This is a genomic window from Pseudomonas imperatae (genome assembly GCF_057128625.1).
In genome coordinates, this window is the sequence record NZ_JBSKHP010000005.1 from 1 (window position 1) to 57083 (window position 57083).

Sequence of the window (57083 nt, forward strand, 5' to 3'; positions counted from 1 at the left end):
CCCGGCTACGCCGGGGACCGCTTGGCCAACGCCTCCAGTCGGCCCTGGCGCTTTATGGGGCACACAATCAAGATCAAAGGCCTCACGGAAGCAAAAGCAACAGCTGCCTCGCTTGAGATTTTTCTGGCATTTCTGGCCAGCGCAGCCTCGCGGCAGCGGCTACGCGATAGCGTGATGCGCAGCCCTGACACAGTCAGGCACAATGGCAGTTTTCCCTGGCCTGAGGAATAAGCCCTTGCCCCTGCACATCCGCCCCGCCACCCCCGCCGACGCCGAACTGATCCTGGGCTTCATCACTGAGCTGGCCATCTACGAAAAAGCCGAGCATGAGGTCGTCGCCAACGTCGACGATATCCGCCGCAGCCTCGAAGACCCCGAAGGCTACGCCCGCGCCCTGGTGTGCTCGCTGGACGACGAGCCAGTCGGCTTTGCCCTGTACTTCCTCAGCTACTCCACCTGGCTGGGCCGCAAGGGCATTTACCTGGAAGACCTGTACGTGTCGTCGAAACACCGCGGCGTGGGTGCCGGCAAGGCGCTGCTCAAGCACCTGGCGCAGATTGCCCACGACAGCGGCTGTGGCCGCCTGGAATGGAGCGTGCTGGACTGGAACGAGCCGGCGATCAAATTCTACGAATCCATCGGCGCCGCCGCCCAGCCCGAGTGGATTCGCTACCGCCTGGCCGGCGATTCGCTCAAGGCTTTCGCCCAGGCCGACTAGACTGGCTGGCAACGGGATAAAAGGAGAGGTTCCATGTTGCCACGCTCGATTGCCCTTGCTGCCTGCCTGTGCTTGCCATTGCTGGCCCAGGCAGCGCCGTTCACGCTCAGGACCCCGGATGGCGACGACAACGCCCTGCTGCGCCAGGCCAATGCCGGCAACACCGGGGACTGCGGCGGTGAGAACGTATCGCCGGCGCTGAGCTGGAGCAACGTGCCCCAGGGCACGCAAAGCTTCGCCGTGACCATTCACGACCCTGACGGCCAGAAAGGCCTGGGGGTGGACCACTGGGTGCACTATGGCATCAAGGCCAGCACCCATGAGGTGGGCGCCGACGCCAGCCTCAAGGGCAAGATCGAAGGTGTGGGCGGCAGCAACAGCAAGGGCCTGGCCACCTACAGCGGGCCGTGCCCGCCGGTGGGGGAAAACCCGCACCACTACGTGATTCAGCTCTATGCGCTGGACCTGGCGGCGGATGCGCTGCCGGCCGGGCTGACCCGTGATGACCTCCTGGCGCGAATCAAGGGGCATATCCTGGCCAACACCAGCGTGGTGCGGCGCTACGGTCGCTAGCGCAGCACCGCACGCGCTGTAGCCGCTGCCGCAGGCTGCGCTGGCCGGTGTGAACCCAGGAGATTTCCAGCGAGGCGTAGGGCCAGCGCAGCCTGGCGGCAGCGGCTACGAGGCGTGATGGGGGCCGAGCAGGAAGTTGCCTGGGCCGGTTCCGCCCTCCACCACCGGCACCACCGCCTCATCCTTGAGGTTCACCCCCGACAGCTGCCGCCGCCACGCCTCGCGCATCAGGTACAACAGCTTGTGCGCCGCCATGGCGTAGCTCATGCCCTCCAGCCGCACGTTGGAGATGCAGTTGCGCGCCGCGTCGTTAAGCCCGACCCGCGGCGCGTAGGTGAAGTACAGCCCCAGGCTGTCGGGCGAACTGAGGCCCGGCCGTTCGCCGATCAGGATCACCACCATGCGCGCGCCCAGGCGTTCGCCAATCTCGTCGGCCACCGCCACCCGCCCCTGCTCCACCAGGCTCACCGGCGCCTGGCGCCAGCCTTCGGCAGCGGCCATTTCGTCGATGAACTGCAGCATCAGCACGCTATGCCGGCGTACCGCCAGTGACGACAGGCCGTCGGCGATCACCACGGCCAGGTCATAGCCGTCGGGGTTGAGCTGGCGGTGTTCGTCCAGCAGCCTGGCCGAGGCACTGTCCAGCCGCCGCCCCAGGTCCGGGCGTTGCAGGTAGACGTGGCGGTCGCTGGCGGCGCTGTGCAGCAGTAGCGCCTGGCCATTCAGGCTGGCGGCCAGCAGCTCACGGTCGAACGGCGTGTGCACTGCGTCCCGGGCCTGGGCGTGGGCGTACTGGAAATCCAGCTGCGCAGCGGTGGGCAGGCTGGTGCCGGCGCGGCCCAGGGCGATGCGTGCCGAGGTCAGGCTGCGCAGTTGCTGCCAGGGGTCGGCCTGGGCCGGTTGCTTGCGGTCATCGCTCATGGCTTGCCCTCACTTCAACTGTGCCAGCGCCTGGCGGAACGCCGGCGGCAGGCCCTTGCCTAGCTGCAGCGTGCCGTCGCCCTGGGTCATGATCTGCATGCGCGCCAGCCATTCCTCGTACTCCGGCGCCGGGCGCAGGCCCAGGGTCTTGCGCGCGTACAGGGCGTCGTGGAACGAAGTGGTCTGGTAGTTGAGCATGATGTCGTCGGAGCCGGGGATGCCCATGATGAAGTTGATGCCGGCCACGCCCAGCAGGGTCAGCAGCATGTCCATGTCATCCTGGTCGGCTTCGGCGTGGTTGGTGTAGCAGATATCGCAGCCCATGGGCACGCCCAGCAGCTTGCCGCAGAAGTGGTCTTCCAGGCCGGCGCGGATGATCTGCTTGCCGTTGTACAGGTACTCGGGGCCGATGAAGCCGACCACGGTGTTGACCAGGAACGGCTTGAAATGCCGGGCCACGGCATAGGCGCGGGTCTCGCAGGTCTGCTGGTCGACGCCGTGGTGGGCGTTGGCCGACAGCGCGCTGCCCTGCCCGGTCTCGAAATACATGAGGTTCTGGCCGACGGTACCACGCTTCAGGCTCAGGCCGGCCTCGTAGCCTTCGCGCAGCAGTTCCAGGCTGATGCCGAAGCTGGCGTTGGCCGCCTCGGTGCCGGCGATGGACTGGAACACCAGGTCCAGCGGCACGCCGCGTTCGATGGCGGCGATGGACGAGGTGACGTGGGTGAGCACGCAGGACTGGGTGGGAATCTCGTAGCGCTGGATGACGCCGTCGAGCATGCGCAGCAGGTCGCTGATGGCGCTGAGGCTGTCGGTGGCCGGGTTGATGCCGATCATGGCGTCGCCGTTGCCGTACAACAGGCCATCGAGCACGCTGGCAGCGATGCCAGCGGGGTCGTCCGTGGGGTGATTAGGCTGTAGCCGCGTGGACAGCCGCCCGCGCATGCCCACGGTGTTGCGGAATTTTGTGACCACGCGGATCTTCTGCGCCACCAGCACCAGGTCCTGCACGCGCATGATCTTCGACACCGCCGCGGCCATCTCCGGGGTCAGCCCCGGGGCCAGGGCGCGCAAGGCGGCCTCGTCAGCCGCATCGCCCAGCAGCCAGTCGCGAAATCCGCCCACGGTCAGGTGGCTGACCGGGGCGAAGGCTGCAGCGTCGTGGCTGTCGAGGATCAGCCGGGTCACTTCATCGCTTTCGTAAGGGATCAGCGCTTCGTTGAGGAAGTGCTTGAGCGGCACGTCCGCCAGGGCCATCTGCGCCGCCGCGCGCTCGGCATCGCTGCCGGCGGCGACTTCGGCCAGGTAGTCACCAGACCGGGCCGGGCTGGCCTTGGCCATCAGCTCCTTGAGGCTGTCGAAACGCCAGGCCAGGCCACCCACGGTATGCACGAAACCACTCATTTCAGGACTCCTTTCTCAAGCGTTGCCGGCCAGGGCGACACGGGCGGCGCCGCGGCCCAGCACGACCTTGCAGAATACCGCACCTGCAATCATCAGGCCGGCGAACACGCAGGCGATCTGGCCGTTGAACCAGACCATGGCGATCAGGCAGACCACGGCCAGCACCAGGGCGATGCCCGGCACCACAGGATAGCCCGGGGCGCGGAAGCTGCGTTCCAGGTTCGGTTCGATCTTGCGCAGGCGGAACAGGCTCAGCAGGCTGATGATGTACATCACGATAGCGCCGAACACCGACATGGTGATCATCGCCGCGGTCAGGCTCATGCCCTGCAGGTTCACCAGGCCGTCGCTGAAGATCGCGGCGATGCCGATCACGCCGCCGGCGAGGATGGCGCGGTGCGGGGTCTGGAAGCGCGACAGCTTGGCCAGGCCAGCCGGCAGGAAGCCGGCACGGGCCAGGGCGAAGAACTGCCGCGAATAGCCCATGATGATGCCGTGGAAGCTGGCTACCAGGCCGAACAGGCCGATCCACACCAGCATGTGCATCCAGTTGGAGTTGTTGCCCACCACGGTCTTCATGGCCTGTGGCAACGGGTCGTTGAGGTTGGACAGGGCCTTCCAGTCGCCCACGCCGCCGGCAAAGACCATGGTGCCGATGGCCAGCACCACCAGGGTGAGGATGCCGGTGATGTAGGCACGCGGGATGGTCTTCTTCGGGTCCTTGGCTTCTTCGGCGGCCATGGCCGCGCCTTCGATGGCGAGGAAGAACCAGATGGCGAACGGAATGGCCGCGAACACGCCGGACAGCGCGCCCAGGCTGAAGGTGTCACTGCCGGCCCAGCCGCCCAGCACGAAGTTGCTGAAGCTGAAGCCCGGCGCTACCACGCCCATGAACACCAGCAGTTCCAGCACCGCCAGCACCGTGACCACCAGTTCGAAGGTGGCGGCGATGTTGACGCCGATAATGTTCAGGCCCATGAACACCAGGTAGGCGCCGGCGGCGGCCCACTTGGGGTCCAGCCCCGGGAACTGCACGTTCAGGTAGGCGCCGATGGCCATGGCGATGGCCGGTGGCGCGAACACGAACTCGATCAGGGTGGCCAGGCCGGCGATCATCCCGCCGCCCACGCCAAAGGCGCGCAGGCTGTAGGCGAACGGGCCGCCGGCGTTGGGGATGGCGGTGGTCAGTTCGGTGAAGCTGAAGATGAAGCAGGTGTACATCACCGCCACCATCAGCGTGGTCACCAGGAAGCCCAGGGTGCCGGCGGTGCCCCAGCCGTAGCTCCAGCCGAAGTACTCGCCGGAAATCACCAGGCCCACGGCGATGCCCCACAGATGGAGGGTGCCCAATGTCGGTTTGAGTTGCGTGCTGCTCATTGTGTCGTACCTTCGAGAGGATGCCTGGGGCCCAGCATATCGAAGCATTTGCTTACAAGACTTGACCGGTAAAACCGGCTTTTGTGCCCTGCGGTCAAGTTTGGCGAAGGGTGCGCAATGGCGGGGCATGACGCGCGCCAAGTGCACCATGTAGCAGCGGCCTCCAGGCCGCGTCACGCGCGCTGCGGTAGTGCAGGTACGCCGCGTGGGGGGGCAGGACGCAGCCTTCGGCAGCTGCTACAGGGTGGTTACCGGAATTCCCAGTCAGGGGCCGGTGATTGCAGCTTATCGGCCGTTCAGGCCTCTACACCGCCGGAAACATGAACCCGGAACAACTCTTGCTTGAAGTTTTTTCATGATGCCCCCGCTGACAAGGTAACCGCCATGACCCCTTCGCTGTTTTCCCCCGCCGCGCACCCAGGCTCCCGGGCGAACAACCGTGGGGTGTTGTCGGCGGCGGCCAACGGCCTGGACCAATTCATCACCCACCACGGCGGCGACCTGGACCGGGTGTTCGGCCATGCCGGCATCGACGCTGAACAGCTACGCCACCCCACGCTGAGCCTGGCGCTGCCCAATTATTGCCAGGTGCTGGAAGAAGCCGCACGCCAGACCGGCTGCGATAATTTCGGCCTGCGCTACGGCGAGCAGTTCAAGCCCCAGGCCCTGGGGCTGCTGGGCTACGTGGGCCTGTGTTCGGCCACCCTGGAAGAGGCGCTGGTCAACTTCGCCCAGGCCTTCCCCTTCCACCAGCACAGCACCCTGATCCAGCTGGTGGACCAGGGCGAGTGTTACCGTTTCGACTATCAGGTGCGCCACGGCGCCATCCTCGAGAAGCGCCAGGACGCCGAGCTGACCATGGGCATGGCCATGAACCTGGTGCGCCATGTGCTGGGGCAGCACTGGGCACCGCGCGAGGTGCAGTTCGAGCACGCACGGCCCATGGACTGGCAGGAGCACCGCGCGGTGTTCGACGCGCCGGTACGCTTTGACCAACCGTGCAACGCCATCCTGATTCCCAAGCAGGACCTGCAGGGCAAGCCCATGCCCGGCCATGACCCGGTGCTGCTGATGCTGGTGATGGATGCCATCCGCCAGCTGGGCGACGCCGATGCCGGCCCGGACCTGCTGGACCAGGCCCGCCAGGCCATTCGCGCGGTGTTGCACCAGGGCGAACCGGTGCTGGAACTGATTGCCGAACAGCTGGAGCTCACTGATTCGGGCCTGCAACGCCGGCTGCGCGACTGCGGCTTGAGCTTCAGCCAACTGGTGGACCAGACCCGTCAGGACCTGGCCCGGCAGTACCTGCGCCAGCAGAACCTGTCCATTTCCGAGTTGGCGCCGCTGCTTGGCTACTCGGAAACCAGTGCCTTCTCCCGCGCCTTCAAGCGCTGGTCAGGGGTGAGTCCCCGCCAGTGGCGGCAGGCGGCTGCAAGATGACGGTGTCTTTCAGGAAATACCCGAGCATGAAGGACCTGTCGCCCGACTGGGAGACAAGACCTACCACCACAACGCGGTTGTCAGTCTGCACAAACATGGCCAACACCCTGTTGGTGCCGGGGTAATAACGCTGATTCCTGATCGTCACTACGCCCCCCTCGCCAAACGTTGCATCGAATTTACCATTCACACCAATGCGGCCAAATGCGGGCAGGCTCGCATTCGGATTCAACGGGTTGAGCCGGTATCCCCCGACAATGACGCCATTTCGCGGATCCTGAGCGCCACGCAGCCAGGTGAGCTCGCCCAGCTCATCCCCCAACAGCAACGGCTCCCCGCCGTTGAAATCGATATCCTGACTGCCATCCTGATTGACGCTCATCAGCAATCCGGAATCCTTGCTATCAGCCAGCCCTTTACCGACGGCGACCACGGCCCAGGTCAAGGCATGTTTGAGGAAGGTCCCGAATACCTCGACACCTGTCACAGGAGTAGCTGGGTAAACAAAGCCCCCTGGTCCAAAGCCCTCGTCCAGCGTGCCGCCAGGCGTGACGCCGACAAAGACGCCCGCTGGTGGTGCACCGGCTACTGCGGCTTCATGGCCTGCCAGGATGATACGGTTGTAGGGCTCTGGAATTTCCAGCGATTGCAAGTGCAGATCCTTAGGTGGCTGGCCAATGATATCCAACATCCCAGTCCCATTGAATGCAGGATCGAGCCGCCCCTGCAGATCGAGGCAGATCACCTGATTGGGTTGAGAAGCTCCGCCGGCGGCAAGGATGTAGATCCTGTCCGGCGTTACCCGAGCCACCAACCGGTCCAAGGCCTCAACGCTGCGGACGCCAGAAGCGGGGCCGAGCATGGCATACCCTGGGGTGGCTGAATCGCCAAATGACGTCACGAGGCCGAGTTCACGAGTCACTTTGCCCAGGAACGGGAAATATCCTTCACGATCCGGCAGGGTAAACGCCCCCAGCGCAACTATGCCATCCGCCTGCAGGAATAAATCCAGGCCACATGCAGTGACCGCTCCATGGGGGAGACTGAAATACTCCTTACCTGTCGGCAAACCGTAGTCGTAATGCTGTGCGATGTAGAAATAGTTGGGATTACTCCACTGACCAGTCAGGTAGATTGATTTAAAACTCGCATTGTTATCGAACGTTGCGCCGTAGGTGAGATGGGGGAGCACACCGTTAGTGCCCCCGTAAAAAAGCGGGTCTTCTTCACCACTGCGATAATCAGTCATGGTCGCTACATTCCAGAGGTCAATGGACAGAAGTTCCATTAAGCGGCACTGGCCTGAAAGCCACAACTGACAGAACTGACAGGAACCAAATAGCCATCACTCGTCGGCAACCAACCCCAACCGCTCATGCCACTGGGCGATCGACTCCTGCGGGTAACCCTGGAATTGCTGGTCGCCCTTCTTCACCTGCACCTCCACCCACGGCGCCTTGGAATCGAGCAGCAGATGGGTGTGCTCCGGTGGCACCGGCAGCGGTGTGTCGATGGCACTGGCAAAGGGGTGGATCAGCTCCGGCCACTCCGGGCTGAACAGCCACAGCCCGCTGCCGCACCGGCTGCAGAAGTGCCGCTCGGCGCTGCTGACGTCGGTCTGGTTCAGGCGCGCATGGTAGATGCTGATGTGCTTGCGCCCCTTGACCTGCAAGGAAGCGGCGTCGCCGCCCAGGTTGATGGCGTAGCCGCCACCGCCCTGGGTCTTGCGGCAGATGGAGCAGTAGCAGCGCTGGTACGGATAGGGGTGCTGGCTTTCGAGGCTGAACGTGACGGCGCCGCAGTGGCAGGAACCTTCGAGCAACATGGCGGGACTCCCCGGTGGTTGAGCGTTGCTACTCTAGACCACCGGGCAACCCGCGCCGTTCACACCGTGCGCAAGGCCCGGCCACTGGCGGCGACGAACGCCAGCAACAGCACCATCACCCCCAGCGCCACCGCCAGGCTGCTGGCGTGGGCGATGAAGCCGATGGCCGCCGGGCCGATGAGGATGCCGGCGTAGCCCAACGAGGTCATGGCCGGAATGGCGACGCTTTGGGGCATGGTCTTCTGCCGGCCGACGGCGGTGAACAGCACCGGCACGATGTTCGAGCAGCCGGCGCCCACCAGCGCGTAGCCGACCAGGGCCAACGCCCAGTTCGGCGCCAGGATCGACAACGCCAGGCCGGCCGCCGCCAGTGCGCCGCCGACGATCACCACGCGCGCGCCGCCCAGGCGGGTGACGATCACATCGCCGGTCAGGCGGCCGATGGTCATGGTGGTGGCGAACGCCGCGTAGCCGAGGCCGGCGTAGCGTGGGTCCATGCCATGGTCGCCCACCAGGAACACCGCGCTCCAGTCCAGCACCGCGCCTTCGGCCTGGAACACGATAAAGCACAGCACGCCCAGGAACAGCACGATACCCCGGGGACGCGCCAGCAGCGGGCCGGGCTCGCCGTTGCCGCTGGTCAGCAGGTGCGGGGCAGCGGCCCACAGCGCCAGCACGGTCAAGGCCACCACGCACAGCACCGCGGGCAGCGCCTCAAGGCCCAGGCTGAGCAGGCCGGTCATGCCCGCCGCCCCGGCAATGCCGCCAACGCTGAACAGGCCGTGGAAACCCGACATCATCGCCCGGCCGCTGGCGCGTTCCACCAGCACCGCCTGGATGTTCATGGCGCAGTCCAGGGCGCCGATGCCGGCGCCGAAGCAGAAGATCGCCGCCATCAGCAGCCACGGGTTGGCCACGGTGGCCAGCAGCGGCATCACCAGGCACATCACCGCGCTGCCCACCAGGATCACCCGGCGGCAGCCGACCCGGGCGGTGAGGTAGCCGGCCACCGGCATGGTCAGGATCGAGCCGGCGCCCAGGCACAGCAGCAACAGGCCGAGCATGCCGTCGTCGAGGCCGGCGCGCAGCTTGGCCAGGGGCACCAGCGGCGCCCACGACGACATGGCGAAACCGGCGATGAAAAAGGCCACGCGGGTGGAAAAGAATTCCTGCTTGCCAGGCTCCGCCTGGATTGCCGAAGAAGTGGAAGACATGGGGAGACAGCCTTATCTCGCTGAACGGAAATGTGCGAACTACCTTGGTGGCGCCCCAAAAAAATTGCAACCCCTACCCCCCGTAGCAGCGGCCGCAGGCCGCGTCCTGGGGTTACGCGGTGCCTGGGACGCAGCCTGGCGGCAGCTGCTACGGGCAACGTGCGCGTCCCGCGGTTACACAAATGTCTTGCGAACTTGCAGGGCTTTTGTCGATCAGTTCCTAAGACCCCTGTCGGCAAGCAAGGAGAAATCGGGTGCTATCCATGAAGGCCAAAACATTTCTGCCCTGGGTGCTGGGCCTGCTGCTCAGTGTCAACCTCGCTACCGCGGCCACCCCAGCAGCCCCAGCGCCGGCGAAACCTGAGGTGCTGGTGCAGGGCGGCCTGCTTAGTACCCTGTCGTCGGGGATCGACGAGGTGCAGGACAGCCTCGACCTGGACGGCCACCTGGCCGACAGCTGGCGCCTGCGCGCCGACCGCGCCGCCGATGAAGTCGGCGACCTGGTCAACCAGCACTCGGCGCGCTCGGCCCTGAGCCTGGCCGGCGACTTCGCCCTGCTGACCCTGTGCTGGGTGGGGATCTTCGCCGTGCTCAGCCTGCTGGGCCGCTGGATCACCCGGCGCGCGGCGCGCCAGCGCTTCATCCACCAGCGCCCGCGGGTGCAGGGCCTGCTGGACTACCTGCTGCCGTTCACCGTGCCGGCGCTGATCAGCCTGCCCCTGACCCTGACCATCAGCCACAACCTCGACGGCTCCGTGGCCCGCGCCCTGGCCCTGTGCCTCGCCTACGCCACCAGCAGCGGCCTGGTCTCAAGCTCGATCATTCTGTGCCTGATCGTGTTGTTCGACAGCGGCCACCGCCGCACCGCCGTGCGCATCCTGCGCCAGCGCGCGCCGCGGCGGCTGTTCGTGATCGGCTTCCTGGCGGCCCTGGGCGATGCCCTCAACAGCCCGCAGATCGCCCGCCAGCTGGGCGGCAACATCACCGCCAGCCTGGCGGTGCTGTGCGGCCTGCTGGCGACCCTGGCCTTTGCCGTGCTGGTGATTCGCATGCGCCGCCCGGTGGCTCACCTGATCCGCGACCGCTCGCTCAAGCAACGCCTGGAACACCGCGCCGTTCAGGAGTCGCTGCGCATCTTCTCCGGGGTGTGGTACCTGCCCATCCTGTTGATGATCCTGGTGTCCATGGTGCACCTGATCGGCGCCGGGGCCGAGAGCCAGCAGGCGCTGCAAAGCGCCCTGCTGACCACCTTGCTGCTGGTGGGCACGGTGTTCCTCAGCACCTTGCTGCAGCACCTGTTCAAGCCCGGCGAAAACGCTCCGCGGCAAAGCCGCCGGCCCTACCTGGAACTGTTGCGCAACCTGGCCCACGCGCTGTCGCGCATCGCCATGGCCATCGCCTTCATCGAACTGCTGGGGCGCATCTGGGGGGTGTCGATCCTCACCTTTGCCGCGCAGAACTCCCTGGGCCGGGCCATCAGCGACTCGTTGAGCAGCATCGGCCTGATCCTGCTGGTGACCTGGCTGCTGTGGGTGGTGATCGACACCGCGATCCAGGAGGCGCTGACCCCGGCAGTGGGCAAGCGCGCCGGCCGCGAGCCCAGCACCCGGGTCAAGACCATCCTGCCCATGCTGCGCAACGCCACCAAGATCGTGCTGGTGGTGATCTGCGCCATCACCACCATGGCCAACCTGGGCATCAACGTCGCGCCGCTGCTGGCGGGCGCCGGGGTGGTGGGCCTGGCCATCGGCTTCGGCTCCCAGCAACTGGTACAGGACGTGATCACCGGGTTGTTCATCCTGATCGAGGACACCATCGCCATCGGCGACTGGGTGGTGCTCGACTCCGGCCACGCCGGCACCGTGGAAAGCCTGACCATCCGCACCCTGCGCCTGCGCGACGGCAAGGGCTTCGTGCACTCGGTGCCGTTCGGGCAGATCAAAGCGGTCACCAACCAGTCGCGGCAGTTCGCCTACGCGTTCTTCTCGGTGCAGGTCAGCTACGACAGCGACATCGACACCGCGCTGGAGCTGATCCGCGAGGCCGGGCGCTCCATCAGCGAGGACATCGTGCTCAAGCACAACCTGCAGGGCCCGCTGCAGGTGTTCGGGGTCGACAAGATGGACCTCAACGGCATCTCCCTGACCGCCCAGTTCCGCACCATATCCGGGGGGCAGTATGGGGTGAACCGGGCATTCAACGAGCGCTTGAAAAAGCTGGTGGACCAGAGCGACAACGTACGGTTTGCGCAGTACTCGCAGCCGGTGCTGGCGGTGTCGTGATCAGGGCTGTTCGCCGGCGAACACGCTCACCGCCTCCACCGCCCTGCCCGCCCCCTCGCAGATCTGCACGATCACCTCGCCTGCCTGGTCGGCCAGGGCCACGCTGCGACCAGCCTGCTCGCGGGTGGCGTCCATGCTGGCGATGGCCGAGCGGGTTTCCTGCTGGATGCGCTCGATCATCGCCGAGATCTCCGCGGTGGAGCCGCTGGTACGCCCAGCCAACTGCCGCACTTCGTCCGCCACCACGGCAAAGCCACGGCCCATGTCGCCGGCGCGCGCGGCCTCGATGGCAGCGTTCAGGGCCAGCAGGTTGGTCTGGTCGGCGATGCCGCGGATGGTGTTGACGATGGTGGTGATCTGCTCGGAACGCTGGCCCAGGTGGCCGAGCATCTGCGAGGAATGGTCGATGTTAGTGGCGATCTCGCGCATCTGCCCGGCGGCCTGGTGGATCACCTCGGTGCCCTGCTCCGCCGCCCGGCGGGTGTCACGGGAAATGTGATAGGCACGGGCGGCGCTCTGGCCGTCTTCGGCCTGCTTGAGGATGCGCGCGGTGATGTCGGAGGCGAACTTGACCACCTTCACCAGCCGCCCGCTGGCGTCGAATACCGGGTTGTAGTTGGCCTCCAGCCACAACACCTGGCCGCGCTTGCCCACGCGCTCGAATTGGCCGCTGAAGAACTCGCCCTTGTTCAGGCGCTGCCAGAAGCTCTGGTAGTCCTTGCCCTTGAGTACCGCGGGCGGGCAGAACAGGCCATGGTGCTTGCCACGGATTTCCCCCAGGCTGTAGCCGGTCACGGCGAGAAAGTTGTCATTGGCGCTGATCACCCGGCCGTCGGGCTCGAACTCGATCACCGCCATGGCCCGGTCGATGGCGTGCAGGCGCCCCTGGGCGTCGTTGTCGCGCTGCACGCGGCCCGTCACGTCGGTGGCGTATTTCACCACTTTCACCACCCGCCCCTGGACGTCGCGCACGGCGTTGTAGGTGGCTTCCAGCCAGATCGGCGCGCCGCTGGCGTCCACGCGCTGGAAGGTGTCGGCAATGAATTCACCGGCCCTCAGGCGCGCCCACAACTGGCTGTACCCGGCGCTGCGGGCGTAGTCGGGGCTGCAGAACAGGCGGTGGTGCTGGCCGATGACCTGCTCGGCGCGGTAGCCCAGGGTGCGGAGAAAGTTGTCGTTGGCGCGCAGCACCACGCCGTCGAGGTCGAACTCGACCACCGCCATGCTGCGTTCGATGGCGGCCAGCAGGCTGGTCTGCTGGGCCAGGCGTTGTTCCAGGTCGGCATTGGCCTGCCGCAGGCGGGAGCTGAAGAACATGGTCGCATCTCGTATACGCAAGGTGAGGTTGATGCTCGACCTTGAGCAGACAGCCGTACATGTCGATCGCTCGCCCGGGGGCCACTGCAGCGTCGTGTCGGGGAGTTGATAGCAATGTGCCAATACCCGCCAGATCCTATACAAGACTTGTACAAAGCTCAACGCCCCGTCAATAAAAAATGGTACGGACGTGCCGCGCCGCACGCAAAAAAACCGCCCCCTGAAACAGGAGGCGGTCGCGGGTTACGGCATTCGACTCAGTGCATGAACAGCGCGATCAGGATGATGACCGGGATCGGCACGCCGAGGAAAAACAGCAGTAGTGAGCGCATGGTGGTTCTCCTGTTAGCGGATCGGGGCGGTGGTGGTGTACGCGGTGGCAGGGATGATCACCACGGCGTCACGGCGGCGACCGCCGTAGGTAGCCGCCAGGCTGGCGAAGAAGGCACCGCACAGCAGGGCGACGAACATCCACAGCGAGGTGTAGGCGGCGACCTTGGCGGCGGCATCAGCGGCTTTCTGCGCGGCGACCTTGGCGTCTTCCACGGCCTGGCGGGCCTGGCCGTAGACCTGGTCCACGCGCTGCTGGGCCTGCTCGGGCGTCAGGTTGGTGCGTTGGGCCACCAGCTGTGCCAGGTAGGCACGGTCCTCGGTGCTCAGTTGCCCGCCGTTGTTGACAGTGCGGGCGAACACACGGGTGACCTGGGCGTGGGCGGCGTCATCGCTGACGGCGGCCGGGCGGTCGTCACGGAACAGGGTGTCGACGAAGTAGCCGAACGGGTCGCTGTTGCCCGAGGCCTGGGCGCCGGCAGAGGCGCTGGCGGCAGTCACGGCGCCGGAGGCCATGGTGGCGCCGGCTTTCACGCCGCCACCGACCACGCCGCTGACCGAACCCACCACCAGGGTGGCGGTCACCAGGGTGGCCACGGCCCAGGCCAGGAAGCCATGGGCGGTGTCGCGGAAATACACCTCGTCACCGTGCACGGTGGCCCACTTCACCCGCAGGCGGCCGGCGATATAGCCGCCCATGCCCGAGGCGATTATCTGGGTCAGGGCCAGCCAGACAATGGCCGACACCCCCAGGGTCTTGGCGCTGGCGCCCTCCCCGGCCCACGGCGACACCGCCGAGAAACCAAGGCCGAAGCCCAGCAGCACGAGTATCAGCGACAACGCGGCGGCCGCGGCGGCCCCGGCGAATATCGCTGCCCATGAAACGCCCGAGTGGTTGGACCCCTCGGCGGCAGTGGTAGCAAGTTCAGCGTTCGTGATCATTATTGTGGTGCTCCCGGCAAACAGTCAGTGAGACATGCACAGGGAGTGGTGCAGCCCTCATGCCAGCAGCGCCGGAAACTTGTTGTCTTTTAATTCAAGCACTTACTAATCCCGCCAGGAAAAGCGTCATGCAAAGTGCATGATTGGCACCCGCGGCGGCAGGCGTAATGCATCCCCATGGCTTCATGATGGCCGTGCCGGCGCTGTGCTTAGATGAGGGCTGTGCCCATTAGCCTTGCCGGAGCTGCCATGTCCTCGTCCCTCAAAGACCACCTGCGCTTTCATCGCGAACACGATCACCTGAACACCACGTTCGGCAACGACACCTTCGCCCTCAAGGCCGAGGCGTTCGCGCGCTTCTTCGGCACGCCGACCTTCCTGGGCGCGCAGACCCTGGTGGTGGCCCTGTGGGTGCTGGCCAACGTCACCGGGCTGACGACCTTCGACGTCTACCCGTTCATTCTGCTGAACCTGGCGTTCAGCCTGCAGTCGGCCTATGCCGCGCCGCTGATTTTGCTGGCGCAGACCCGCCAGGCAGCGCGGGACAAGGCGCAATCGGAGGCGGACGCGTTGCACCGCGAGGACCTGGCCAAGGCCAACGTCGAGCGCCAGGAGCGGGCGGAAAAGAATACCGCGCTGCTGTTGCAGCTGATGGACCAGAACACCCAACTGACCGAGACCACCCGCCAGTTGGCCGAGCGGGTGGAGACGTTGACCAAACAGATTCACGAAAAGCTGGTGTGAGCCGCGGCCGTCTTCGCCGCCGATACGGTGGCGCGGCGGGGACGCGGCCTGGCGGCCGCTGCTACGGGGGCTGGGCGTCCCGTCGCAATACCGTGGCGCGGCCTGTCGGCTTAATCCTTCAGGGCCTTGCCCAGGGTCTCGATGTTGGCGCGGTAGAAGCCCAGGTAGGTGCTGGCCGGGCCGCTGGCGGTGAGGGCGTCGGAGTACAGCGTGCCGCCGATGCGCGCACCGCTTTCCTCGGCGATCTGCTTGAGCAGGCGCGCGTCCTCGATGTTCTCGATGAACACCGCCTTGATATGGTCGGCGCGGATCTGGCGGATCAGCGCCGCCACCTCGCCAGCCGACGGCTCGCGCTCGGTGTTCAGGCCCTGGGGCGCCAGGAACTGGATGCCGTAGGCCTGGCCCAGGTAGCCGAAGGCGTCGTGGGAGGTGACGATGCGGCGGTTGCCCTCGGGCAGGCTGTCGAAGGTCTGCTTGGCCACGGCCAGCAGCGCCTGGATCTGTGCCACGTAAAGGTCGTGGTTATGCTGGTACTGGCTGGCGTGGGCCGGGTCCACCTGGACCAGGCCACGCAGGATGTTGCCGGCATAGATCTCGGCGTTGGCCAGGCTGTTCCAGGCGTGCGGGTCGGGCACCGTCTGGCCCTCTTCATCGAGGGTGCGCGGCAGCACACCCTGGCTGGCCTTGATCACCTTGGCGCGGGTCTCGCTACTGGTCACCAGGCGGTCCAGCCAGGGTTCGAACGACAGGCCGTTCTCGATGATCAGGTCAGCCTGCTGCACGTGCTTGGCGTCGTCGGGGGAAGTCTCGTAGACGTGGGCGTCCTGGTCAGCGCCCACGACGTTGTCCAGCTGGATGTAGTCGCCACCAATCTGCCGAGTCATGTCGGCAAGAATGCTGAAGCTGGTCACCACCTTCACCTTGTCGGCGGCCTGGGCGAAAACGGGCAACAACACGGACAACAGCAGGATCAACGCGCGCATGATTCGACTCACTGGGGGATGGGCGACCCGTCACGGCGCAGCACGCCATGCACCGGGCCAAACAGCACGGACAACAGGTAGCCGGCACCGGCCACCACGACAATCGCCGGGCCACTGGGCAGCGACAGGTAATAGGACAGCAAAAGGCCCAGCCACACCGACACCGAGCCGATCAGCGCCGCGCACAACAGCAGCACCGGCAGGCGCCGGCTCCAGAAGCGCGCGGCGGTGGCTGGCAGCATCATCAGGCCGACCATCATCAACGCGCCGATGGCCTGGAAGCCGACCACCAGGTTGAGCACCACCAGCCCCAGGAACAGGCCATGGGCCAGCGGGCCGAAGCGGCTGACGCTGCGCAGGAACAGCGGGTCGAGGCTATCGAGCACCAGCGCCTTGTAGATCAGCGCCAGCACCGCCAGGCTGCCGATGGCCACCCAGACCATGGCGTCGAGGGTGGTCTTGTCCACCGCCAGCGCCGAGCCGAACAGCAGGCCCAGCAGGTCCAGGCGCTTGCCCGCCAGGCCCAGGATCAGCACCCCGGAGGCCAGGGAAATGGGGTAGATAGCCGCCAGGCTGGCGTCCTCGCGCAGGCCGGTGTTGCGGCTGATCCACGCCGCCAGCCCCGCCACGGCCAGGCCGGCAGTCAGCCCGCCCAGGGTCAGGGCCGGCAGCGACAGGCCGGCGATCCAGAAGCCGGTGGCGGCGCCGGGCAGGATACCGTGGGCGATGGCATCGCCGATCAGGCTCATGCGCCGCAGCACCAGGAACACCCCCAGGGGCGCGGCGCTGGCGGCCAGTAGCAGGCCGCCGAACAAGGCACGGCGCATGAAGGCGAATTCAACGAAGGGTTGCCACAGGTGCGCCAGCATCAGGCCACCTTGCGCAGGCTGGCGCCGGCGATCAGCTGTTCACTCTGGTCCAGCCGGCAGCCCTGGGGCGAGATCAGCAGGCATTGGTCGATGCGCTCGCGCACCGCCGCCAGGTCGTGGCACACCAGCACCAGGGTGCGGCCCTGGTGGTGCCATTGCAGCATCTGCTGCCACAGCAGGGTCTGGCTGGCCTCGTCCAGGCTGGCGTCGGGTTCGTCCAGCAGCAGCAACGGCGCCTCGGTGAGGCTCAGGCGCGCCAGCAGCGCGCGCTGCAGTTCGCCGCCCGACAGCGCCTGCAGGTGGCGGTTTTCCAGGCCACCCAGGCGCCAGTCGTCCATGGCCCGGCCCAGGCGCACGCGGCGCTCGGCACGGCTCAGGCGGCTGCCCCAGAAGCCGGCGCTGACCAGCTCGCCCAGGCTGATGGGGAACTGCCGGTCGATGGCCTGCTGCTGCACCAAGTAGCCGATGCCGCCGGTGCGCGCGTCAACCTTGAGGCTGCCCGCCAGCGGCCGCTGCAGCCCGGCGATGCACTTGAGCAGGCTGCTCTTGCCGCAGCCGTTGCCGCCGATGACCGCGGTCAGGCTGCCGGCCGGCAGGTGCAGGTCCAGGGGCGGGGTCAGCGGGCGCGCGGCCGGGCCCCATTGCAGGTGTTGGCAGGTGATCAAGGGCGGCCCCCGGAACGAAGCGGGCAATAGAAGAAGGGCAATGGCATGGGTCTGGGCAGTGTCAGCGGGCAATGTTGGTTATGATATAACATCTTTTGCCACCACAGATGAAAAATCTGTCATCCCCCCGACGGTTCGTATTGCCCTGCTTTTCCCGTTATCCTGAGCGTCGTTCGCGCGCTGCGCCACGCTTTTGCTTTTCGCCTGCCCATTACAAGGAACCCATAATGTCCAAGATCATCCTGGTACTCAACGGCCCCAACCTGAACATGCTCGGCCTGCGCGAGCCGACCGTGTACGGCCACGAGACCCTGGCCGACGTCGAAGCCATGGCCACCCGCCGCGGCGAGGAGCACGGTTTTACCGTGGAGTGCAAACAGACCAACCACGAAGGCGTGTTGATCGACTGGATTCACCAGGCCCGCGGTCGCGTGGCCGGTATCGTCATCAACCCCGGCGCCTGGACCCACACCTCGGTGGCCATCCACGACGCACTGATCGCCAGCGAAGTGCCGGTGCTGGAAGTGCACATCTCCAACGTGCACAAGCGCGAAGCCTTCCGCCACCACTCCTATGTCTCGCTGGTAGCCCTGGGCGTGATCGCCGGCTTCGGCACCCAGGGCTACACCCTGGCCATCGACCGCTTCGCCACCCTTCTCAAATAAGCCGCCACATATCGTGCCTGTAGCAGCGGCCCCAGGCCGCGTCCCCGGCGCCGCGTGCTTTCAGGCACACCGTTGGCGGGGCCGGACGCTGCCTTCGGCAGTTGCTACGGGGGCGCGAGCCGCCAAAATCCGGTCTATGCTTGCTGGACGCCGCTTCCCGAATGCCGTCAGGGTCGGCAAGCCATTGGAATATTTACCAAAACAGGGAGTACGCGATGACCGCAGCGGCGTTTGGCACCCTCAATTTGAGCCTCGGTGCGCTGGATGACCAAGTGATCGGCGAGGTGCGCAACCGCATCGGCCACATCACCCTCAACCGCCCCACCGAGCTGAACGCGCTGAACCTGGACATGGTGCGCACCGTGCAGGGCTACCTCGACGCCTACGCCAGCGACCCGCATATCCACGCAGTCATGCTGCGCGGCACCGGCCGTGGCTTCTGCGCCGGCGGCGATGTGCGCTGGCTGTACGACACCTACCTGGACGGCACCCAGCGCCACGAGACGTTCTTCACCGAGGAGTACGCCCTCGACCAGTGCCTGCATAACTACCGCAAGCCGGTGCTGGCACTGATGGACGGCTATACCCTGGGCGGTGGCATGGGCCTGGCCCAGGGCGCTGACCTGCGCATCGTCACCGAGCGCAGCCGCATCGGCATGCCCGAGGTGGCCATCGGTTATTTCCCCGACGTGGGCGGCAGCTACTTCCTGCCGCGCATTCCTGGCGAGCTGGGTATCTACCTGGGGGTCACCGGCGCGCAGATCCAGGCCGCCGACGCCTTGTACTGCGGCCTGGCCGACTGGTACGTGGACAGCGGCAAGCTGGCCACCCTGGATGAGCGCCTGGATAAGATCAGCTGGTCCGACTACCCGCTGAAAGACCTGCAAAGCGCCTTGGCCAAGCTGGGCGTGCAGACCTTGCCCAACGCGCCGCTGGACCGCCTGCGCCCGGCCATCGACCACTTTTTCGCGCTGCCCGACATCGCCAGCATGATCGAGCAGCTGCATCAGGTTACCGTCGCCGACAGCCATCAGTGGGCTGACGCCACCGCGCAGCTGATGAAGCAGCGCTCGCCACTGGCCATGTCGGTCACCCTGGAAATGCTGCGCCGGGGCCGCCACCTGAGCCTGGAAGCCTGCTTCGCCATGGAAATGCACCTGGACCGCCAGTGGTTCGCCCATGGCGACCTGCTGGAGGGGGTGCGGGCGCTGCTGGTAGACAAGGACAAGCAACCGCGCTGGCGGCCAGCCACCCTGGAGTTGCTGGACCGCAAGCAGGTGCAGCAGTTTTTCGAAGGGGTGTGAGGCCCGCTTCAACCATCGACCCGGTTGCCCTCAAGCCATTCCTGGGTCACGCGCAGCAGCTCGGCTTCATCCTGCAACCGCTGTTGCTCCCTGAACCAGTCATAGATCTGCAGTTCCACGCCGTCGCTCAGGGTGATGCGCAAATGCTGCGGCACCCCCTCGGCGTTGCGCCAGGGGATGGGCGCCTGCAGCAACGGCGAGGTAAATTCGCCCAGCACCGCCACGGCTTCCTCCAGGTCGGCGCCCGACAGGTCGAAACTGTCGACGATGGTAGCAGCATCGAAGGCTGGGTCCTGCAGGTTGGCCGCCTCGCTGGTCGCATCGAGAAAGGCCGTCAACACGTTGTCCCAGCGCTGCTGCACTGCCGTGAACGGCGCGGGCCGCACATGCCGCCAGTAGCGGTTCCAGAACGGTTGCTGCACCAACCAGTCGCCGAAGGCGGCCGGGGTGTCCTGCACCCGCACCGCAGTTGCCACGCGTGCAATCATGGCCTCGGTGGCGTGGGCGGCGTACAGGCGCGGGGGCTGGGGTAGCAACCGCAGTTCGGTGACCAGGGCATGGCGCAGGTAGAGGCGCATCTCGACCTCGTCAGGGGTGTAGTCCAGCAGGTCCTCATCGCTGATGTCGTCCAGCGGCTCGAGCGGCGCTTCCGGGCCTATGCCCCATAACCAGGTGCGCCGCCGCTCGCGCGCCGCCTCGATCAGCCGGGCCAGGTCGTCCACCAGGCGCTGGCGGAACAGCCGCCAGCCCAGGTGCGCCAGCGGATCGATCATCGCCTCGCCCCCTTCGATGGCCGACGACGCCGCCTGCCAGGCCTGCAACGTGGTTTCCAGTTCGTCCACCAGGGTGCTGATGCCGTCGCCGCAGGTGTCGATCACCAGGTCGGCCTGGGCGAGCAATTGCGTGCGCAAATCCTCCAGGCCCAGGCCATCGCCGGGCAGGGCATCGGCGGCAGGCACCACCGCGTCCACCAGGGCCCACATGCGCCGGCGCACGCCGTTCGGGTCCAGGGTGTAGCCATGGGTATTGGGCACCTGGTCCAGCACCCGATAGAAATTCTGCGCTTCGGGCAGCAGGCGGTCGGCCTCGCTGCGGGCGACCAGGTCTGCGGCTGCCCCTTCCAGCCAGCCGCGGCTCAGGGCCGGCCGTGGCGCAGGGGCCAGCTCGGGGCCGACAATCCCGATGCGCGCAGCGCGCAGGGTAGCCAGGCTTTCGGTCGACCATGGGTTGCCGTTGAAATTGACCATGATATTGTCGCCCAGGCCTGCCAGCACATCGACTGGCAGCGGCCCCACGTCGACCATCTGGTTGTCGCCCAGGTTAATGTCCCGCAGCTCCATGGGGTTGCGTTCAAGCAACGTGTCCAAACCGGGCGGCATGTCCAGCAGGCCGCTGTTCCACAAGCCAAGGGTACGAAGCTGGTGGAAGCTGCCAACGTCCGGCGGGACGATCAGGTAGTTGTCGCTCAGGTCCAGCCAGCGCAGGTTTACCAGCCTGGCCAGCGCTGCCTGCCGTGTGGCGTTGAGGTCAACCCAGGTGCGGCGCAGGCGCAGGTCGACAAGGGTATCGAGCTCGCCGAGCACCTCGAATGCCGCGTCATCCAGCGTAATGGCGTTGCTCGACAGGTCGAGCCAGCGCAGTTCCCTGGCACGCCGCAACGGGGCCAGCGCCGTGGCGCTCAAGGCACGGGGCTGCGGCACGCCCTCTTCAACCGTGGTGCGAAAGGCAAAGTCCAGCTCCAGGCGGGCGATGGCACTCTCGCGCCCTTCAGGGAACAGGCCTTCGAACACATCGTCAGGCATTTCCAGCACATTGCCGTCCAGCCGCACCACCCGCAGCCGCTGCAGGCTGCCCAAGGCCGCGGGGATTTGCGTCAGGCGGTTGTCGCTGAGGGCCACATCGGTGACGTTGGGAAACTGGCGCAGGAAGGCCGAAGGGTCCTCCTCCAAGGCCAGGCGAGCCATACCCAGGCTACGGGCGTACGGGAACTGGGCAGTGAGCACTGGCAGCTCACCCCCGCCCCGCCAGCCACTGAGCCTGAGATGACGATTTTCCCAGCGCCAGACGCCCAGCAACTCCTGGCGAAAGTGGATGCGCACGGCGCCCTGGTCCGGGCTGGTATTGGCCAGCACCCATTCGTCCAGGCTGCGTTCAAGCACCCGCAGCTCCTGCTCCAGGCCGGTGAGGGCCACCTCGAAATCGACATGGCGTGAGCGGATCCAGGCGAACAACTCTTCCTGATTATTTTCGCCGACCCAGGGAAACAGGCGCCGCACGCGCATACGCTGCCACCAACCCGCCTGGCCACGGCCGCTAAGCACATAGCCGATGTGCTGGCCTTGGCGCGTCGGCGCCTGGAACCATGGCCGCACCCGCCGCTGGCCCAACAGCAAGGCGGCGCGCTCGCGACGGGTGGCCGCCTGGCGCAACAGCTGCAGGCGCAGACGCTTGGCGGACGAGATATCCATGGCCTGGCGCACCGCCGGCGGCAAGGCCTGGGCGATGACCTCGAAGAGGTCCTGGGCCGGCGACAGCGGCTGCGCCTGCGTATCGAACGCCTGGTACACGCCTTCGCGCCTTACCACGCGGATGACCTGGCTGGCGGCTTCCGGCCCCGCCGCGGCCAAGGGTGACAACGTTTCACTCACCAGTTCGAAGCGGATATCGGCTGGCCAGCCAGCCAGGGTGTCGAGGAAGCCGAACACCAGCACATCGCGGTCCGGCGACGGCCGACGGCCATCCACCAGGCCTTCCATGGCGCGATTCAAGCGCAGCTCGCGCAGCTCCAGGCGTGCCTGCTCACCCAGGCGGGTGGGCACCTTGCCGGCAGAACTCAGCTGCTGGAACTCGACTTCAGTGGCTTGAACGGCAATCTCGTTGGCAACGCGCACCGGCAGGCCGGGAAAATCCCGCCGCAACGGTTCGGCAGCGGGCAGCAACCGTGGTTGCTGGCGCGCGACAATGCCCGCCACGATCTCCACACGGGCACGCTCGGCCTGCAACGCCAGTGCATCGGCGAGGGCGGCAGCCTGGGCGTGGATTGTGGTGCCGAGGACCTGGGGCAATAGCTCGGCGCGTTGCCCCGGCGTCAACTGGCGCAGTACCTGCGGGGCCACCTCACCGGCCAACCAGTCTTCACGGCGCAGGACCACCCGCCCACCGCCCTCACCCGGCAGCCGGTAATCCAGCACGCGCCCATCCTCCAGGGCAATGCTCAAGCCCAGGCTGCGAGGCCACGGCTGCAGCCGGGCAAGCAGCGGCATCACATAGTCACTGCCCTCGCCCAGCGGCCGCTGGCCGGCCAGTTGCTCCACCAGCACGTCCACCTGGCGCTCGCCGCGCAGCCGCGTCAAGGTGTCTTCCAGCAGCGCTGGCATGGGCGCACGGTTGACGTGCAGCGCGCGCAGCTCGCGGTCGGCCACACCGCAGGCACGGCGCATGCGGAACAACTCTTTGTCGGTGAACCCGTCGGTCAGCGGCCCGAAACGGCGCATCAGCGTCGCCCCTTCCCACTGCAACGGATCCTCCAGCACATGCTGCCAACCACCGCCGCCGTTGTGCCGCAGCACCGGGCGGTAGCGCCCGGCCAGCCTGGGGTGTTCCAGCAGCCACTGCTGACTGCGCGGGTCCCAGGCCTGCTGGTACAGCTGGTCATCCAGGGTAATGTAGTGGCCACCGTTGATCTCGTACTGGCCCTGGGCGTTGGGCTGCAAGCCCGCCGGCAGTGCCACGTCGCTGGCGTAGGGCGCAAGGTCAGGGTGTATCAGGCTGGTGCCACCGCTGACGTCAGCCACCGGCACCAGGGTTTCCAGGAACGGCGAGCGCGCGATGGCCGCGCCGCCTGCCACCCCGGCGGCGACCATGGCCAGGTTCTGCGCCACGCTGGCGAAATGGGCCATGGCCTCCTCGGTCTGACCATGCTGCCAGTCATCCACGCCCACGCAGACATCCCTGACCAACTGTTCGGCGCCCACCACCGCCATCAGTCCACCCACGCCGGGCACCACGAAGGCCGCCAGGTTCAGCAGATTGGTGCCCAGGCTTTCCCACCAGGCCACGCGCGCCCGGCGCGCCTGCGCATCATGCTGGGCGGTAGGCACAATCAGCTCCTGGGCATTGCGCTGCACCAGGTCGACGTACATCTTGAACATTAATCGGGCCAGGCTGAGCTTCTGGCCAACACGCACCAGGCCGATATCCGCTTGCGGGTCCGGCGTGCCCGGGCGCGGGAACTGCCCCGGCAGGAGCACCGGCGCAGGTGTCAGCGTGTTGTTCAGGCGCTCGAAAAAGCCAGCCGCCTGCCGGTGGTCGAGGAAACGCTCGAAATAGCGCTGGTAGCTGCGATCACGCAGCTTCTCGCGCAGGGCCTGCTCAAAGGCGCTGCGATTGGGGTATTCCTTGAGCGGCTCGTCAGGGTCGCCTGGCAAATACACTACGCACGGCCCCGGCACCTTGTCGACATAACGCCGGCTGATACTCAGGGCGCCCCGCAACTCCACCGGCGGGTGGAAGCGGGTGCGCAGCAGGGCGATCTTTTCCACGTAGGCTTTTTGCCCATCCCACATCGGCATTTGGTTGGCAGACTGCGGCTGGGTAAACTGCCGCAGCATACTCTCGGCGGCCTCGGAGATATGCCCCTTCAGGTACGCCGTCAGCCCTTCCACCTCCAGGCGGTCACGCAGGTGCAACTTAAGCAGGGTGCGATGCTTCTGCGGCGCCAGGTCCTGGCTGGGCGCCTTGTAGCGGCCAACGCCGCAAACGGCCTCGATGTGGGCCTGGTAAAGCTTGCCCAGGTCCAGGCTGCGACACAGGCGGGCAAAGGCATCGGGCGTAAGGTCGACCACCTTCGATTGCGGGTAGGTGTAACGCAAGGTGCCTTTGTCGGTGATCTCGAAGGTGAACACGCCCACGGGCAGGATCACCGAGCCACGCTCGAAACCGCCAGACTGCGCGTCGCCAGGGGCGAAATTCTGCATCGCCGCCTCCAACAGCGTCTGGTGTTGGGGCCGCAGGCGGCTGTACAGCGCGTCCACGTCGCGCGTCATGCGCACTAGCTCATGCTCGATGGCGTGTAGCTTCAGCGCCGGGTATTGGCGGTCCAGCTCGGCCTGCAACAAGGGCGCGCAAAAAGCCGCTGGGGCCTGCAACCGCGCCATCAGCGGCCGCGCGGCGGCGGTCGAGCGAAAGCTCACGCCACTGCTGTCGAAAAAGCGCTGGCGCAACGCCGCTGGAGCGTGCACCAGCCACCCTGGAAGCGCAGCTTCAATCAGTGCGCGGTGGGGGGTGCGTTCGTCGGGGAGTAGATCAAGGGACATGCCGGTAGCTCCATCTGCCGGGCCTGCCGTGGAAGTACGGCAGGCGGGGCAGCAGTGAAGCAGTTCTCCCGGGTGGCAATGGCATAACTAAATAGGGTAGATGCGACCGTAGCAGCGGCCGCAGGCCGCGTCCCAGGCACCGCGCGGGTCGGACGCGGCCCATGGCCGCTGCTACAGGGCTGCGCCGGCCCTTTTTCACGCTGGCCAGCGCAGCCTGGCGGCCGCGGCTACGAAGGAATTCGGCCAGTCGGGGCTCAACGCCCCTTGAACCGCGCCTCGCGCTTGGCGATGAACGCCGCCATGCCCTCTTTCTGGTCTTCGGTGGCAAAGGCGGCATGGAACACCCGGCGCTCGAAGCGCACGCCTTCGCTGAGGCTGACCTCGAAGGCGCGGTTGACGCTTTCCTTGACCATCATGGCCACCGGCAGCGACTTGGCGGCGATCTGCGCGGCGCAGGCCATGGCCTCCTCCAGCAACTGCTCGGCCGGCACGATGCGCGCAACAATGCCGGCGCGCTCGGCCTCGACCGCGTCCATCAGGCGCCCGGTGAGGCACAGTTCCATGGCCTTGGCCTTGCCCACGGCGTGGGTCAGCCGTTGGGTGCCGCCCATGCCCGGCAGCACCCCGAGCTTGATTTCCGGCTGGCCGAAGCGCGCGGTGTCGGCGGCCAGGATGAAGTCGCACATCAGCGCCAGCTCGCAGCCGCCGCCCAGGGCGAAGCCGGCTACCGCGGCGATCATCGGCTTGCGCCGGTTGGCGATGCGGTCGGTCTCGCTGAACAGGTCGTCGAGGTAGATCTGCGGGTAAGTGCGCTCGGCCATTTCCTTGATGTCGGCGCCGGCGGCGAAGGCCTTGGCCGAGCCGGTGATGACGATGCAGCCGATGTCACGGTCCGCGTCCAGCAGGTCCAGGGCCTGGTTCAGCTCACTGATCAACTGGGCGTTGAGGGCGTTCAGCGCCTCGGGCCGGTTGAGGGTGACCAGGCCGACACGGCCACGGGTTTCCAGCAGCAGGGTGTGGTACGCCATCAAGCTATCTCCTTGTTATAAGTTGCGCGCAATGACCATCCGCTGGATGTCGCTGGTGCCTTCGTAAATCTGGCAGATGCGCACGTCGCGGTAGATGCGTTCCAGCGGAAAGTCATTGAGATAACCATACCCACCCAGGGTCTGCAACGCATCCGAGCAGACCTTTTCGGCCATTTCCGAGGCGAAAAGCTTCGCCATCGATGCCTCCACCAGCGCCGGCTGGCCGGCATCGCGCAACGCCGCGGCGTGGTAGACCATCTGCCGGGCAACGCTGATCTGCGTGTGCATGTCGGCCAGGCGGAAAGCCACGGCCTGGTGTTCGAGCAGCGGCTTGCCGAAGCTTTCGCGTTCGCGGGCGTAGTCGCGCGCCACCTCGAACGCGGCGCGGGCCATGCCCACCGCCTGGGCGGCGATGCCGATGCGCCCACCCTCGAGGTTGGCCAGGGCGATCTTGTAGCCCTGCCCTTCGCTGCCCAGCAGGTTCGCCGCCGGCACGCGCAAATCCTCGAACACCAGCTGGCAGGTGTCGGACGCATGCAGGCCAAGCTTTTCCTCCACCCGCACCACTTGGTAGCCGGGGCTGTCGGTGGGCACGAGGAAGGCGCTGATGCCGCGCTTACCCGCCTGCGGGTCGGTGACCGCGAAGACGATGGTCATGCCGGCGTTGCTGCCCGAGGTGATGAACTGCTTGCTGCCGTTGATCACGTAATGGTCGCCGTCGCGCCGCGCGCGGGTGCGCAGGTTGCTGGCATCGGAACCGGCCTGGGCCTCAGTGAGGGCGAACGCGCCGAGCATGGCGCCGCTGGCCAGGGGTTGCAGGTACTGGGCCTTCTGCGCTTCGGTGCCAAAGTTGAGAATGGGCACGCAGCCCACCGAGTTGTGCACGCTCATGATGGTGGAGCAGGCGCCGTCGCCGGCGGCGATTTCCTCCAGGGCCATGGCGTAGGCCAGGTAGCCGGTGTCACAGCCGCCCCACTGCTCGGGCACCAGCATGCCGAAGAAGCCCAGCTCGGCCATCTCGGCCAGGGCTTCACGGGGGAAGCTGTGGTCGCGGTCCCACTGGGCGGCGAACGGCCGCAGGCGCTCCTGGGCGAACTGGCGGGCGGCGTCGCTGATCTGGCGTTGTTCGTCATTGGCTAGCATGGCAATTCCTTAATAGACGCATTCGATGGCCACGGCGGTGGCTTCGCCGCCGCCGATGCAGATGGCGGCAATGCCGCGGTGCAGCTGGCGTTGGCGCAAGGCGTTGAGCAGCGTCACCAGGATGCGCGCGCCCGAGGCGCCGATGGGATGGCCCAGGGCGCAGGCGCCGCCGTGCACGTTGACCTTGGCGTGGGGTAAGTCCAGGGCCTGCATGGTCACCAGGGTGACCACGGCGAAGGCCTCGTTGATCTCGAACAGGTCGACCTCGGCCAGGTCCCAGCCGGTGCGTTTGACCAGCTGTTGAATAGCGCCGATGGGCGCGGTCGGGAACAACCCCGGCGCGTCAGCGAAGGCGGCGTGGCCATGGATAATCGCCAGTGGCTGCAAGCCACGGTGGCGCGCTTCGCTCTCGCGCATCAACACCAGCGCGGCGGCGCCGTCGGAGATGGAGCTGGCGTTGGCGGCAGTCACCGTGCCGCCCTCGCGGAACGCCGGCTTGAGGCTGGGAATCTTGTCCAGGCGCGCCTTGGGCGGCTGCTCGTCGTCGCTGACCAGCCGGGTGTCCTTGCCCACCTGCACACTCAGCGGCACGATCTCGTCCTTGAACTGGCCGTTGGCGATGGCCTGCTGCGCGCGGGTCAGCGAGGCGATGGCGAAGTCGTCCTGCTGCTGGCGGCTGAAGCCGTTGGCCTGGGCGCAGTCTTCGGCGAAGGTGCCCATCAGCCGGCCCGGCTCGTAGGCGTCCTCCAGGCCGTCGAGGAACATGTGGTCCAGCACCCGGCCGTGGCCCATGCGATAGCCGCTGCGGGCCTTGTCCAGCAGGTAGGGAGCGTTGCTCATGCTTTCCATGCCACCGGCCACCACCACGCTGGCGCTGCCGGCCAGCAGCTGGTCGTGGCCGAGGATGACCGCCTGCATGCCCGACCCGCACATCTTGTTCAGCGTGGTGCAGGGCGTCGCCTGGGGCAGCCCGGCGCCCAGCGCGGCCTGGCGTGCCGGGGCCTGGCCAAGGCCTGCGGGCAGCACGCAGCCCATCAGCACCTGGTCGACGGCGTCGGGCGCCAGGCTCGCGCGGCTGACAGCGGCGCGGATGGCCTCGGCGCCCAGCTGCGGCGCGGTCAGGCTGTGCAGGTCGCCTTGCAGGCCGCCCATGGGCGTGCGCACGGCGCTGACGATGACGATGGGGTCGTGGTTCATGGTGCTCTCCTTCATTTCGCGGCCATGCGCAGGGCGCCGTCGAGGCGGATCACCTCGCCGTTGAGCAGGCGGTTTTCGAGGATGTGGCGCACCAGCGCCGCGTATTCGCTCGGCTGGCCCAGCCGTGGCGGGAACGGCACGCCGACGGCCAGGGAGGCGCGCACCTCGTCGCTCATGCCGGCCATCATCGGCGTCTCGAAGATGCCTGGGGCGATGGTCATCACGCGGATGCCGAAGCGCGCCAGCTCGCGGGCGGCCGGCAGGGTCATGCTGACGATGGCGCCCTTGGAGGCGGCATAGGCGGCCTGGCCGACCTGGCCGTCGTAGGCGGCGATGGAGGCGGTGTTGATGATCACCCCGCGCTCGCCGTCCTCGCCCGCCTCGGCCTCGGCCATGGCCGCGGCGGCCAGGCGCATCAGGTTGAAGCTGCCGACCACGTTGATGTCCAGCAGGCGGCTGAAGCTGTCGAGGGCGTGGGGGCCCTGCTTGCCGAGGATTTTTTCGCCGGTGACCACGCCGGCGCAGTTGACCAGGCCGTGCAGGCCGCCGTAATGGCTGAGTGCCAGTTGCACGGCGGCCTCGGCCTGGTCTTCGCGGCGGATGTCGGCCACCGCGCAGCGGCTACGGTCGCCCAGTGCCTGGGCCTGGGCGGCCACGGCGTCGGCGTTGAGGTCGACCAGCACGACGTTGGCGCCGGCCTCGACGAGCATGCGCGCGGTGGCGGCGCCGAGCCCCGAGGCGGCGCCGCTGACCAGGAAAGTCCGTTGGGCAAGTTGCATGGAGCGCGTCCTTATTGTTGTTGGCGTCTCCCTGAAATATGGCCCCGCCCTGCCCGCGCGGCAATGGCCAAAGCGCTCAGCCGGGGTGAGCGGTTTGGCCAGTACCGGCCAGGATCAGGCTGCGGTATTGGCCGGGGCTTGCCCCCGACCATTTGCGGAAGGCCTTGTAGAACGAGCTGGCATCGGCGAAGCCCAGGCGCTCGGCGATGCTCTCGAACGACAGCGGCGCCTCGGCCAGCCAGGCCATGGCCAGCTCGCGGCGCACGCTGTCCTTCAGGCCCTGCCAGGTCTGCCCTTCCTCGGCCAGGCGGCGGCGCAGGGTGGCCGCCGACAGGTGCAGCTGGCGCGCCAGTTCCTCGGCCTCCGGCCAGCTGTGCGGCGGCTGCTCGCGCAGCTGCTGGCGCAGGCGCCGGGCCAGGCTGTCGGGGTCGCGGTACTTGACCAGGATGTTGGCCGGGGCGCGGTTGAGGAAGCGCTGCAGCTCTTGCGGCGTGCGCCGCACCGGCAGGTCCAGGCAGTCGGCGGCGAAGATGATGCGCGTGCGCGGCCGCTCGAAACGCAGGTTGTGCGAGAACATCACCCGGTAGTCGTCGCAATAGGCCGGCGCCGGGCCGCGCAGCTCCACCGCCAGGATGGGAATGCGCCGCCCGGCCAACCAGCAGGCCACGCCGTGGACGATCATCCAGTAGGTGAAATAGGTGAACGCGCGGCGCGGTGGCAGCGCGGCGTCGTCGATGACGATAGCCGCCAGGCCGTGCTCGCGCACCAGCTGCGCGGGCAGGTCCTGGAGCATCAGCGACAGGAAGCCCAGGGCGCTGTCCAGTGCCGCCGCCAGGGCCGGCTGGGCCATGGCGCCGCGGCACAGGAACGCCAGGCTGCCGGAGCGCAGCGGGCGTGGGTCCATGCCGAAAAACTCGTCGTCCCGGCGCAACGCCAGGTGGCGCCACAGCCGCGCGTAGAGCAGCACCGGCACGCGGGCGTCGGCCTGCTGCAGCAGCGCCGGGTCGATGCCGACTTCCGCCAGGAAGGCCACGGGGTCGACGCCGCTTTGCTGCAAGGCTTCACGGACCATTTGCATGGAGATGGTGTCTTTTTGCGCCATGGAACTGCTCGACGGTTTGAACGATCCCATCCTAACAGAGCTTTTCCTGCGCATACGCCGCGCAACGCCCCGACGCAGCCTGGCGGCAGCTGCTACGAAGCCCTGTAGCAGCGGCCGCAAGGCCGCGTCGGAATGCGCCGCATATTCCCGGCCGCAGCCTGGCGGGGTAGAGTCTGCTTATTTTTGTCATGAGGACCACCCATGCTGCGCCTGCCCGCCTTCCTCCTCACCTGCCTGCTCGCCGGCGCCACCCACGCCGCCACCCAGGCGCCGGTCTACGGCCCGGAGCTGCAAGGCTTCGACTACCCCTACCCGCTCAAGCATTTCGAATTCGACTCCCAGGGCAAGTCCCTGCAGATGGGCTACATGGACGTGCCCGCCAAGGGCCATGCCAACGGGCAGACCGTGCTGCTGATGCACGGCAAGAACTTCTGCGCCGCCACCTGGGGCACCTCGATCAAGGCGCTGACCGAGGCCGGCTACCGGGTGGTGGCCGCCGACCAGATCGGCTTCTGCACCTCCAGCAAGCCCGACTACTACCAGTACAGCTTCCAGCAACTGGCCAACAACACCCACGCGCTGCTGGCGTCCCTGGGCGTGGACAAGGTCACGGTGCTGGGCCACTCAACCGGCGGCATGCTGGCCACCCGCTACGCCCTGCTCTACCCCGACCAGGTGCAGCGCCTGGCCATGGTCAACCCCATCGGCCTGGAAGACTGGAAAGCCCTGGGCGTGCCCTACCGCACCGTCGACCAGTGGTTCGCACGCGAGGCCAAACTCAACGCCGACGGCATCCGCAACTACGAGCGCAGCACCTACTACGCCGGGCGCTGGAAGCCCGAGTTCGAGCAATGGGTGACCATGCTCGCCGGCCTGAACGAGGGCCCGGGGCACAACCTGGTGGCGTGGAACTCGGCGCTGATCTACGACATGATCTTCACCCAGCCGGTGGTCTACGAGTTCAAGGACCTGAAGATGCCGACCCTGCTGCTGATCGGCGACGCCGACACCACCGCCATCGGCAGCGACATCGCGCCGCCCGAGGTGAAGGCGCGCATCGGCCACTACGCGGTGCTGGGCAAGCAGGTGAGCCAGGTCATCCCCCACGCCACCCTGGTGGAGTTCCATGGCCTGGGCCACGCCCCGCAGATGGAAGAACCCGAGCAGTTCCACAAGGCCCTGTTGGCCTGGCTGTCGAAAAACTGACCTTCAAGGAGCAAACGCCGTGCGCATAGCCGTGATTGATGACTGGCAGGACGTGGCCAGTGACGTGGTGGATTGGGCGCCGTTGCAGGCGCTGGGCCAGGTGGATTTCCTGCCGGACTACCCGGCGGACACCGACACCATGGTGGCGCGCCTGGCGCCCTATGAGGTGATCTGCGTGATGCGCGAGCGCACGCTGTTCGATGCGGCGCTGCTGCGTGGCCTGGGCAACCTCAAGCTGCTGGTGACCGGCGGCATGCGCAACGCCGCCATTGACCTGGCCGCCGCCAAGGCGCTGGGCGTGCAGGTGGTGGGCACCGACAGCTACAAGCACGCCGCGCCCGAGCTGACTTGGGCGCTGATCATGGCCTCGACCCGCAACCTGCTGGCCGAAGCCACCTCGCTGCAGGCCGGCGGCTGGCAGATCGGCCTGGGCGGCGACCTGCACGGCAAGACCCTGGGCATCCTCGGCCTGGGCAGCATCGGCCAGAAGGTGGCGAACTTCGGCAAGGCGTTCGGCATGAACGTCATCGCCTGGAGCCAGAACCTCACCGCCGAGCACGCTGCCAGCGTCGGCGTGCAGTGGGTGAGCAAGCAGGAACTGTTCGTCCAGGCCGACATCCTCAGCGTGCACCTGGTGCTCAGCGACCGCACCCGCGGCCTGGTGGACCGCGAGGCGCTGGGCTGGATGAAGCCACGGGCGCTGCTGGTGAACACCGCGCGCGGGCCCATCGTCGACGAAGACGCGCTGGTGGAGGCCCTCAAGGCCAACCGCCTGGGCGGCGCCGCGCTGGACGTGTTCAGCGTCGAACCGCTGCCGGCCGGCCACCCGTTCCGCACCCTGCCCAACGTGTTGGCCACCCCCCACGTGGGCTACGTCAGCGCCAACAACTACCGGCTGTTCTACAGCCAGATGATCGAGGACATCCTCGCCTGGCACGCCGGCGCGCCCATCCGCCTACTCGCCTGACCACACCTGGGCCTCGGTCCAGCCCAGCTCGGCGAAGTCGCGGGCGCGCAGGTGCGCCTCGCCCTCGCAGAAGAACTCGTCGAGCTGCGGCGGCTTGATGTCGGTGTCGGCCAGCATGGCGTGGACCTGGCCGCGATGGTGCACCTGGTGCTCGAACAGGTGCGCCAGCAGGCGCACGCGGGTGTCGCGCTGGGTGCGGTCGGGGCGCAGGATGGTTACGTGGCGGCCCAGGCTGTCGTCCTTGAGCAGCCGGCAATAGGCGATCAGCCGGTGGTCGGCCTGGGCCTGCTCGCGGTGCAGGGCCAGGCAGGTGTTGAACGGCTCCTCGGGCTCGAAGAAGCGCTCGCTGTCCAGCTCCGGGGCATCGCCGCCCTGTTCGCATTCCAGCGCCTGCAGGTAGAACCAGTCCACCGTGAGGATGTGGTTGAGGGTGGCCTTGATCGACGGAAAGAAGCTGCTGCGCGGCGCCAGGAATTCATCCTGGCTCAGTTGCAGGCAGGCCTTGTACAGGCGGTGGTTGGCCCAGCCGTTGTTGTAGGCCTGGGCCAGCAGGTAATGGGACAAGGGATCGGCCATCGCGTGCTCCTCCTCAGCTGAAGCGTTGCAACTGCATCTCGCGCAGCCGGCTCAGGGTGCGCCGGAACGGGAATGCCAGGTACCCTTGAGTGTAGAGCGCATCCAGCGCCACCCGCGCCTCGATATACAGCGGCACCTTGCGGTCGTAGCACTCGTCGACCAGCGCGATGAAACGGCGCACGCCGTCGTCGTTGGGCGACAGCTGCGGCAGCTCGCGGTCGCCGGCCACCACCCGCTCCGCGCCGTCCTCGGTGCCGCGGGCGATTTTTGCCGCGCGCTGCTCGGCGCCCAGGGCCGGGACTTCGCCCAGCAGAATGGCGCTGAAACGGTCGCACAGCTGCATGAAATCCATGGCCGCCCACGACTGCTCGCACAGCTGGGCGTAGGTGCACCACAGCACGTGTTCACTCGCGCGCACCACCGGCAGCTGGCGATAGCCCACCGCCAGCGGCTGCGGCGAGGCCGCTTCGTCGCCCCTCAGCGCCTCGAACGTAGTGGCCAGGGCGCCGGGGTCGTTGACCCAATAGCGCTGCAACGCGGTGCCGGGGTGCAGGCGGTGGTCCTGGTCGCCGTCCACCGCCACCACCTGCATGTGCGCCTGGATGGCGCGGATGGCCGGCAGGAAGCGCTCGCGGTTGAAGCCGTCGGCGTAGAGCTGCTCCGGCGGTTGGTTGGAGGTGGCGACCACCGTCACCCCGGCGTCGAACAGCGCGGTCATCAGCCCGCCGAGGATGATGGCATCGGCAATGTCAGTGACGAAAAACTCGTCGAAGCACAGCACGCGAATGTCCTTGGCCAGGCTGCCGGCCAGTACCTTCAACGGGTCGCGCACGCTGTCCAGCTGGAACAGGTGCTGGTGCACCCAGGCCATGAAATGGTGAAAGTGCTGGCGCCGGGCGGGCACGGTCAGGCAGCCGTGGAACAGGTCCATGAGCCAGGTCTTGCCGCGGCCCACCGGGCCCCACAGGTACACGCCGGGGCACGGCTGGCCGGCTTCCACGGCGGTGAAACACGCCTGCAACGCCTGGGCGGCACGGGCCTGGGCGGGGTCGTCGGCGTAGCCGCGGGCGCTGAGGGCTTGCTGGTAGGCGGTGAGTGGCTCAAGCATAAAACGTCCTGTAGATACTTCCGTAGCAGCTGCCAAAGGCTGCGTCCTGGCCCCACGCACTACCTGATGCACTGTGCTGGCCATGACGCAGCCTTCGGCAGCTGCTACGGGTTGGCGGTTATTGCTGCAATCCTACTTTAAGCAGCTGGCCGTCGTCCGCATCGGTGAGCACGTAGAGGAAGCCGTCCGGGCCCTGGCGCACGTCGCGGATGCGCGCCTTCAGGCCGCCCAGCAGGCGCTCCTCGTGGCTGACCTTGTCGCCGTCGAAGGTCAGGCGGATCAGTTCCTGGTCGGCCAGCGCGCCGATGAACAGGTCATGCTGCCAGGCCTTGAAGCGCTCGGCGTCGTAGAACGCCATGCCGCTGATGGCCGGGGATTTTGCCCAGACGTGCAGCGGGTCCTTGGCGCCCTTGAGCGTCTTGCCCTGGGCCTCGGGAATCGGCGCCAGGTTGTAGTTGATACCATGGGTGGCCAGCGGCCAGCCGTAGTTCTGCCCGCGCTCGATGACGTTGATCTCGTCACCACCGCGTGGCCCGTGCTCGTGGGTCCACAGGGTGCCGGTCCAGGGGTTCAGCGCCGCGCCCTGCTGGTTGCGGTGGCCGTAGGACCAGATCTCCGGGCGCGCGCCCTTCTGCCCCACGAAGGGGTTGTCGTCGGGCACGCGGCCGTCGGGGAAGATGCGCACCACCTTGCCCTGCAGCTTGCCCAGGTCCTGGGCGGTGGGCCGCTGGTTGTTCTCGCCCAGGGCGATGAACAGGTAGCCGTCGCGGTCGAACACCAGCCGCGAGCCGAAGTGCTCGCCGGTGGACAGCTTGGGCTGCTGGCGGAAGATCACCTGGAAGTTGTCCAGGCGGGTCAGGTCATCGGAGAGCCTGCCGCGGCCCACGGCGGTGCCGGCCTTGCCGTCCGGCCCGGCCTCGGCGAAGGACAAATAGACCAGGCGGTCTTCCTTGAACTGTGGCGACAGTGCCACGTCCAGCAGGCCGCCCTGCCCGTGCGCCCACACGCTGGGGCCGCCGCTGATGGGCGCCGACAGCTTGCCCTCGGGGCTGACCACCCGCAGGGTGCCCGGGCGCTCGGTTACCAGGAAGCCCTTGTGGTCGGGCAGGAAGGCCAGGGCCCAGGGGTGGTGCAGGCCCTCGGCCACCGGGGTAACGCTCAAGGGCCCCTGCTCGCTGGGGTAGGTGGCAGGTGCCGTGGCGGCGTGTACGGCGAAGGGCAGGCTTAGCAAGGCACTCAACAGAATCTGACGAAGCATGGGCTATTCCTTTCAGCGGTTGTCATCGCGCGCGGGGCGCTGGCTGTCGAAGTCGGGCTTGGCGGGGGTGCTGCGCAGGTTGTTGCCATTGCCGATGCCGCCGTTCTGCAGCGTCGGCGGGTTGGGGTTGACCTGCTGGCGCAGGGCTGGCGAGGTGGGCGTGACCGGGCGGGTGCCCTGCATGCTGTTGGGGTTGGCGCGGCGCACGGCGCTGTTGTAGGGGTTGCTGGTGTCGGCCCAGGCGCTGGCGGCCGTGGCGGCCAGCAGCAGGGCGAGGATGGGCGGTAATGCTCGCATGGTGCCTTCTCCCGTTGACGAATCCTGACTATAGGCCCATTGGAACCGCTGCCTGGGTGAGCGTTCGATGAAACCTGCGTCAGAGTCGTAACATTTTGTGGCCAGCATCGGGCTACTGCAGCGAACGCGGGGGCTTGGTGGTGGTCTGACGCAGACAACAACACCTGTCTCGAGAATGTGAACATGCGTCGATTCGTACTGCCCGCCCTGCGCCACTACCTGCTGCTGATGCTGGTGGTAGGCCTGAGCGCCTGCGCCCTGCTGCCGCCCCAGGACCCGATCAACATCAACGTGGTGGGCATCGAGCCGTTGCAGGGCCAGGACCTGGAAGTGCGCTTCGCGGTAAAGATCCGCCTGCAGAACCCCAATGAAGACAGCTACACCTACAACGGCGTGGCCCTGAACCTGGACGTCAACGGCCGCCCGCTGGCGTCGGGGGTCAGCAATGAAAGCGGCACCCTGGCGCGGTTCTCCGAGACCATCGTCACCGTGCCGGTCAGCGTCACCGCCTTCAGCGTGCTGCGCCAGACCCTGGGCCTGAGCCAGACCCAGTCGCTGGACAACCTGCCTTACGAGCTGCACGGCAAGCTGGCCAACGGCGTGTTCGGCACCGTGCGCTTCAGCGACCACGGCACCCTGTCGCTGGCGCCGCTGGCGGGCGACAGCGCGCCGCAGCCGTCGCAGAACCCGTACAAGAACAGCCGTTGGCCTGCCGCCACCCCTTGATTACACTGCGGGGACTGACACGGAGTCCCCGCCATGCCCCCTGAGCTGCACACCGAACGCCTGCTGCTGACGCCGCTGCAACTAAGCGACGCCGCCGACATCCAGCGCCTGTTTCCCCAGTGGGAAGTGGTGCGCTACCTCGACAGCCACGTGCCGTGGCCCTACCCCGCCGATGGCGCCCTGAGCTGGGTGCGTGATTGCGTGCTGCCGGCCGTGGCCGCGGGCAAGCAGTGGGAGTGGGCGATTCGCCTGCGCAGCGCGCCGCAGTCGTTGATCGGCTGCATCGGCCTGATGGATCAAACCGACAACCACCGGGGCTTCTGGCTGGCGCCCGCGTGGCAGGGCCAGGGTTACATGAGCGAGGCCTGCAGCGTGGTGACCCACTACTGGTTCGAGGTGCTGGACCGGCCCGTGCTACGGGTGCCCAAGGCGCTGGCCAACGCCGGCTCGCGACGGGTGTCGCAGCGCGAGGGGATGCGGCTGGTGGGTGAGGCGCAGGGCGAGTTCGTGTGCGGGAGGCTGCAGCGCCAGTTGTGGGAATTGCGCCGCGAGGAGTGGCGCAGAAACCCGTAGGAGCCGACCTTGGTCGCGATGCAGACGCCGCAGAAATTGCGGTGCCTGCATCGCGACCAAGGTCGGCTCCTACCAATCAATAACCGCGGTTATTGATCGCGGTACGGCATATCTTCTTCCGGCCCCAGGTACACCGGCACGCGCCAGCCCACTTCACGCAGGGAATGCTGCACCTGGTTCTCCACGCCCAGCAGGGTGGCGAAGATGGCCATGCGCACGGCGATGCCGTTGTCGGTCTGCTTGAAGATGGCCAGGCGCGAGTCGTGGTTCAGGTCCACGCTCAGGTCGTTGGCGCCCGGGCGCGAGTCGCGCGGCAGCGGGTGCATGATCAGCGTGTGCGGGCCGCAGGTGGCGTTGACCAGGGCCTGGTTGATCTGGAAATCGGCGCTGTAGCCTTCCAGGGTCTCGTCCTGGGCGAAGCGCTCTTTCTGGATGCGCGTGGCGTACACCACGTCGGCGCCCTTCAGCGCGGTGTGCAGGTCGTGGGACTGCTCCACGTGGTGGCCGTGGCTGGCCAGGTATTCCACCAGGTGGGTCGGCAGCATCAGCGACTGCGGCGACACCAGGGTGATGCGCAGGTTGCGGTACAGCGCCAGCAGCTTGCTCAGCGAGTGCACGGTGCGGCCGTACTTGAGGTCGCCGGCGAAGACGATGTGCGCGCCGTCGATCAGCTTGTCCAGGCGCGAGAACTCGCGCTGGATGGTGTACAGGTCCAGCAGCGCCTGGCTGGGGTGCTCGCCAGGGCCGTCACCGGCGTTGATCACCGGCACGTGGGTGGCCTGGGCAAATTCGGCAACCGCGCCCAGGTCGGGGTGGCGCACCACAATGGCATCGGCGTAGCCGGCGATGACGCGGCTGGTGTCGTGGATCGACTCGCCCTTGGCCATGGACGAGAAGGTGAAGCCGGTGGTGTCGCACACCGAGCCGCCCAGGCGCGCGAACGCCGAGCTGAAGCTCAGGCGCGTGCGGGTGCTGGCCTCGAAGAACAGGTTGGCCAACACCGCGCCTTCCAGCACGCGGGTGGTCTTCTGGCGGCGGGCGATGGGTTGCATGATATCGGCCACGCGCAGCAGGTCTTCCACCGAGTCGCGGGTGTAGCCGTCCACGGAAAGCAGGTGATGGCCCATTTCGCTGTTGGCGGCGTGAACGTGTACACCCTGTGTATCCAGCGCCACACCTTTCAGAATCTCCAGCATGAAGCGCTGGGCGATGTCGGGCATCTTGCGCATTTCCGGCGACTCGTCCGGCAGCAACCAGCTGTCCAACGCCCGGCGAGACACGCCAATGCGCTGCGCCAGGGCGTCGCGGGTGAAGTTGAGGCGGCGCATGGCATCGCGCAGGAAGACTTGCTGGGACATGGAGGGCGGACTCGGCTGGATATACACGCTGCGGATTATCCGCGCGCGCCTTGATCAGCGCAAGCGTGACCTGTGGGAGCTGGCTTGCCAGCGAGCTGTTGAGGCCCAAAAGCTCGCTGGCAAGCCAGCTCCCACACAATCAAGGGCGGCTCAACAACGCCAGGCGCACCGCCAGCATGGTCAGCACCGTCGCCAGCCCCAGCGACTGCACCTTGGCCCAACGCCCGTTGGCCGCCAGCCGCCGGTAAATAGCCGCGCCGAATACCGCCAGCAACGAATGAAACACCGTGGCGGTCAGCGCCAGCATCACCCCCAGCTGAATCAGCTGCCAGCCCACCTGGCCGCGCGCAGGCTCGACGAATTGCGGCAGGAACACCATGAAGAACAGCAGCGCCTTGGGGTTGAGCAGGCTGTTCAGCGTGGCGGAGAACAGGATGCGCGCCAGCGGCAGTTGCTCGCCGCGATTCAACGCGCCCAGGCCTCCACCGCGCAGGGTCTTGAACGCCAGCCACAGCAGGTAGAGCGCCCCGGCGTAGCGAATCAGGTCGAACGCCGGCGGCCAGCTGGCCACCAGCGCGGTCACGCCCGTGGCAGTCAGCACTGCCAGGCTGAGGTCGGCGATGGTGATGCCCAGCGCCGCCATCAAGCCGCCGCGCCAACCGCGGGCGATGGCCTGGCTGAGCACGAAGGCCATGTTCGGCCCCGGCGAGAGCAGCAACAGAATTACGGCCAGGAAAAACACTGGCAGCGTATCGAGGGAGATCATGATGTCGCGTCCTTGCCCTGGAAATTGAACTGCCAGCGTACGCGTGACGGGGCATGACGTCCCATAACAGTGAGGGGCAATTTCACCCGAGCAGTCGAGTTTCATTTTCCATGGGTTGACGCCGCCGCTCGGCATGGGGCACCGTAACGCCATGAACAACGCCCTGCGCACCACCTCGACCCGCACCACCACGACCGCCACCGGCGGGCCGTGCGGCGAGGCGTGAGCAACACCTGACACGCAACACCCAAGGCCCCGCCAGCAATGGTCGGGGCCTTTTTTGTGCCGCACCGGCGCTGGTCATTTCAAGGAGCAACACCATGGCTGCATTGAAGCTCAACCGCCCCGCCCTGCTGATCGTCGACGTCCAGGTCGGCCTGATCCACGGCCCGCAAAAGCCCTGGCAAGGCGAACGCCTGCTGGCCACCATCAACCAGGTCATCGCCCAGGCCCAGGCCGCCGGCGCGCCGATCCTGGCGGTGCGCCACACCGGCCCCGCCGGTTCACCCATCGCCCAGGGCAGCCCGTTCTGGCAGGTGGCGCCCGAGTTGAACCTGGCCCACGGCAACGTACGGCTGTTCGACAAGCAGGCCTCCAGCGCCTTCCAGGGCACCGACCTTGAGCAGTGGCTCAAGGCCGAACAGGTGGAGGACCTGGTGATCGTCGGCCTCAAGACCCAGTACTGCGTCGACAGCGCCTGCCGCGCCGCCGCGCAGCTGGGTTTCAAGCCGGTGCTGGTGGCCGACGGCCACAGCTGCATGGACACCGACCTGCTGGCCGCCGAGGTGATCATCGCCCACCACAACCAGACCCTGCACGGCCCGATCGCCCGGGTGGCGGCGGCGGCCGAGCTGCAGTTCTGAGCCACTGGCGATAAAAAACCTGCTTGCAGGCCATGAAAAAACTGGCCTGCAAGCCCCCCACGGCAGCCCCTGGGGTTGGTATTGTTCCAGCTGGTCTGGAGCAGTGGTACGCGACTTGCTGGTTGCCTGCCACTTGCCAACATCGAGGTCCGCCGTGGCTGCCTACAACCTGCGTCAACTGAAGTACTTCATCACCACCGTCGAATACGGCAGCGTCGCCGAGGCGTCGCGCAAGCTGTACATCGCCCAGCCGTCGATCTCCACCGCCATCAAGGCGCTGGAAGACAGCTTCGGCGTGCAACTGCTGATCCGCCATCACGCCCAGGGCGTGTCCCTCACCCCCAGCGGCGCGCGCTTCTACCGCAAGGCCCAGGAACTGCTGCGCATGGCCCGCGAGTTCGAGCAGAACGCCCTGGCCGATAATGACGTGGTGGCCGGGCAGATCGACATCGGCTGCTTCGAGACCGTGGCGCCGCTGTACCTGCCGCAGCTGATCGCCGGCTTCAGCGCGCTCTACCCAGGCGTCGAGATCCGTATCCGCGACGGCGAACAACAGGAGCTGGTGCAAGGCCTGACCTCGGGCAGCTTCGACCTGGCCATCCTCTACAAGCACGACCTGGACAGCACCATCGAAACCGAGCCGCTGATGCCGGCCCAGCGCCCCTACGCCCTGCTGCCCGCCGACCACCGGTTCGCCCAGCAGGCCCAAGTGTCACTGCGCGACCTGGCCACCGAACCGATGATTTTGCTCGACGTGCAGCCCAGCCGTACCTATTTCGTCAGCCTGTTCGAAGAGCTGGGCCTGACCCCGCGCATCGCCTTCAGCTCGCCGTCCATCGAGATGGTCCGCGGCATGGTCGGCCAGGGCTTCGGCTTCTCGATCCTGGTCACTCGCCCGCACTCGGAATGCACCTACGACGGCAAGAAGGTGGTGTGCGTGGACATCGTCGAGGACGTCACCGGCTCCGGCCTGGTGGCTGCCTGGCTCAAGCGCGGGCAACTGACCAAGCCCGCGCAGCTGTTCGCCGACTACTGCCGCGAACAGCTCACAGCCAAGGCAACCGCCGCGCGCCCCGCCCCGTAACAGCAACTGTTATGCATTCACTTCCGGGCACCGCGGTGTTACCGACGCAGCCTGGCGGCAGCTGCTACAACCTGTGGGAGCTGGCTTGCCAGCGAGTTGTTGGGGCCATAAAAGCTCGCTGGCAAGCCAGCTCCCACAAGGGAAAGCAGCTATCATGCTTGGCACCCGGCCCTAAAAGGATTCCAGCCGCCCAATGCCGTTCTTCGCCAAAACGCCACGCCCGCCCCGCCCCCTGCGCCTGCTGGCCCCTTGGCTTGCCGGGGCGCTGCCGCTGGTACTGGGCCTGGGCATCCTGTATTGGCAAGCCGAGCGCGACCTTGCGGCCAACGCCCAGGACACCGCCGAGCAGGCCCTGGCGCAGTTCGACCTGATGCTGGACAACGTTGCCGAATCCGCCAACGCGCTGCTGCCCCTGGCTGGCCAGCCCTGCGCCGACGCCACCCTGGCCCTGCGCGAGCAGGTCACCCGCCGGCCTTTCGTGCGCTCCACCAACCTGGCGCTCGACGACCACCTGTATTGCAGCTCGCTGTTCGGCGAGTTCAGCGAGCCCATCAACCCCGGCGACTACGTCGACGGCCACCTGTGGCTGATGGACGGCAACCCGGTCACCCCCGGCCACGCGCTGCTGGTGTACCGCGCCTTCGACGACGACCAGACCGCCCTGGCGACCCTGGACGGCTACCACCTGGCCAACGCCCTGCGCATGATCGGCCGCGACCAGCCGGTGCTGCTGCAGGTGGGCAACAGCTGGCTGGCCCCCGACGGCCAGGTGCACGACGCCCCCGTGCCGGCGTTCCCGGTAGCACCCACGCACCTGGACTCCAGCCGCTACCCGCTAAGCGTGAGCACCGGCTACCCAGCCGGCGAGCCCTGGCGCTGGGTCAGCGCGCAATACCCCTTGCTGCTGGCCCTGCTGGTGCTGCTCGGGGTGTTGGCCGGCGGCCTGTGCCGCTGGCTGCTGAACCGCCCGCAGTCGCACCGCGCGGAAATCGCCCGGGCGCTGGAGGCCGACGAGTTCCTGCCCTATTACCAACCGGTGGTGCGCAGCCTCACCGGGCGCTGGTCCGGCGCCGAGGTGCTGATGCGCTGGCAGCACCCGCGCGAAGGCCTGGTGCCGCCGGACCTGTTCATTCCCTTCGCCGAGCACTCGGGGCAGATCGTGCCCATGACCCGCCGCCTGATGCGCCAGGTGGCCGAGGACCTGCGCCCCCACGCCGAGCTGCTGGAAGACGACTTCCACCTGGGCATCAACATCAGCGCCGAGCACTGCCAGGACCTGGCCCTGCTGGACGACTGCCGCGACTTCCTGCAAGGCTTCCCACCGGGGCGCATCACCCTGGTGCTGGAACTGACCGAACGCGAATTGATCCGCCCCAGCGCCGTCACCCACCAGCTGTTCGAGGCCCTGCACAACCTGGGCGTGATGATCGCCATCGACGATTTCGGCACCGGCCACTCCAGCCTGGCCTACCTGCGCGAGTTCAAGGTGGACTACCTGAAGATCGACCAGAGCTTCGTCGCCACCATCGGCAAGGATGCGCTGTCGGGGCACATCGTCGACAGCATCATCGAACTGTCCGGCAAGCTCGACCTGGGCATCGTCGCCGAGGGCGTGGAGGACGAGGTGCAGCGCGAGTACCTGGTGCAGCGGCAGGTGGAGTTCCTGCAGGGCTACCTGTTCGGCAGACCAATGCCCATCGACGCCTTCCTGCAAACCCTGCGAACCCCGTAGCAGCTGCCGCAGGCGGCGCCCCGCCACAAAATGAGGCATCGCGCCCCATTTTGGTGACACGCCCTGCCCCACAATGAGATCATTGCCGGCCTTACCTGCCCGTTCCACCCCGCGCTCCAGAGGCTCTCTTGTCCAAAGGCATCATCTCGTCCGTCACAGCGTCCAGCCTGTTCGCCGTGATGTACTTCTATACCTCGCTGCTCACCCCGCTCACCGGCGAAGAAATCTTCGGCTGGCGCATCCTGCTGACCGTGCCCTGCGTGACGATGTTCCTGCTGATCACCCGCGACTTCAAGCTGGCCGTGGGCCTGCTCAAGCGCATGCGCGAGCGGCCGATCCTGCTGCTGGGCAGCATCGGCACCGCGTCGCTGCTGGGCGTGCAGCTGTGGCTGTTTCTCTGGGCGCCGCTGCATGGCCGCAGCCTGCCGGTGTCACTGGGCTATTTCCTGCTGCCGCTGACCATGGTGCTGACCGGGCGGCTGGTCTACGGCGAACGGCTGTCGTACCTGCAGAAGGTGGCGGTGGGCTTCGCCCTGTGCGGCGTAGGGCATGAACTGTGGGTGCACGGCAGCTTCGCCTGGGAGACCCTGCTGGTAGCGTCCGGCTACCCGGCCTACTTCGTGCTGCGGCGCAAATGCCAGACCGACCACCTGGGCGGCCTGTGGACCGACATGTGCCTGATGATGATCCCGGCCACCTGGTTCGTCACCACCGGCCCGCTGTCGGCTGCCGACATGCTCCAACACCCGGCCCTGTACGGCCTGATTCCGGTGCTGGGCATGATCAGCGCCCTGGCGCTGGTGTCCTACGTCATGGCCAGCCGCCTCCTGCCGTTCAGCCTGTTCGGCCTGCTCAGCTACGTGGAACCGGTGCTGCTAGTGGGCGTGGCGCTGCTGCTGGGCGAAAGCATCGCACGTGACCAGTGGTGGACCTATATCCCGATCTGGCTGGCGGTGGTGGTGCTGATCATCGAAGGCTTCAAGCACCTGGTGCGTTCGCGGCGGCGCAGCATGTAATTCAAGGGTGCACCAGCAGCAACACCGCGCTGATGCTCAGAAATGACGCCAGCGTGGTCAGCACCAGCGCCGCCGCGCAGCGCCCTTCCAAACCGAAGCGCTGCCCCAGGATGGGGTAGACGCTCATCATCGGCGCGCTGGCGATCACCACGCCGGCCAGCATCATCGGCGCCGGCACGTCGGCCAGCAGCCAGAACATCAACCCCAGCAGCAGCGGGTGCACCAGCAGCTTGCCGGCGCCGATCAGCCCCAATTCGTTGAGCTGCCCGCGCACCTTGGTGCCGTACAGCACGCCGCCGATCACGAACAGCGCCGCCGGCGCCGAGGCCTGGGCCAGCATGTCGATGACCTTCAGCGGCGCCACCGGGATCTGCACACGTGCCAGCGACAGCGCGCCGCCGACGATGATCGACACGATCAGCGGGTTGCGGCCCAGGCGCTTGAGGGTTTCGACCATCACCCGCCGCGCCGAGCCGCCCTGCTGCTCCCCGGCCTCGGCCATGGCCAGCGCCAGCGGGATCATCACCAGGTTCTCGATGACCATGCCCAGCGCCAGCGCCACCACCGCCGGTGGCCCGGCGACCATGGCGGCGATGGGGTAGCCGATGAAGCCGCTGTTGGACACCGACATGCCCATGCCGGCGATGGCAGCGTTGGCCACGCTGGCCTGGCGCAAGCGGCGGAAGACCAAAAAGCCGGCGGCGAAGCTGCCCAGCGACGCCAGGCCGTAGGCCAGCAGGTAGTGGTAGTTGAAGACCTCGCTGATGGGCCGCTGGGCCAGCGCGCGGATCACCAGCGCCGGCAGGCAGAAGACAATGACGAAGGTGCCGACGCCGCGCACCTGTTCGCGGCTCAGCAGCTTGAGCGCCGTGGCCAGGTAGCCCAGGGCGACGATGATGAAGATCGGTGCGGTGATGGCGAGCACGTCTAGCAACGACTGGTTTCCTTTTGGACGCGGCCTGCGGCCGCTGCTACGGGAGCCTCGCGATCAATCCTGGCGCACGTCGACCTGTTCATGACTGTGGCACGCCTGGGCGATGGCTTCCACCACCCGCAGGTTCTGCAACCCGTCGCGCACGCTCACCAGCGGCTGCGCCTGGCCGCGGATCACCTGGCAGAAATGCGCCAGCTGGCGCGCCAGCGGGTCGGCGCGGTCCTGGCGCAGTTGTTCGCTGATGAATGGCTTCCACCACGAACGGTCCTCGGGGCTGCCGTAGCGCTTGAGGCGCATGGTGGGCACCGACAGCTGGCCGAAGGTGCCGGTGATCACGTAGCAGTCCTCGTCACCGTAGTGGCTGTAGGTCTTGTTCTCCTGGCTGGTCTGCTCCCAGCTGCGCGGGCTGGCGGCGGTGTCCGAGAGCAGGAAACTGCCCAGCGCGCCGCTGGCGAAGCGCAGGCTGATGGCCACCGTGTCTTCCACCTCGAAGCCGCGGGTGGCGTGGGAGGCCATGGCCTGCACCGCGACGATCTCGCCGCACAGCGAGCGCAGGTTGCCGATCTCGTGGATCAGGTTGAGCAAAATCGGCCCGCCGCCGACCTGGGTGCGCCACGGGCCTGCGGCGAAGTATTCATCGGGCTTGTAGAACAGCGCCGTGCCCATCACCGCCACCAGGTTGCCCAGCAGGCCATCGGCGATCACTTGCCGGGCCTGGGCCAGGATCGGGCTGTGGGCGCGGTGATGGCCCACCAGCAACGGCGTGTCCGCGGCGCGACTGGCCGCGTACAGCCGCTCGCCTTCCTCCAGGGTGTGCGCCAGCGGCTTCTCGATCAGCGCCGGCACCCGCGCGGCCAGGCACTCGAAGGCCTGGGGCACGTGCAAGGCGTTGGGCGTGGCGAGGATGACGCCATCGGGACGAAACTCGGCGAACAGCGCCTCCAGCGAGGTGAACAACGGCACCTGCAGGCGCGCCGCCAATTCCACCGCGGCCGGTGACGGGTCGACAATGGCCGCCAGCTGGCATTCGTGGCTGGCCTGGATCTGTTCGATATGGAAGTGGCCGATGGCACCGGCGCCGGCTACGGCAATGCGAAGAAGGGACATAAGGGGCTCTGATTATTCTTGGGGATTATTCTGGCTGAGCAATGGCCATAGCTTAATCAATCGCGATCAGGACATAATCGGCCATTATGAAGATTCAGAATGCGCAATTAGCGAACAATGCACCTTTCCTGCGCGACCTGCAGTTGTTTTGCAGCGTGGCCCGGCATGCCAGTTTTGTCACGGCGGCCCAGGAGAGCGGCATCTCCCCGGCCCACCTGAGCAAGCGCATCGCGCTGCTGGAGGCATCGCTGGGGGTCAAGCTGTTCCAGCGCACCACGCGCCGGGTCAACATCACCGCCGACGGCGAGACCGCCTTCACCTGGGCGCAGACCCTGCTGGGCAACGTCGACGACATGCTGCAGGCGCTGTCCGGGGTGCGCAACGAGCCGCGCGGTGCCCTGCGCATCAGCACCAGCCTGCGCCTGGGCCGCGAGTACATCGCGCCGGTGATGGCGCGCCTGCGCCAGCGCTACCCGGCGCTGGAGGTGTGGCTGGAACTGCTGGACCGGCGCGCCGACCTGATCGCCGAGAACTTCGACATCGACATCCGCGTGGGCGAGGTGCTGGAACAGCACCTGATCGCCCACCGCATCACCAGCAGCTACCGCATCCTCTGCGCCGCCCCCGCCTACATCGAACGCATGGGCAGCCCGCGCAGCCTGGCCGAACTGGCCCAGCACGACTGCCTGCTGTTCCGCGAGCGCGACCAGCGCTTCGGCCTATGGCGCCTGCACGGCAGCGCCGGCGAGGAAAGCGTGAAGGTCACCGGGCCCATGGCCTCCAACCACAGCGACGTGGTGCGCCAGTGGGCCCACGAGGGCTACGGCATCATCATGGCCTCGGTGTGGGACGTGGCCGCCAGCCTCAAGGCCGGCGAGCTGGTGCAGGTGCTGCCCGGCTACCGCCAGCCGGCGGACGTGTGGGCGGTAACCACCGCGCGCGGCGGCGAGTCGGAGAAGATTCGCGTGTGTATCGAATTTCTCAAGGAAGCCCTCACCCAGGGCCCGCAAACCCTCATGATCCACACAACGCCGTAGGCTCTTGTGGGAGCTGGCTTGCCAGCGAGCTGTTGGCCCCCCCAAAAAAAGCTCGCTGGCAAGCCAGCTCCCACAGCACCGGTTCATGGCCTTCTTATTCAATTCTGGTACGAAGGTGCAACAATTGGCACACTTCTTTCTAATGGTTTTCGACCGCGGTGTCAGGATCCCCTTTTCATTGGATCCGCAGGTGCACACAATGCACCATTTGCTAACAACGGGCAGCTACCCTGTCCATTACCAGTGCAGAAATTCCGCCAAAAGCGGTAGAACAGGAAGTCGGATCTATGTTCGAAGTGCCGTCCTCAATCAGGTTGTTGCTGTCCCGCTTCAGCCAGGCCCACGCGGGCCATTTCCACTCCCTGCGCTACGTCCGCCAGGACAGCCTGGGCCTGTCGGTCACCCGTAACGTCGTCGACCCACCGCGCCGCCACCGCAGCAGCGGCGTGATGCTGTGCGTGCGGGTCAACGGCAACGAAGCGTTCGCCGCCACCAGCGACCTCACCGAAAAAGGCCTGGAGCACGCCTACGACCAGGCGCTGCTGCTGGCCCACGCCATGGGCCAGCGCGCCCTGCTGAGCCTGCCGCCGTTGCAGGGCAACGCCGTGCACACCCGCTACAGCTCGCCGGCCGCCGACCAGCCGCTGCCCGATGCCGGGCACTGGCTGGAGGTGCTGCGCGCCGAATCGGCGCGCGTGCCGCAGCACGAACGCCTGGTGAACTGGTCGGCCAGCCTGGGCATCACCGACAGCCAGCAGCTGTACGTGGACAGCACCGGCAGCGAGATCGCCAGCCACAAGCGGCTGTTCTTCCCCGAACTGGACGTGACCGCCTTCGACGGCCAGCAGAGCCAGCGCCGCACCTGGGCCATCGCCCGCCAGGGTGGCAGCGAGCTGGTGCATGAGTCGGGCTTCATTGGCCAGATCGAACAGGTGGCCGACCAGGCCCTGCAACTGCTGGCCGCGCCCAACACCCCGGAAGGCCCGCGCGACCTGCTGCTGATGCCTGACCAGATGATCCTGCAGATCCACGAGTCCATCGGCCACCCGCTGGAGCTGGACCGCATCCTGGGCGATGAGCGCAACTACGCCGGCACCAGCTTCGTCACCCAGGACATGTTCGGCAGCTACCAGTACGGCTCGCCGCTGCTCAACGTCAGCTTCGACCCGCAAGTGCCGGACGAGCTGGCCAGCTACAGCCACGACGACGAAGGCACGCCGGCGCACAAGCACCTGCTGATCGAAGCCGGGGTGCTCAAGCGCCCCCTGGGCGGCGCCCTGTCCCAGGCCCGCAGCGGCCTGGCCGGGGTGGCCAACAGCCGCGCCTGCGACTGGAACCGCCCGCCCATCGACCGCATGGCCAACCTCAACGTCGAGCCCGGCGACCAGAGCCTGGCGCAGATGATCGGCAACATCGAGCACGGAATCCTCATGGCCACCAACCGCTCCTGGTCCATCGACCAGGCCCGCAACAAGTTCCAGTTCGGCTGTGAATGGGCCCAGCTGATCGAAAACGGCGAGCTGGCCGGCGTGGTCAAGAACCCCAACTACCGCGGCATTTCCTCGCAGTTCTGGCGCAACCTCAGCGCCGTTGGCGACCGTTCCACCTTCGAGGTGATGGGCACCCCCAACTGCGGCAAGGGCGAACCCAACCAGGCGGTCACCGTGGGGCACGCGTCGCCGCCCTGCGTGTTCAAGCAGATCGACGTGTTCGGGGGGCAAGCGTGATGAACCACACTCTCTACCGTCGCTCCTTCGACATGCTGGAACAGTGGCTGCACACCCAACTGGCCGCCGGCGAGCATTTCTCGCTGTGGTTCAGCGCCGAGGACTCGCAGTTCATCCGCTTCAACCACGGCCAGGTGCGCCAGGCCAGCCAGGTGCTGCAGATCGACGCCACCCTGCGCCTGATCCACAACGAGCGCCATGCCAGCGACACCCTCAACCTGACCGGCGACGTGGCCACCGACCGCGAGCGCCTGGGCGAAGCCCTGGCTGGCCTGCGCGCGCTGCTGCAAGTGCTGCCGCCCGACCCGTACCTGCAACTGGACAACCAGGTGTTCGCCAGCGACCGCGTGCCCGAGGGCAGCCTGCCCAGCGCCGACGCGCTGATCGAGCAAGTGGGTGCGCTCAGCCAGGGCCTGGACATGGTCGGCATCTACGCCGGCGGCCCGATGTACCGGGGCTTCGCCAGTTCCTGGGGTGGCCGCGGCTGGCACGTGGCGATCAGCGCCAGCCTGGACTTCAGCCTGTTCCATGAGAACGGCGAGGCGGTGAAGATCACCTACGCCGCCAGCGAATGGGACGCCGACGAACTGGCCGCGCAATTCGCCCAGGGCCGCGAGCAACTGGCGCACCTGGGCAAGCCACGCAAGACCCTGGCGCCCGGCCAGTACCGCGCCTACCTGGCGCCGGCCGCCGTGGAAGAAATCATCGGCATGCTGCAATGGGACGGCTTCTCCGCCCGCGCCCTGGCCACCCGCCACAGCCCGCTGCAGGCCCTGCAGCTGAAAACCGCCAGCCTGTCGCCCCAGGTCAGCATCAGTGAGATGGCCTCCACCGGCCTTGAGCCGCTGTTCAACAGCGAAGGCAGCCTGCGCCAGGACCAGGCGCTGATCGAGCACGGCCACCTGGTGGGCCAAATGGTCAGCTCGCGCTCGGCCCAGGAATACCACCTGGAAGCCAACGGCGCCGACACCTATGAAAAGCCTTCCTCGCTGGTGATGGCCGGCGGCGACCTGCCCAGCGCCGAGGTGCTACAAGCGCTGGGCACCGGCCTGTACATCGGCAACCTGTGGTACCTGAACTACTCCGACATTGGCCTGGCGCGCATGACCGGCATGACCCGCTTCGCCAGTTTCTGGGTGGAAGACGGCAAGATCGTCGCGCCCATCGACACCATGCGTTTCGATGACAGCGTCTACGACCTGTTCGGCGCCAACCTGCTGGCCCTGACCCGCGAGCAGAGCCTGCGCATCAGCACCAGCACCTACTCGCAACGCGACGCCCAGACCCTGCTGCTGCCGGGCGCGTTGATCGAGCGCTTCACCCTCACGCTGTAGACCGTGCGGTAGACCCCGGGGCCATGCCTGGCCCCAGGGGCTTTTTATTACTGTTATTCGCCTGTGTGCCTGACGCCAACTTGAAAGACTGTTTTCACTAACGGTCGCAGGCTTTTATTTTTTACAACTTCACTTCAGCACCACCCGGGACCTAACTATTGAATAAATAAACACCTCAAGCACGCACCAAATAAAACCGCACTTGCCGGTTTGGTGCACACCCAACTAATACCCTGCACCGTGCCGATTCGATGTTTAACCCACATCGTGATCACGGCCTCGTGCAGCCCGAAACTTGCCCAGTGATGGCCGCTCGATTGCCCGTCAGGACCCCGTGCGACCTGGTGCTGGAACAAACGTACAAGAATGCGACATGGTGTGTGTAAATTGGCGCCAAACGCTCTACAGCGCAGGTTCTGGCACAGCGGTTGCTCTGTATTAGCTCAGCCACATTCCCGTACAACCTTGTACATACGATAAAAAGGAAGGCGTCATGAAACCGTACACAGCCACCTCTACTTAGTTGCAGAAGACTGAATTCTGACACGTACTGGCAGACTTCAGTATGACCGCCTACTTGCGCCGCCCACAGTCGAACATTAATTAAATGTTTGAGCGGTACCGCTTTGCCCTTCTTTTTATTCGAGGGAGACTTGATGAATGACGCGGTAAAAAAGAAGCCACCCCAGGTGCCCACTTCAATAGTTCCCGCCACGCCGTGGCCCGGTATTCCATTCCGGCCCAATACGTCGCGCCCGGGCATATTGAAGAAACAACAGGTGCTGATACTGGTGGCGGTGTCCGTGCTGTTGCACGGTGGCGCCTGGTGGCTGATGCAACAGGCCAAGGCGCCCGTGCCGGAAGTTGCCCCGCAAGTACCGGAAATGACCGTGGAGCTCACCAGCCCGACGCCCCCCACGCCCGAGCCGCCACCGCCGGAACCACCACCGCCGCCGCCCCCTCCGCCGCCACCGGCGCCCGAGGAAGACCCGGACGCGGTGAAACCGCCGCCCAAGCCGGTGGAGAAGAAGGTCGAGAAGCCCAAGCCGGTGCCCAAGCCGCAGCCGCTGAAAAAGCCTGCGCCACCGACCCCGCCGGCCCCGGCGCCGACGCCTGCGCAGAGCGCGCCGCCCAGCCCCACCCCGGCACCGGCGGCGCCTGCGGCAGCGCCCGGCCCGGTGAAAGAGTCGGCGGCCATTTCCGGCCTGGCCAGCCTGGGCAACCCGCCGCCCGAGTACCCGTCGCTGGCCCTGCGCCGCAACTGGGAAGGCACGGTGGTGCTGCGCATCAAGGTGCTGGCCAACGGCCGCGCCGGCAGCGTCGAGGTCACCAGATCCAGCGGCAAGCCGCAGCTCGATGAAGCGGCGGTGGGAGCGGTGCGCAACTGGAAGTTCATTCCGGCCAAGCGCGGCGACACGCCAATCGAAGGCTTCGCCACCCAGACCATCGACTTCAAGTTGCCGCAGTAAACGAACTCAACCCTATTCACGTTGTGCGAGGTAGAAATCATGAATGCTTCAATGTCCGCAATGATCGTCCCGGGCGTGCTCTGGGCCCTGGTGTTGTTCTCCGTGCTCAGCTGGGGCCTGCTGCTGATCAAGTCGGCCCAGTACCTGCGCCTGAAATCGCAGAACAAGCAGTTCACCCGCGCCTTCTGGGCCGCCCCCGACCTGCTCACCGCCGCCGAGCACTCCACCCAGTACCCCGGCGCCCTGGCGCGCATCGCCAACAGCGGCTTCGAAGCCATGGCCAGCGATGACAACCCGCGCAACGCCCAGCAACTGGCGCACACCATCAACCGCCAGGACCGCCTGGAGCGCAACCTGCGCCAGCAGATCCAGAAGGAACGCCGCGCCCTGGAAGCCGGCCAGGCGATTCTGGCCAGTATCGGCAGCACCGCGCCCTTCATCGGCCTGTTCGGCACCGTGTGGGGCATCATGGAGGCGCTGCAGAGCATCGGTGCCAGCGGTTCCGCCAGCCTGGAAACCGTGGCCGGGCCTATCGGCCACGCGCTGATCGCCACCGGCGTGGGCATCGCCGTCGCCGTGCCGGCGGTGCTGATCTACAACTTTTTCCTGCGCCGCCTGAAGCTGGCCATGGCCGACATGGACGACTTCGCCCATGACTTCGACAGCCTGGCCCAGCGCAGCGCCTTCGCCGTCAGCCGCGAGCCCATCGCCCACAAGCACGCCGCCCGCGTGCAGGAGGCGAGCTGACATGGCCTTCTCTACCCAAGACAGCGACGAAGTGCTCAGCGAAATGAACGTCACGCCGCTGGTGGACGTGATGCTGGTGCTGCTGGTGGTGTTCATCGTCACCGCGCCGCTGATGACCAACGCCATCAAGGTCAACCTGCCGAAGACCGACGCCGTGGCCCCCGCCGAGAAAAAGGACCCGGTAGTGGTCAGCGTCGACCAGGACGGCAAGTTCTTCCTGGCCAAGAGCGAAATCGCCCCCGAGCTGCTGGAAAAAAGCCTCTCGGACGTGAAGGCCAAGGACCCGGAAGTCCGGGTGCAGTTGCAGGCCGACACCAGCGTCAACTACGGGCAAGTGGCCAAGGCCATGGCCTCCATCGAGCGCTCGGGCATCACCAAAATCTCGGTGATGACCTCGCGGTGACACGCCGGCCGGGCGGGGGATGAGACAGCCCGGCCAGGCGTTGCGGTAAACGGTCGTTCCACACCTGTGCGGTGCCCCTTTGGGCGCTGCAGGGGAGCGGCTGGCTTGAAGCAGAGGAGTTTCGTCCGGGGCCGGCATAACCCATCCGGAACAAGAGGGCTCACAAGGCCATTTCACTAAACGTCTGAAAAAGTCGGAAATTACCATGTTGATGAGTTTGCAACGTTTTACCCTCAAACCACTGGCGGCCACCCTGCAACGGCGCAGCATGGTGCCGCTGTGCGTGATGGCCATGGGCATGAGCACCGTGCAGGCAGCCGAAACCACCGATGACGCCGGTACCGCCGCCGTGGTCGCGCCGGCCACCACCCAGTTGCAGAAGGTCGAAGTGACCGGCTCGGCCATCCGCCGGGTCGACGCCGAGACGGCCGTGCCGGTGACCATCCTGCGCGCCGCCGACCTCGAGAAGCAGGGCGTGACCACCACCGCCGAGCTGATGCAGCGGGTGACGGGCAACAACTCCATCGGCAACTCCGCCGGCTCCGTGGGCGCCGCCACCGGCGGTGCCAGCTTCGCCGACATGCGTGGCATCGGCGCCAACAAGACCCTGGTGCTGCTCAACGGCCGCCGACTGGCCAACAACGCCATGTCCGGCACCAACAGCCAAGGCGGCGCGGTGGACCTGAACATGATTCCGTTCGCCGCCATCGACCGCGTGGAAGTGCTGCGCGACGGCGCCTCGGCGCTGTACGGCACCGACGCCATTGGCGGGGTGATCAACTTCATCACCAAGAAATCGCTCACCGACGGCACCCTCACCCTGGGCGGCGAAGACCCCACCAACAGCGGTGGCGGCGGCAGCAAGGACATGAGCGGCAGCTGGGGCTACGGCGACCTGGACAAGGACCGCTTCAACGTGATGGGCGTGTTCAACTACCGCACCCAGCAGAACCTGGAAGCCAAGGACCGCAGCTTCGACCAGGACTACGTGCCCGGCCGCGGCCTGGACAACACCTCCGGCACCGCCTTCCCGGCCAACTACAGCCAGAACGGCAACGCCGCCAACCCGCTGGGCAGCGCCTGCAGCGGCGCCAACCTGATCGCCAGCAACGGCGTGTGCCGCTACAGCACGCGCAACTCCATCGACCTGCTGCCGCAGACCGAATCCACCTCGTTCTTCGGCAAGGCCACCGGCAAGCTGGCCGACGACCACAACGTCAACCTCGAATACTTCTGGAGCCGCAACGACAACAGCACCACCGTGGCTCCGGCGCCGCTCACCGGCCTGAGCCTGTCGCCCAGCTCGCCCTACTACCCCGGCAACGGCATCACCCCGCTGCCCACCGGCTTCGCCCTCGACCCCACGCAACCGGTGGGCGTGAACTGGCGTGAAACCGCCGCCGGCGACCGCGAATCGAAAGACCAGAACACCAGCCAGCGCCTGCTGCTGAGTTTCGACGGCAGCGTCGGCGGCTGGGACTACAACGTCGGCGCCGGCTACAACCAGAACCGGGTGGTCAACAGCGTCACCGGCGGCTACGTCAGCGACTCGGCGCTGACCGCCGGCCTGGACAGCGGCCTGCTCAACCCGTTCGGCGCCCAGAGCGCGGCCGGCCAGCAGTACATCGACGACAACGCCTACCACGGCGCCTACGCCGTCTCCACCGGCCGTGTGGCCTCGCTGGACGGCAAGGTCACCCGCGAGATCGGCGACTGGTTCGGCGCCGGCCCCGTGGGCCTGGCCCTGGGCGGCGAGTACCGCAAGGAGAAATACCACGAGTCGGTGGCCGACTGGGCCGGTGACCTGTCCAGCCTGGGCGTGGACCCCAACAGCTCGGTGTCGGGCGAGCGCAGCATCAGCGCCGAATACGCCGAGATCAACGTGCCGGTGATCGACAGCCTGGAACTGGGTGCCGCGATCCGCCACGACAAGTACAGCGACTTCGGCAGCACCACCAACCCCAAGTACACCTTCCGCTTCCAGCCGTTCAAGGAACTGGTGATGCGCGGCGCCTACAGCGAAGGCTTCCGTGCCCCATCGCTGTATGAGCTGAACAACCCCACCTACACCACCTTCACCCAGGGCAACTACAACGACCCGACCCTGTGCGCCGGCGGCGTGGTGCGCCCGGGCGGCAACGGTGGCCGCGACTGCAACCAGCAATTCCTCAACAGCACCGGCGGCAACCAGGACCTCAAGCCCGAGACCGCGCGCAACGTCACCCTGGGCTTCGTCTACCAGCCAGTGCGCAACCTGTCCATGGGTCTGGACTTCTGGTGGATCAAGATCGCCGGGCAGATCGAGGAGTTTCCCGAGTCGGAAGTGTTCGCCCACCCCGACGAGTACGCCGACCGCATCGTGCGCGCCGCCGACGGCTCCATCGACCACATCATCACCGGCCTTGCCAACCTGGGCAACGTGAAGACCAGCGGCATCGACGTCAACCTCAACTACCGCTTCCCGCAAACCACCATCGGCCAGTTCGGCCTGGACCTGACCGGCACCTACGTCACCCGCTACGACTACCAGCAGACCATCGGCGGGTCCTACACCGACCGCGTCGGCGACTTCCAGGGCGACCAGGTGGCGCAACGCTGGAAACACAACATCACCGGCAGCTGGAACTTCGGCGCCTACCGCGCCTCGGTCACCAACCGCTTCACCACCGGCTACAACGACTACGACCCCACCACCAACAGCCGCGTCAGCTCGTACTCGCTGTGGGACCTGTCGGCCGGCTACACCTTCAGCAAGGTGCTGGACGTGGACCTGGGCGTGAAGAACGTATTCGACCGCGACCCGCCGTTCTCCAACCAGGCCTACACCTTCCAGAGCGGCTATGACCCGCGCTACACCGATCCGTTGGGGCGCACCCTGTTCGCGCGCATGACCTACCACTTCTGATCGGGATCGACGGGGGCTGAGCTCCGGCCCCCGGCACGATCCGCCTGCGATATCGCACCCCCGGCGTCCCTCCGCGCCGGGGGCTTTTTCCAGGCCTGTGTTAACGCGGTTCGAGGAATTCCAAGCATGTCACAGCCCCTCAAGTTTCTGCTGGCCAGCCTGTTCTGCCTGGCCAGCCTGCCGGCGCACCCGGCGCCCGTCAGCGCCATGACCGTGTACGGCGACGCGCCCAGGTACCCGGCCAACTTCCAGCACTTCGACTACGTGAACGCCGACGCGCCCAAGGGCGGGTCCCTGAGCCGCTCGTCCATGGAGATCGGCCAGTTCAACTACATCCTGCCCTACGTGGACCAGGGCACCGGCGTGGTCCAGGTCGACACCTGGCTGTACTCGCCGCTGGCCTACCGTTCGCTGGACGAGCCCTACACCGTCTACGGCCTGGTGGCCGAGAAAATGGAGCACGACCCCGACGGCCTGTGGATGCGCTTCTACCTCAACCCCAAGGCCACTTTCGCCGACGGCACGGCCATCACCGCCCAAGACGTGGCCTTCACCTTCAACCTGCTGATGACCAAGGCCAGCCTGAGCTTCCGGCTGCTGTACGGCGACGTGCAGGACGTGGTGGTGGAAGGCCCGCGCCAGGTGCGCTTCAACTTCAAGAACAACCTCAACCGCACCCTGCCCCTGGACCTGGCGTCCATGCGCGTGCTGCCCGAGCACTACTGGAAGGACCACGACTTCGCCAGCGGCGGCGGCTTCACCCCGCCCCTGGGCAGCGGCCCCTACCGGGTGACCAAGGTCGACCCGGGCCGCAGCATCACCTTCGAACGCAACAAGGACTGGTGGGCCCGCGACCTGCCGGTGAGCCGCGGCATGTACAACTTCGACAGCCTGACGGTGAATTTCTACGCCGACACCGAGATCGCCCGGCAACTGCTGCAGGCCCAGGCCTACGACTACAACCGCGAGTTCTCCTCGGGCGGCTACGTGGTGGGCTACCAGAGCCCGGTGCTCGACGACGGCCGCCTGCAACGGCAGATCCTCGCCCCCGCGCAGCCCAAGGGCGCCCAGGGCTTCGTCTTCAACCTGGAGCGGCCGGTGTTCAAGGACCGCCGGGTGCGCCAGGCGCTGACCCTGCTGTGGGATTTCGACTGGGCCAACCGGCAGATCATGCGCAGTTTCTACACCCGCCAGGACAGCTACTTCCCGAACAGCGACCTGGCCGCCACCCAGCTGCCCGACGCCCAGGAGCTGGCGATCCTGGAACCGCTGCGCGGCAAGGTGCCGGACGAGGTGTTCACCCAGGTCTACCACTCGCCGCGCACCGACGGCAGCGGCAACATCCGCCCGCAGCAGTTGCAGGCACTGAAACTGCTGGCCGAGGCCGGCTGGCACCCCGTGCATAACCGCCTGGTCAACGCCCAGGGCGAGCAGCTGAAATTCACCTTCCTCGATGGCCAGGGCGGCTTCGACCGCCTGCTGCTGCCGATGAAGCGCAGCCTGGCGCAGATCGGCATCGACCTGGAACTGCGGCGCATCGACCCTGGCCAGTACAACAACCTGATGAACGCCCGCGACTACGACTTCACCGTGGTGCAGTTCCCTCGCAGCGGCGACCCGATCATTTCCCCCGGGCGCGAGCTGTACAGCTTGTACGGCAGCGCCAGCGCCACCCAGCCGGGCAGCTCGAACTTCATGGTGCTGCGCGACCCGGCGGTGGACAGCCTGATCGACGGCCTGGTCAAGGCCACCA

49 protein-coding genes (1 of these 49 running past the window's edge) are annotated in these 57083 nt (G+C 66.8%); 24 read left to right on the forward strand and 25 right to left on the reverse strand.

The window, feature by feature from the left end; genetic code table 11:
- The 3 genes from ACWKWX_RS08040 to ACWKWX_RS08050 form a co-directional block, all read left to right on the forward strand.
- Nucleotides 1-231: hypothetical protein (locus ACWKWX_RS08040; protein ID WP_483827444.1), on the forward strand; the 231-nt coding region annotated here is incomplete at its 5' end.
- 4 nt (nt 232-235) lie between these two features.
- Nucleotides 236-718 (forward strand): GNAT family N-acetyltransferase, encoded by a 483-nt coding sequence (locus ACWKWX_RS08045; RefSeq protein ID WP_416423602.1) that lies wholly within the window; start codon nt 236-238, stop codon nt 716-718.
- 33 nt (nt 719-751) lie between these two features.
- Nucleotides 752-1291, forward strand: a complete 540-nt coding sequence (locus ACWKWX_RS08050; protein WP_483827445.1) for a YbhB/YbcL family Raf kinase inhibitor-like protein — start codon at nt 752-754, stop codon at nt 1289-1291.
- Between the two features lie 105 nt (nt 1292-1396).
- Here ACWKWX_RS08050 and eutC read toward each other — a convergent pair whose 3' ends face one another.
- From eutC to eat, 3 genes are read right to left on the reverse strand one after another with little or no spacing between them, the layout of a single operon-like run.
- Nucleotides 1397-2212, reverse strand: a complete 816-nt coding sequence (gene eutC / locus ACWKWX_RS08055; protein WP_473006160.1) for an ethanolamine ammonia-lyase subunit EutC — start codon at nt 2210-2212, stop codon at nt 1397-1399.
- A 9-nt stretch (nt 2213-2221) separates the two neighbouring features.
- Entirely contained in the window at nt 2222-3616 is a 1395-nt protein-coding gene (gene eutB, locus ACWKWX_RS08060) for an ethanolamine ammonia-lyase subunit EutB (protein WP_483827446.1), read from the reverse strand.
- Nucleotides 3617-3631: 15 nt separating this feature from the next.
- Entirely contained in the window at nt 3632-4993 is a 1362-nt protein-coding gene (gene eat / locus ACWKWX_RS08065) for an ethanolamine permease (RefSeq protein ID WP_416423598.1), read from the reverse strand.
- Between the two features lie 384 nt (nt 4994-5377).
- Between eat and qhpR the strand changes: the two genes are divergently transcribed.
- Entirely contained in the window at nt 5378-6433 is a 1056-nt protein-coding gene (qhpR, locus tag ACWKWX_RS08070) for an AraC-like transcriptional regulator QhpR (RefSeq protein ID WP_483827447.1), read from the forward strand.
- Here qhpR and ACWKWX_RS08075 read toward each other — a convergent pair.
- From ACWKWX_RS08075 to ACWKWX_RS08085, 3 genes are read right to left on the reverse strand one after another with little or no spacing between them, the layout of a single operon-like run.
- Nucleotides 6378-7721 carry a hypothetical protein gene (locus tag ACWKWX_RS08075; protein ID WP_483827448.1) on the reverse strand — a complete coding sequence of 448 codons (1344 nt, stop codon included), beginning with the start codon at nt 7719-7721 and terminating at the stop codon, nt 6378-6380. The two genes, qhpR and ACWKWX_RS08075, sit on opposite strands and share 56 nt — an antisense overlap.
- A 57-nt stretch (nt 7722-7778) precedes the next feature.
- Complete coding sequence (locus ACWKWX_RS08080; RefSeq protein WP_483827449.1) at nt 7779-8258, reverse strand: GFA family protein; 480 nt, start codon at nt 8256-8258, stop codon at nt 7779-7781.
- A gap of 59 nt (nt 8259-8317) precedes the next feature.
- Nucleotides 8318-9472 carry an MFS transporter gene (locus tag ACWKWX_RS08085; protein WP_476301017.1) on the reverse strand — a complete coding sequence of 385 codons (1155 nt, stop codon included), beginning with the start codon at nt 9470-9472 and terminating at the stop codon, nt 8318-8320.
- Between the two features lie 263 nt (nt 9473-9735).
- Here ACWKWX_RS08085 and ACWKWX_RS08090 point away from each other — a divergent pair, with 263 nt between their 5' ends.
- Nucleotides 9736-11754, forward strand: coding sequence for a mechanosensitive ion channel family protein (locus tag ACWKWX_RS08090; protein WP_483827450.1), 2019 nt, complete (start codon nt 9736-9738; stop codon nt 11752-11754).
- On the opposite strand, the gene ACWKWX_RS08095 is transcribed toward ACWKWX_RS08090, so the two are convergent.
- Nucleotides 11755-13071, reverse strand: a complete 1317-nt coding sequence (locus tag ACWKWX_RS08095) for a methyl-accepting chemotaxis protein (RefSeq protein WP_483827451.1) — start codon at nt 13069-13071, stop codon at nt 11755-11757.
- Nucleotides 13072-13416: 345 nt separating this feature from the next.
- The gene (locus ACWKWX_RS08100) at nt 13417-14343 is read right to left on the reverse strand and encodes a hypothetical protein (protein ID WP_416423591.1); all 927 of its coding nucleotides are present in this window, start codon (nt 14341-14343) and stop codon (nt 13417-13419) included.
- Nucleotides 14344-14592: 249 nt separating this feature from the next.
- Between ACWKWX_RS08100 and ACWKWX_RS08105 the strand changes: the two genes are divergently transcribed.
- Nucleotides 14593-15087 (forward strand): DUF1003 domain-containing protein, encoded by a 495-nt coding sequence (locus ACWKWX_RS08105; RefSeq protein WP_416423590.1) that lies wholly within the window; start codon nt 14593-14595, stop codon nt 15085-15087.
- Nucleotides 15088-15197: 110 nt separating this feature from the next.
- On the opposite strand, the gene ACWKWX_RS08110 is transcribed toward ACWKWX_RS08105, so the two are convergent.
- The 3 genes from ACWKWX_RS08110 to ACWKWX_RS08120 are packed head-to-tail and all read right to left on the reverse strand — an operon-like array spanning nt 15198 to nt 17604.
- Nucleotides 15198-16070: a metal ABC transporter substrate-binding protein gene (locus ACWKWX_RS08110; RefSeq protein WP_416423588.1), complete on the reverse strand. Its 873-nt coding sequence runs from the start codon at nt 16068-16070 to the stop codon at nt 15198-15200.
- Nucleotides 16071-16078: 8 nt separating this feature from the next.
- Nucleotides 16079-16939 carry a metal ABC transporter permease gene (locus tag ACWKWX_RS08115; protein ID WP_416423587.1) on the reverse strand — a complete coding sequence of 287 codons (861 nt, stop codon included), beginning with the start codon at nt 16937-16939 and terminating at the stop codon, nt 16079-16081.
- The gene (locus ACWKWX_RS08120) at nt 16939-17604 is read right to left on the reverse strand and encodes a metal ABC transporter ATP-binding protein (protein WP_416423586.1); all 666 of its coding nucleotides are present in this window, start codon (nt 17602-17604) and stop codon (nt 16939-16941) included. Before ACWKWX_RS08120 ends, ACWKWX_RS08115 begins: the two co-directional genes overlap by 1 nt.
- A gap of 227 nt (nt 17605-17831) precedes the next feature.
- On the opposite strand from ACWKWX_RS08120, the gene aroQ reads away from it, so the two are divergent.
- Together aroQ and ACWKWX_RS08130 are read left to right on the forward strand one after the other, a co-directional pair.
- Complete coding sequence (gene aroQ, locus ACWKWX_RS08125) at nt 17832-18269, forward strand: type II 3-dehydroquinate dehydratase (RefSeq protein WP_416423585.1); 438 nt, start codon at nt 17832-17834, stop codon at nt 18267-18269.
- Between the two features lie 215 nt (nt 18270-18484).
- The gene (locus ACWKWX_RS08130; protein WP_473006146.1) at nt 18485-19573 is read left to right on the forward strand and encodes an enoyl-CoA hydratase/isomerase family protein; all 1089 of its coding nucleotides are present in this window, start codon (nt 18485-18487) and stop codon (nt 19571-19573) included.
- An 8-nt stretch (nt 19574-19581) separates the two neighbouring features.
- On the opposite strand, the gene ACWKWX_RS08135 is transcribed toward ACWKWX_RS08130, so the two are convergent.
- From ACWKWX_RS08135 to ACWKWX_RS08160, 6 genes are all read right to left on the reverse strand, one after another.
- The gene (locus tag ACWKWX_RS08135) at nt 19582-24888 is read right to left on the reverse strand and encodes a dermonecrotic toxin domain-containing protein (protein ID WP_483827452.1); all 5307 of its coding nucleotides are present in this window, start codon (nt 24886-24888) and stop codon (nt 19582-19584) included.
- A 254-nt stretch (nt 24889-25142) separates the two neighbouring features.
- A complete protein-coding gene (locus ACWKWX_RS08140) occupies nt 25143-25916 on the reverse strand; it encodes an enoyl-CoA hydratase (protein ID WP_483827453.1) in 774 nt (257 codons plus the stop codon).
- A gap of 15 nt (nt 25917-25931) precedes the next feature.
- Nucleotides 25932-27059, reverse strand: coding sequence for an acyl-CoA dehydrogenase (locus ACWKWX_RS08145; protein WP_483827454.1), 1128 nt, complete (start codon nt 27057-27059; stop codon nt 25932-25934).
- Between the two features lie 9 nt (nt 27060-27068).
- On the reverse strand, nt 27069-28256 hold the full coding sequence (locus ACWKWX_RS08150) for an acetyl-CoA C-acyltransferase (protein ID WP_483827455.1): 1188 nt from the start codon (nt 28254-28256) through the stop codon (nt 27069-27071).
- Nucleotides 28257-28267: 11 nt separating this feature from the next.
- Nucleotides 28268-29035: an SDR family NAD(P)-dependent oxidoreductase gene (locus ACWKWX_RS08155; protein ID WP_483827456.1), complete on the reverse strand. Its 768-nt coding sequence runs from the start codon at nt 29033-29035 to the stop codon at nt 28268-28270.
- A gap of 76 nt (nt 29036-29111) precedes the next feature.
- Nucleotides 29112-30137 (reverse strand): AraC family transcriptional regulator, encoded by a 1026-nt coding sequence (locus tag ACWKWX_RS08160; RefSeq protein WP_473006141.1) that lies wholly within the window; start codon nt 30135-30137, stop codon nt 29112-29114.
- Between the two features lie 201 nt (nt 30138-30338).
- On the opposite strand from ACWKWX_RS08160, the gene ACWKWX_RS08165 reads away from it, so the two are divergent.
- Together ACWKWX_RS08165 and ACWKWX_RS08170 are read left to right on the forward strand one after the other, a co-directional pair.
- Entirely contained in the window at nt 30339-31343 is a 1005-nt protein-coding gene (locus tag ACWKWX_RS08165) for an alpha/beta fold hydrolase (RefSeq protein ID WP_483827457.1), read from the forward strand.
- A 19-nt stretch (nt 31344-31362) separates the two neighbouring features.
- The gene (locus ACWKWX_RS08170; RefSeq protein ID WP_483827458.1) at nt 31363-32310 is read left to right on the forward strand and encodes a D-2-hydroxyacid dehydrogenase family protein; all 948 of its coding nucleotides are present in this window, start codon (nt 31363-31365) and stop codon (nt 32308-32310) included.
- Here ACWKWX_RS08170 and ACWKWX_RS08175 read toward each other — a convergent pair.
- The 4 genes from ACWKWX_RS08175 to ACWKWX_RS08190 form a co-directional block, all read right to left on the reverse strand.
- Nucleotides 32299-32886: a DinB family protein gene (locus tag ACWKWX_RS08175; RefSeq protein ID WP_483827459.1), complete on the reverse strand. Its 588-nt coding sequence runs from the start codon at nt 32884-32886 to the stop codon at nt 32299-32301. The two genes, ACWKWX_RS08170 and ACWKWX_RS08175, sit on opposite strands and share 12 nt — an antisense overlap.
- A 13-nt stretch (nt 32887-32899) precedes the next feature.
- Nucleotides 32900-33994 carry a cell division protein ZapE gene (zapE, locus tag ACWKWX_RS08180; protein WP_483827460.1) on the reverse strand — a complete coding sequence of 365 codons (1095 nt, stop codon included), beginning with the start codon at nt 33992-33994 and terminating at the stop codon, nt 32900-32902.
- A gap of 118 nt (nt 33995-34112) precedes the next feature.
- Nucleotides 34113-35252, reverse strand: a complete 1140-nt coding sequence (locus ACWKWX_RS08185; RefSeq protein WP_483827461.1) for a PQQ-dependent sugar dehydrogenase — start codon at nt 35250-35252, stop codon at nt 34113-34115.
- 12 nt (nt 35253-35264) lie between these two features.
- Nucleotides 35265-35549 carry a hypothetical protein gene (locus tag ACWKWX_RS08190; protein ID WP_416423570.1) on the reverse strand — a complete coding sequence of 95 codons (285 nt, stop codon included), beginning with the start codon at nt 35547-35549 and terminating at the stop codon, nt 35265-35267.
- A gap of 183 nt (nt 35550-35732) precedes the next feature.
- Here ACWKWX_RS08190 and ACWKWX_RS08195 point away from each other — a divergent pair, with 183 nt between their 5' ends.
- Both ACWKWX_RS08195 and ACWKWX_RS08200 read left to right on the forward strand, forming a co-directional pair.
- Complete coding sequence (locus ACWKWX_RS08195; protein ID WP_475506701.1) at nt 35733-36275, forward strand: LEA/WHy family protein; 543 nt, start codon at nt 35733-35735, stop codon at nt 36273-36275.
- Between the two features lie 33 nt (nt 36276-36308).
- Nucleotides 36309-36848 carry a GNAT family N-acetyltransferase gene (locus ACWKWX_RS08200; RefSeq protein WP_483827462.1) on the forward strand — a complete coding sequence of 180 codons (540 nt, stop codon included), beginning with the start codon at nt 36309-36311 and terminating at the stop codon, nt 36846-36848.
- A gap of 89 nt (nt 36849-36937) precedes the next feature.
- Here ACWKWX_RS08200 and ACWKWX_RS08205 read toward each other — a convergent pair whose 3' ends face one another.
- Both ACWKWX_RS08205 and ACWKWX_RS08210 read right to left on the reverse strand, forming a co-directional pair.
- Nucleotides 36938-38206 carry an aspartate carbamoyltransferase gene (locus ACWKWX_RS08205; RefSeq protein WP_416423567.1) on the reverse strand — a complete coding sequence of 423 codons (1269 nt, stop codon included), beginning with the start codon at nt 38204-38206 and terminating at the stop codon, nt 36938-36940.
- A gap of 139 nt (nt 38207-38345) precedes the next feature.
- Complete coding sequence (locus ACWKWX_RS08210; protein ID WP_416423566.1) at nt 38346-38972, reverse strand: LysE family translocator; 627 nt, start codon at nt 38970-38972, stop codon at nt 38346-38348.
- Between the two features lie 320 nt (nt 38973-39292).
- Between ACWKWX_RS08210 and ACWKWX_RS08215 the strand changes: the two genes are divergently transcribed.
- From ACWKWX_RS08215 to rarD, 4 genes are all read left to right on the forward strand, one after another.
- Nucleotides 39293-39835, forward strand: coding sequence for a cysteine hydrolase family protein (locus ACWKWX_RS08215; protein ID WP_483827463.1), 543 nt, complete (start codon nt 39293-39295; stop codon nt 39833-39835).
- Between the two features lie 154 nt (nt 39836-39989).
- The gene (locus tag ACWKWX_RS08220; RefSeq protein WP_416423564.1) at nt 39990-40919 is read left to right on the forward strand and encodes a LysR family transcriptional regulator; all 930 of its coding nucleotides are present in this window, start codon (nt 39990-39992) and stop codon (nt 40917-40919) included.
- Nucleotides 40920-41112: 193 nt separating this feature from the next.
- A complete protein-coding gene (locus tag ACWKWX_RS08225; protein ID WP_483827464.1) occupies nt 41113-42651 on the forward strand; it encodes an EAL domain-containing protein in 1539 nt (512 codons plus the stop codon).
- A 128-nt stretch (nt 42652-42779) separates the two neighbouring features.
- Nucleotides 42780-43667 carry an EamA family transporter RarD gene (gene rarD / locus ACWKWX_RS08230; protein WP_416423562.1) on the forward strand — a complete coding sequence of 296 codons (888 nt, stop codon included), beginning with the start codon at nt 42780-42782 and terminating at the stop codon, nt 43665-43667.
- Nucleotide 43668: 1 nt separating this feature from the next.
- On the opposite strand, the gene ACWKWX_RS08235 is transcribed toward rarD, so the two are convergent.
- Nucleotides 43669-44601 (reverse strand): AEC family transporter, encoded by a 933-nt coding sequence (locus ACWKWX_RS08235; RefSeq protein WP_483827465.1) that lies wholly within the window; start codon nt 44599-44601, stop codon nt 43669-43671.
- A 54-nt stretch (nt 44602-44655) separates the two neighbouring features.
- The gene (locus ACWKWX_RS08240) at nt 44656-45708 is read right to left on the reverse strand and encodes a Gfo/Idh/MocA family protein (protein ID WP_483827466.1); all 1053 of its coding nucleotides are present in this window, start codon (nt 45706-45708) and stop codon (nt 44656-44658) included.
- Between the two features lie 86 nt (nt 45709-45794).
- On the opposite strand from ACWKWX_RS08240, the gene ACWKWX_RS08245 reads away from it, so the two are divergent.
- The 8 genes from ACWKWX_RS08245 to ACWKWX_RS08280 form a co-directional block, all read left to right on the forward strand.
- Entirely contained in the window at nt 45795-46745 is a 951-nt protein-coding gene (locus ACWKWX_RS08245; protein ID WP_483827467.1) for a LysR family transcriptional regulator, read from the forward strand.
- A 287-nt stretch (nt 46746-47032) separates the two neighbouring features.
- A complete protein-coding gene (locus ACWKWX_RS08250; protein WP_416423558.1) occupies nt 47033-48472 on the forward strand; it encodes a TldD/PmbA family protein in 1440 nt (479 codons plus the stop codon).
- Complete coding sequence (locus ACWKWX_RS08255) at nt 48472-49806, forward strand: TldD/PmbA family protein (RefSeq protein ID WP_416423557.1); 1335 nt, start codon at nt 48472-48474, stop codon at nt 49804-49806. Before ACWKWX_RS08250 ends, ACWKWX_RS08255 begins: the two co-directional genes overlap by 1 nt.
- A gap of 656 nt (nt 49807-50462) precedes the next feature.
- On the forward strand, nt 50463-51275 hold the full coding sequence (locus tag ACWKWX_RS08260; protein ID WP_483827468.1) for an energy transducer TonB: 813 nt from the start codon (nt 50463-50465) through the stop codon (nt 51273-51275).
- A gap of 60 nt (nt 51276-51335) precedes the next feature.
- Complete coding sequence (locus tag ACWKWX_RS08265) at nt 51336-52022, forward strand: MotA/TolQ/ExbB proton channel family protein (RefSeq protein ID WP_416427576.1); 687 nt, start codon at nt 51336-51338, stop codon at nt 52020-52022.
- Between the two features lies 1 nt (nt 52023).
- A complete protein-coding gene (locus tag ACWKWX_RS08270) occupies nt 52024-52425 on the forward strand; it encodes an ExbD/TolR family protein (RefSeq protein ID WP_416423555.1) in 402 nt (133 codons plus the stop codon).
- A gap of 205 nt (nt 52426-52630) precedes the next feature.
- Nucleotides 52631-55330 carry a TonB-dependent receptor gene (locus ACWKWX_RS08275; protein ID WP_483827469.1) on the forward strand — a complete coding sequence of 900 codons (2700 nt, stop codon included), beginning with the start codon at nt 52631-52633 and terminating at the stop codon, nt 55328-55330.
- Between the two features lie 126 nt (nt 55331-55456).
- Nucleotides 55457-57083 carry the 5' portion of an extracellular solute-binding protein gene (locus ACWKWX_RS08280; RefSeq protein ID WP_483827470.1) on the forward strand. Its footprint extends 236 nt past the window's final position, so 1627 of the gene's 1863 nt are visible here — the first part of the coding sequence; the start codon lies at nt 55457-55459; its stop codon lies off the right edge, out of view.

Coding starts and splice junctions, on each gene's coding strand:
- ACWKWX_RS08205 (WP_416423567.1), bottom strand. CDS start 38,206: ATGTCCCAGCAAGTCTTCCTGCGCGATGCCATGCGCCGCCTCAACTTC.
- ACWKWX_RS08195 (WP_475506701.1), top strand. CDS start 35,733: ATGCGTCGATTCGTACTGCCCGCCCTGCGCCACTACCTGCTGCTGATG.
- ACWKWX_RS08165 (WP_483827457.1), top strand. CDS start 30,339: ATGCTGCGCCTGCCCGCCTTCCTCCTCACCTGCCTGCTCGCCGGCGCC.
- ACWKWX_RS08095 (WP_483827451.1), bottom strand. CDS start 13,071: ATGTTCTTCAGCTCCCGCCTGCGGCAGGCCAATGCCGACCTGGAACAA.
- ACWKWX_RS08175 (WP_483827459.1), bottom strand. CDS start 32,886: ATGGCCGATCCCTTGTCCCATTACCTGCTGGCCCAGGCCTACAACAAC.
- eutB (WP_483827446.1), bottom strand. CDS start 3,616: ATGAGTGGTTTCGTGCATACCGTGGGTGGCCTGGCCTGGCGTTTCGAC.
- ACWKWX_RS08050 (WP_483827445.1), top strand. CDS start 752: ATGTTGCCACGCTCGATTGCCCTTGCTGCCTGCCTGTGCTTGCCATTG.
- ACWKWX_RS08210 (WP_416423566.1), bottom strand. CDS start 38,972: ATGATCTCCCTCGATACGCTGCCAGTGTTTTTCCTGGCCGTAATTCTG.
- ACWKWX_RS08215 (WP_483827463.1), top strand. CDS start 39,293: ATGGCTGCATTGAAGCTCAACCGCCCCGCCCTGCTGATCGTCGACGTC.
- ACWKWX_RS08075 (WP_483827448.1), bottom strand. CDS start 7,721: ATGGAACTTCTGTCCATTGACCTCTGGAATGTAGCGACCATGACTGAT.
- ACWKWX_RS08100 (WP_416423591.1), bottom strand. CDS start 14,343: ATGATCACGAACGCTGAACTTGCTACCACTGCCGCCGAGGGGTCCAAC.
- qhpR (WP_483827447.1), top strand. CDS start 5,378: ATGACCCCTTCGCTGTTTTCCCCCGCCGCGCACCCAGGCTCCCGGGCG.
- ACWKWX_RS08265 (WP_416427576.1), top strand. CDS start 51,336: ATGATCGTCCCGGGCGTGCTCTGGGCCCTGGTGTTGTTCTCCGTGCTC.
- zapE (WP_483827460.1), bottom strand. CDS start 33,994: ATGCTTGAGCCACTCACCGCCTACCAGCAAGCCCTCAGCGCCCGCGGC.
- ACWKWX_RS08275 (WP_483827469.1), top strand. CDS start 52,631: ATGTTGATGAGTTTGCAACGTTTTACCCTCAAACCACTGGCGGCCACC.
- ACWKWX_RS08270 (WP_416423555.1), top strand. CDS start 52,024: ATGGCCTTCTCTACCCAAGACAGCGACGAAGTGCTCAGCGAAATGAAC.
- aroQ (WP_416423585.1), top strand. CDS start 17,832: ATGTCCAAGATCATCCTGGTACTCAACGGCCCCAACCTGAACATGCTC.
- ACWKWX_RS08105 (WP_416423590.1), top strand. CDS start 14,593: ATGTCCTCGTCCCTCAAAGACCACCTGCGCTTTCATCGCGAACACGAT.
- ACWKWX_RS08110 (WP_416423588.1), bottom strand. CDS start 16,070: ATGCGCGCGTTGATCCTGCTGTTGTCCGTGTTGTTGCCCGTTTTCGCC.
- ACWKWX_RS08140 (WP_483827453.1), bottom strand. CDS start 25,916: ATGGCGTACCACACCCTGCTGCTGGAAACCCGTGGCCGTGTCGGCCTG.
- ACWKWX_RS08135 (WP_483827452.1), bottom strand. CDS start 24,888: ATGTCCCTTGATCTACTCCCCGACGAACGCACCCCCCACCGCGCACTG.
- ACWKWX_RS08150 (WP_483827455.1), bottom strand. CDS start 28,256: ATGAACCACGACCCCATCGTCATCGTCAGCGCCGTGCGCACGCCCATG.
- ACWKWX_RS08155 (WP_483827456.1), bottom strand. CDS start 29,035: ATGCAACTTGCCCAACGGACTTTCCTGGTCAGCGGCGCCGCCTCGGGG.
- ACWKWX_RS08085 (WP_476301017.1), bottom strand. CDS start 9,472: ATGTCTTCCACTTCTTCGGCAATCCAGGCGGAGCCTGGCAAGCAGGAA.
- eutC (WP_473006160.1), bottom strand. CDS start 2,212: ATGAGCGATGACCGCAAGCAACCGGCCCAGGCCGACCCCTGGCAGCAA.
- ACWKWX_RS08115 (WP_416423587.1), bottom strand. CDS start 16,939: ATGCTGGCGCACCTGTGGCAACCCTTCGTTGAATTCGCCTTCATGCGC.
- ACWKWX_RS08130 (WP_473006146.1), top strand. CDS start 18,485: ATGACCGCAGCGGCGTTTGGCACCCTCAATTTGAGCCTCGGTGCGCTG.
- ACWKWX_RS08185 (WP_483827461.1), bottom strand. CDS start 35,252: ATGCTTCGTCAGATTCTGTTGAGTGCCTTGCTAAGCCTGCCCTTCGCC.
- ACWKWX_RS08240 (WP_483827466.1), bottom strand. CDS start 45,708: ATGTCCCTTCTTCGCATTGCCGTAGCCGGCGCCGGTGCCATCGGCCAC.
- ACWKWX_RS08090 (WP_483827450.1), top strand. CDS start 9,736: ATGAAGGCCAAAACATTTCTGCCCTGGGTGCTGGGCCTGCTGCTCAGT.
- ACWKWX_RS08245 (WP_483827467.1), top strand. CDS start 45,795: ATGAAGATTCAGAATGCGCAATTAGCGAACAATGCACCTTTCCTGCGC.
- ACWKWX_RS08145 (WP_483827454.1), bottom strand. CDS start 27,059: ATGCTAGCCAATGACGAACAACGCCAGATCAGCGACGCCGCCCGCCAG.
- ACWKWX_RS08190 (WP_416423570.1), bottom strand. CDS start 35,549: ATGCGAGCATTACCGCCCATCCTCGCCCTGCTGCTGGCCGCCACGGCC.
- ACWKWX_RS08200 (WP_483827462.1), top strand. CDS start 36,309: ATGCCCCCTGAGCTGCACACCGAACGCCTGCTGCTGACGCCGCTGCAA.
- ACWKWX_RS08250 (WP_416423558.1), top strand. CDS start 47,033: ATGTTCGAAGTGCCGTCCTCAATCAGGTTGTTGCTGTCCCGCTTCAGC.
- ACWKWX_RS08160 (WP_473006141.1), bottom strand. CDS start 30,137: ATGGCGCAAAAAGACACCATCTCCATGCAAATGGTCCGTGAAGCCTTG.
- ACWKWX_RS08080 (WP_483827449.1), bottom strand. CDS start 8,258: ATGTTGCTCGAAGGTTCCTGCCACTGCGGCGCCGTCACGTTCAGCCTC.
- ACWKWX_RS08255 (WP_416423557.1), top strand. CDS start 48,472: ATGAACCACACTCTCTACCGTCGCTCCTTCGACATGCTGGAACAGTGG.
- eat (WP_416423598.1), bottom strand. CDS start 4,993: ATGAGCAGCACGCAACTCAAACCGACATTGGGCACCCTCCATCTGTGG.
- ACWKWX_RS08225 (WP_483827464.1), top strand. CDS start 41,113: ATGCCGTTCTTCGCCAAAACGCCACGCCCGCCCCGCCCCCTGCGCCTG.
- ACWKWX_RS08260 (WP_483827468.1), top strand. CDS start 50,463: ATGAATGACGCGGTAAAAAAGAAGCCACCCCAGGTGCCCACTTCAATA.